This is a genomic window from Varibaculum sp. (assembly GCF_008661855.1).
GTDB classification, from domain to species: domain Bacteria; phylum Actinomycetota; class Actinomycetes; order Actinomycetales; family Actinomycetaceae; genus Varibaculum; species Varibaculum timonense_A.
The window spans coordinates 1-44,650 of the sequence record NZ_RPZY01000004.1; the positions used below are offsets into that span (position 1 = coordinate 1).

At 49.6% G+C, this 44,650-nt stretch carries 21 protein-coding genes; 6 read left to right on the forward strand and 15 right to left on the reverse strand.

What is annotated here, in order from left to right:
* Positions 1–350: hypothetical protein (locus QZT94_RS00225; protein WP_296773078.1), on the forward strand; the 350-nt coding region annotated here is incomplete at its 5' end.
* Between the two features lie 384 nt (positions 351–734).
* Here the strand turns inward: QZT94_RS00225 and QZT94_RS00230 are convergent.
* The 4 genes from QZT94_RS00230 to QZT94_RS00245 all read right to left on the reverse strand — a co-directional run bounded on the left by QZT94_RS00230 (position 735) and on the right by QZT94_RS00245 (position 6,378).
* A complete protein-coding gene (locus tag QZT94_RS00230; protein WP_072509858.1) occupies positions 735–1,595 on the reverse strand; it encodes an ATP-binding cassette domain-containing protein in 861 nt (286 codons plus the stop codon).
* A gap of 2 nt (positions 1,596–1,597) precedes the next feature.
* Positions 1,598–3,661, reverse strand: coding sequence for a dipeptide/oligopeptide/nickel ABC transporter permease/ATP-binding protein (locus QZT94_RS00235; RefSeq protein WP_072509859.1), 2,064 nt, complete (start codon positions 3,659–3,661; stop codon positions 1,598–1,600).
* Between the two features lie 8 nt (positions 3,662–3,669).
* Positions 3,670–4,662 (reverse strand): ABC transporter permease, encoded by a 993-nt coding sequence (locus tag QZT94_RS00240; protein ID WP_072509860.1) that lies wholly within the window; start codon positions 4,660–4,662, stop codon positions 3,670–3,672.
* A gap of 120 nt (positions 4,663–4,782) precedes the next feature.
* Positions 4,783–6,378, reverse strand: coding sequence for an ABC transporter substrate-binding protein (locus QZT94_RS00245; protein WP_296762108.1), 1,596 nt, complete (start codon positions 6,376–6,378; stop codon positions 4,783–4,785).
* Between the two features lie 290 nt (positions 6,379–6,668).
* Here QZT94_RS00245 and QZT94_RS00250 point away from each other — a divergent pair, with 290 nt between their 5' ends.
* A complete protein-coding gene (locus tag QZT94_RS00250) occupies positions 6,669–7,439 on the forward strand; it encodes a GntR family transcriptional regulator (RefSeq protein WP_296762110.1) in 771 nt (256 codons plus the stop codon).
* Between the two features lie 54 nt (positions 7,440–7,493).
* On the opposite strand, the gene QZT94_RS00255 is transcribed toward QZT94_RS00250, so the two are convergent.
* On the reverse strand, positions 7,494–8,300 hold the full coding sequence (locus QZT94_RS00255; protein ID WP_296762112.1) for an alpha/beta hydrolase: 807 nt from the start codon (positions 8,298–8,300) through the stop codon (positions 7,494–7,496).
* 472 nt (positions 8,301–8,772) lie between these two features.
* On the opposite strand from QZT94_RS00255, the gene QZT94_RS00260 reads away from it, so the two are divergent.
* From QZT94_RS00260 to QZT94_RS00270, 3 genes are read left to right on the forward strand one after another with little or no spacing between them, the layout of a single operon-like run.
* Positions 8,773–9,690, forward strand: a complete 918-nt coding sequence (locus QZT94_RS00260) for a dihydrodipicolinate synthase family protein (RefSeq protein WP_296762114.1) — start codon at positions 8,773–8,775, stop codon at positions 9,688–9,690.
* Positions 9,687–10,625: an ROK family protein gene (locus QZT94_RS00265; protein WP_296762116.1), complete on the forward strand. Its 939-nt coding sequence runs from the start codon at positions 9,687–9,689 to the stop codon at positions 10,623–10,625. Before QZT94_RS00260 ends, QZT94_RS00265 begins: the two co-directional genes overlap by 4 nt.
* A gap of 2 nt (positions 10,626–10,627) precedes the next feature.
* Positions 10,628–11,302, forward strand: a complete 675-nt coding sequence (locus QZT94_RS00270) for an N-acetylmannosamine-6-phosphate 2-epimerase (RefSeq protein WP_278609196.1) — start codon at positions 10,628–10,630, stop codon at positions 11,300–11,302.
* A gap of 226 nt (positions 11,303–11,528) precedes the next feature.
* Here the strand turns inward: QZT94_RS00270 and QZT94_RS00275 are convergent, their stop codons facing one another.
* The 7 genes from QZT94_RS00275 to QZT94_RS00305 all read right to left on the reverse strand — a co-directional run bounded on the left by QZT94_RS00275 (position 11,529) and on the right by QZT94_RS00305 (position 37,428).
* The gene (locus QZT94_RS00275; protein WP_296762121.1) at positions 11,529–17,033 is read right to left on the reverse strand and encodes an endo-alpha-N-acetylgalactosaminidase family protein; all 5,505 of its coding nucleotides are present in this window, start codon (positions 17,031–17,033) and stop codon (positions 11,529–11,531) included.
* A 49-nt stretch (positions 17,034–17,082) separates the two neighbouring features.
* Entirely contained in the window at positions 17,083–22,590 is a 5,508-nt protein-coding gene (locus QZT94_RS00280) for an NPCBM/NEW2 domain-containing protein (RefSeq protein WP_296762123.1), read from the reverse strand.
* A 180-nt stretch (positions 22,591–22,770) separates the two neighbouring features.
* Complete coding sequence (locus tag QZT94_RS00285; RefSeq protein WP_296762125.1) at positions 22,771–29,613, reverse strand: beta-galactosidase; 6,843 nt, start codon at positions 29,611–29,613, stop codon at positions 22,771–22,773.
* A gap of 75 nt (positions 29,614–29,688) precedes the next feature.
* Entirely contained in the window at positions 29,689–33,867 is a 4,179-nt protein-coding gene (locus tag QZT94_RS00290) for a family 20 glycosylhydrolase (protein ID WP_296762127.1), read from the reverse strand.
* 421 nt (positions 33,868–34,288) lie between these two features.
* Entirely contained in the window at positions 34,289–35,194 is a 906-nt protein-coding gene (locus QZT94_RS00295) for an alpha/beta hydrolase (RefSeq protein WP_072509870.1), read from the reverse strand.
* Positions 35,195–35,216: 22 nt separating this feature from the next.
* A complete protein-coding gene (locus QZT94_RS00300; protein ID WP_296762130.1) occupies positions 35,217–36,029 on the reverse strand; it encodes an alpha/beta hydrolase in 813 nt (270 codons plus the stop codon).
* A gap of 25 nt (positions 36,030–36,054) precedes the next feature.
* Positions 36,055–37,428 (reverse strand): sugar porter family MFS transporter, encoded by a 1,374-nt coding sequence (locus QZT94_RS00305; RefSeq protein WP_079985885.1) that lies wholly within the window; start codon positions 37,426–37,428, stop codon positions 36,055–36,057.
* A 354-nt stretch (positions 37,429–37,782) separates the two neighbouring features.
* On the opposite strand from QZT94_RS00305, the gene QZT94_RS00310 reads away from it, so the two are divergent.
* Positions 37,783–38,475 carry a GntR family transcriptional regulator gene (locus QZT94_RS00310; RefSeq protein ID WP_270625321.1) on the forward strand — a complete coding sequence of 231 codons (693 nt, stop codon included), beginning with the start codon at positions 37,783–37,785 and terminating at the stop codon, positions 38,473–38,475.
* Positions 38,476–38,566: 91 nt separating this feature from the next.
* Here QZT94_RS00310 and QZT94_RS00315 read toward each other — a convergent pair whose 3' ends face one another.
* From QZT94_RS00315 to QZT94_RS00325, 3 genes are all read right to left on the reverse strand, one after another.
* On the reverse strand, positions 38,567–39,793 hold the full coding sequence (locus tag QZT94_RS00315; RefSeq protein WP_072509872.1) for a hypothetical protein: 1,227 nt from the start codon (positions 39,791–39,793) through the stop codon (positions 38,567–38,569).
* Positions 39,794–40,323: 530 nt separating this feature from the next.
* Entirely contained in the window at positions 40,324–41,142 is an 819-nt protein-coding gene (locus QZT94_RS00320) for a hypothetical protein (protein ID WP_072509873.1), read from the reverse strand.
* Positions 41,135–44,650, reverse strand: a 3,516-nt coding sequence (locus QZT94_RS00325; RefSeq protein WP_296773079.1) for a hypothetical protein, incomplete at its 5' end; no start/stop codon positions are given. The genes QZT94_RS00325 and QZT94_RS00320, both read right to left, overlap by 8 nt.

Genomic DNA, 44,650 nt, shown 5'->3' on the forward strand with positions numbered 1-44,650 from the left:
CGTTCATCCTGAGCCAGGATCAAACTCTCCAACAAAAACCAAAAACAAAACCCACCAAAAACAGCAGGCCAAAAAACGATCCAACCCAAAAAGAGCCAAACCAAAATGGTTCAAGCCAGAAAACAATCCTGCAAAAACAAACACCAAAAATCAAAAAACAACTCGTTCCAAAATCATCAGCATCAAAAAAACAAAAAACAGAAAAAACCAAACCACCCACCAAAAACCGCAGGCAACCCAGTCAATCCCACACAAACAAAACAAAAAAAACACAACTATCGAGAACACAAACAACCAAACCACAAACCAACCAAACCGACCGGTTAGGGTCTGTTGCGAGCAAAAAATAAGCGGTGGGTTTTCATCTCCCACCGGCTTCCGCGCTCGGCAACGAATACAAAGTTACCGTGCGAGCGTTCACGCGTCAAACCAGAATAAGCAAAAGTAAGGGAAGCCACAAAAATAGCGAACTCTAAACAGCTCTTCATCTAGTTTACCTGCAACAATACCCCGAATATCGGCGTATTATCCCCATCTAACAACTGTCGAATCCCTAAACCAGAGCAGTTAATCCCAAACCGAAAGCGACTACCCCACTTTCGTCCCAATCAGCTTCGCTTAAAACCAGGCGGGCAAAGAAATAACTGGGGGGCGGGTATCTTTAATACCCGCCCCCCAGTTGATTATTTATTAACTCGTTAATAAACGCTTCAGCAATGCTTCCTTATCGATTACTATGCATATTCGGTTAAACAAGCAGGATGCAATAGCGAGGGAGCAGCTCCCAACAATTTCTCGGTGTAAGGATCTTTGGGGGAATTCAGGATTTGTTCAGCAGTTCCTTGCTCAACCACCTTTCCCGCGTTCATCACCGCAATACGGTCAGAGATGTAACGCACCGTCTGAATATCATGCGAAATAAACACCATCGCCAGACCGAGTTCCTCACGTAAATCAGATAGTAGATTCAAAATCTGAGCACGCACCGACACATCCAGAGCAGAGGTAGGTTCATCAGCAATAATCGCTTTCGGGTTAAGGGATAGGGCACGAGCGATTGCCACTCGCTGCCGCTGCCCACCGGAAAGCTGACCCGGCAGCGCCCCGAGAGCAGATAACGGTAGCCCCACCAGTCCTAGCAGCTCTCTTACCCTTTTTTGACGCGAAGACTCATCACCGATTTTATGAACCCGTAAGGGATCTGCCAGTTGGTCTTGCACTGTCATGCGCGGATTTAAGGCAGTCGCTGGGTCTTGGAAAACTACCGATACTACCTGTCCGATGAGCCGGCGATCCTTAGCGGAACGTTTGGTCACGTCCTTGCCCATAAATAGCACTTGGCCTTTACTGGCTACTTGCAGACCGCACATCACGTTGGCGGTGGTAGATTTACCGCAACCCGATTCCCCCACAATTCCCAACACTTTTCCGGGCATAATCTTCATATCCACGCCTCGTACTGCATGTACATGGTTTGGTTTGAAGATTGAACCGGTGCGTGCTTTGAAAATCACTTCAACCTTACGCAGTTCAATAATGGGAACATCCGGGTCTACCGGTTCGCTGTTAGGTAAAACCATTTTATCGTCTACCATGATTAGTCCTCCTTTCCGCTGGCGTTATATCGGGGAGCACGCTTATACACGCCCTCTTTATCAGGTAGTGCCGCATACACGTGTTCTGGACCAACCAGTTCTAGCTCAAGTGGAATATCGGCTCCATAATCTGGATGGGATGAACGCGGTGCGAAACGGTCACCAACAGGGAAATCTTTAGGACTAGGTACTGTGCCAGGAACCTGATGTAAACGCCCGGAACCAGATTCGATTGACAGTACCGCCCCTAGCAAACCGCGAGTGTACTCGTGAACCGGGTGTTCCAGTAGCTCGCTGGTCGGCGATTGTTCTACTACCTGTCCGGCGTACATTACGGTTATCTTGTGAGCCACCTCGGCAACTAGGGCGAGGTCGTGGCTAACGAACACCATGGCGAATCCCAGTTTTTCCCGTAACTCGTTTAGCAGAGCGATAACTTGCTTTTGGACGGTAACATCCAGAGCGGTAGTCGGCTCATCGGCAATCACCAGCTTCGGATCGCGGGTAAGAGCCATGGCGATGAGGACGCGCTGCCGCTGCCCTCCAGAAAGCTCATGTGGGTAGGATTCCAAGGTTCGTTTGGGATCTAAGCCCACCAGTTCTAGAAGTTCCTCGGCGCTGCGAGTTCCTCCCCTGGAGGTTAGTTGCTTCATCTGAGCCTTAATCAACATGGCAGGATTCAGGGAGCTGAGCGCATCCTGGTAAATCATTGCCATTTCGTTTCCTAACAGCCCTTGCCGTTGCTTGGGAGACATTTTCAAGAGGTCTTGACCTTGATAGAGAATCTCTCCTTCAAGCTGGGCGCGCGGATCAATCAAGCCCATAATGGTTAGCGCAGTGATTGATTTACCACAGCCTGATTCCCCAACCAGCCCCATGGTTTCTCCGGGGCGAACTGTGAAGCTTACCCGATCCACTACGTTTACGTCACCATGACGCGGGAATTTGATGGATAGGTTCTTTACTTCCAGTAATGGGGTTTGACCGGCAAACGGTGAATCATCAAAGCGATCATCGCGTTGGCTTTCCACCAGTTTGAGGGAGTCTAGACGTTCTTGTAAGGAGTCCTTTTGAGTCGCATAGGCGCGACGAGGATCCAATAGCAGAGCATCGGCTTCTCGATCGGCGGTATTTTGTTCGACCTTCGCGGGAGCGGAAGCCGGCGCAGCTACCATGGCGTCGGTAATCCCCTCAGACAAGATGTTTAGACACAGTACCGTAATCATGATTAGCAAACCGGGGAATAGGGCGGTCCACCAGGCTCCATAAATAATGGAACCGTTGGCAGACGCATCAGAAAGTACGTTACCCCAGGTAGGAACCATTGTTGATTGGAGACCGGAGCCAATAAAGGTTAGGGAGGCTTCCAGAATAATCGCATCTGCTACCAGGACGGTGGCAAATACCAGTACTGGAGCAGCCGTGTTACGGATTACGTGTTTTACCAGAATCCAGGGGGCACGCGCACCCGAAACAATAACTGCTCTAACGTAGTCTTCACCGTAGGCTGCCATCACATTTGCCCGGACAATCCGCGCTAGCTGCGGGGTGTAGACGAATGAGATAGCCACGATAATCACGGCAACTAGCCCGACTCGATTACCATCTTTGAAGATACCGGAGAATACCAACACCATTACTGCTGCCATAGCAATGCCCGGAACCGCCATAATGATGTCCATTATTCTCATAATCACTTCTGAAAGGCTGCGACGTACTACCGCCGCAATCGAGCCGATAATTGCCCCAAAGAACAGGGCAATAAATGCGGAACACAATCCGATGACTATCGAGAAACGCCCGCCCATCAGCAAACGCGATAACACGTCGCGACCGGCATAATCGGTTCCGAATAGGTGCGATCCGCTGGGATGAGCCAAGATGGCGTCGGTGAATACCCTATCGGGAGAGTATGGGGTAATAAATTTGGCAAAAATGGAAATCAGTACCACGCTAATCAGTACACACACGGAAATGCGCGCACCGATACTCATATTTTTCCAACGGTTAAAGCGTACTTTTTTACCGCTTTCAACTGCGGAAACAACTTTCTTGGTTTGACTCATCATGATTATCACACAGACCTAATTCGGGGGTTTATTAACAGGTAGAGCATATCGACGACGATATTAACCACAATGAAAGCTAAGGCAACCACCAAAGCAGCAGCTTGAACGACTTCTACTTGGCTTTGCTGTACTCCTTGCACCAGGACTTTACCCATTCCTTGCAGACCGAAAATAATTTCGATAACCACTGCCCCTCCCATAAGGTATCCGACTCGTAAACCGAGGACGGTTACCGGAGTAATCAGCGCGTTACGTAGCACGTTACGAGCGATTACTACCGGGCGAGGAATGCCCGCCCCCAAAGCGGTGCGAACGTAATCGCGGTCGAGTTCTTCTACTACTGAAGTACGAACCACCCTAGTCATTTGCCCAATAACCGGAGTTGCCAGCGCCAGGGCGGGAAGTATCATCCGGGTTACCCAGCCGCCAAAGTCTTCAGTGATTCCCGGTAACCCTCCGGCTACCAGTTCACCATGACCGAGGGAAAGACCTAGTAGCACTAACAAGGCAGCTAACCAGAAGCTGGGGGTACCGATAAATACCACTGATAGGACACGAAAAACCTGATCAGGCCAGCGGTCACGATAAAGCGCCGCGATTACCCCTAAGGGGAAGGAAATCAGTACCGCAATGATTAGCCCAAAGAAAGTGAGCTGTAGGGTTACCGGAAGCGCAGGGGCAATTAAATCTACTACTTTATGACCAGTCCCTACCCCATAAATACCAAAGTCACCTTGACATAAACCAACTAGATAATTGAAGTAGCGAACCACTGCGGGAATCGGTTTCCCCGTCTCGCTACCATCATCGGTTACATATCCGTGGGCGATATTAAAGGCTTTTACTTGAGCGGGATCGGCGGCGTTATCGCCGAGCGCTGTCCAGGCGGGGTCAATAGGCGATAGCTCCATTACGAAAAACACCAACATGGTTACCCCGATTGCCATGATTGGTAAAGCGATAAGTCGCCTACCTATGAGTCTCAATAAGTTGTTCACTAATCTCTCCTTTTAGCCAAGTATTAGCTTCCGCAAAAGTTAATGGGCGGGGCGGAAACTGGAGCTTCCGCCCCGCCCATTAGTTGGAGCCTCACTTAGCAGCAAGTAATCATTTGATAACTACTTGCTTACCTTGGTGCCGATTAGTTGCAGACCGGTCACGCCAATCGGAGTGAGGTTAGATACTTTAGCGGGATTGTAGGCGGTGTAGAGAGTGTGGAAGGCTAGCGGATAGAGTGCTGCCTGATCAGCAATCATATCTTGCACTTCACCCCATTTAGCTTTAGCCTCATCTCCGGTAGCTTTATCGGCTTTATCCATTAAATCAACCAGAGCTTTAGCTCCCGCAGGGTCAGATTCGGTTAGACGGAAACGGTCTTTCATCCACAGTTCGGAGAAGAACCAGCCCTTAATCAGCACTCCCGGATCGGCGCCGTAAACGGAGGCATCACCGGGGGCAACCACGACATCAAACTTGCCTTGGGCAACGTTGTTGTTCCATAAATCCGCGGAAGCAACATTGTTGAGATTAACTTTTAGACCTAGAGCCTCAAAGTTCTGCTTGATTTGCGGACCCATAGCAGCAATCCAAGTATCGGTAGTAGTGAGCACGCTAATTTCGGTACCGGCAGCCACTCCGGCATCCGCCAGTAGTTTCTTTGCCTTGTTTACATCAAAGGAGAACTGGGTAGCAGCTTTCTTGTATTGATCGTTGTAGTCAGGCAGGAAAGAAGTAGGCTCTTTACCCGCGCCATTAAGAGCAGTCTTAATCATAGTTTGGGTATCAATAGCGGTCAGTAGTGCCTGACGAACCCGCTTGTCTTTGAAAGGAGCCTTGGTGGTGTTAAAGGTCATCATGGCGATACCGTAAGCGGTAGCATCTTTAACTTCCCATCCGGCAGCCTTAACCTTTTCAATACCGGCCGGATCTAGCGCTTCAACTACGTCAGTTTGTCCGGCTACCGCGGCGGTCAAACGAGCGGTTGCGTCCCGGGAATTGTCGTAGTGAATCTTGCTTACGGTTGCCGGGTTAGCCCCGTTGTAGTGCTCATTTACAGACAAATCCTGAGTGGTGTCAGTAATAGTGTCGTATTTGTAAGGTCCAGATCCCACTGGCATCTTGGTCAATTCATCAAAGGTGGCTTTGCTGGGAACCACTTTAATCAATGCTAAGCGCTCTTTCAGGTTGTCAATAGCGTGGGTCAGTTTGATGGTAACTGTGCTGTCGTCTTTAGCTTCGATACCGGAAATAGCAGTCAGGAACGCAGCATAGGAACTGGGTTGTACTGCACCAGTTGAATCCTTGTCCCCATCAACGATTCGTTTATAGGAACTGACCACATCTTTAGAGCTAACTGCATCTCCAGTAGAGAACTTGGCTCCATCACGCAGTTTAACTTCATAGGTGGTGTCATTTACCTTGGTAGGTTCATCTTCAGCAGCCAGTGCCTTGTGAGCCTTGAACTTTGAGAAATCAAACTCGTACAACCCTTCAACTACCTGTAGGTTAGCGCCCACCGCCAGAGCTGATGACGTGTTCGAGGGATTCCAGTTAGTGGTGTCATAAGCGGCAAAAACTTTTAGTTCGCCACTTGCTTTGGTTCCGGTAGATCCTCCTGCTTTCTTGTCAGCGGATCCTCCTCCACAAGCCGAAAGAGCAAGTGCAGCAGCGGCAAGTACAGCCGATACCTTTGCCCAACGCTTAATAGAACGCATTTTGAGTCCTCTCCTTTGAGAATTTCCATTTGCCGTATGGGAGACGAATGTCAACTTCATACAAATGCCAGCGTAGTAACAAAGAACAAGTTCTGTCAAGCATTTAACAAAAAGGTTACCTATTTGCTATAGACCTGCAAAGAAAGCTAGTTTTTGGCTTATCAACCTTACAAAGCAAAAGAGTGTTGCATCACTACACTATGCCCTGTAGCATAGCTGTCATCAGACAACTACCGTTCAATGGGGAGTGGTAGTCTACTAGACGAGCGCACTTGCAATAGAGGAAACATATGAAAAAGTCAGTTACCCCCGAATCAGTCTCTACAGTGGACGATTACCGGCGCTTACTACACAATGAAAAGGGCTTAGAGATTCCTAGCTCCCGCTCTAAAGGAACCCTGTCTGCAATTGAAAGTTTCATATTACAAGAGCGCCTACAACCCGGTGACCCGCTACCTACCGAGACTGAACTGTGCGAACGCTTAGGGGTTTCCCGCTCTTCCGTACGCGAAGCCTTAAGGCAATTGCAGGCTTTAGATATTATTAGCGTGCGGCAAGGACGCGGAACCTACGTGGGAGAAATGTCTTTGCGTCCTCTGGCGCAAATGATGGTGCTGCGCTCTTCACTAAAATCTACCAACCTGACTTCCTTAAGCGAAGTCGTGCAAGTTCGCCGTACCCTAGATATTGGTTTAGCCCGAGAAATAGTAATGAAAGTGGCTGGAAAACAGCTAACTCATTTACATCAGCTAGTAGATACTATGGTGGAAAAAGCACATAATGGGCAGGAATTCTTGGTTGAGGACATAGAGTTTCACACCCGCCTAGTGTCAGAGTTAAACAACAACCTACTCGAAGAGCTAATGAATGCCCTCTGGCTGGTACATATGTCGGTGGTTCCCGTCTTACCGGCTGCCGGGAAAGAAAATATGGTAGCAACCGCCAAGGCGCATGGGGCGATGCTCAAAGCCGCCGAAGCGGGAGACGCATTGGGATACATGTCCGCGGTAGAAGCCCACTATTCGCCTTTAATAGAATCCATTGAGTCTCTACCCGCTTAAGCCAGTTTTCTACTTTCCGCTATGAGGGCGAGCCGCAGCTACCAGCCCCCTCCCCTAACTACGGTTTTCTTCCACATCCGCCCATTTCATCAGGTAAGGATCTATTAACCGATTGAATTCTTGAGGTTTGTTGCGCCGCAGCGTATGTTCACAGCCGGGAATAAAAACTGTTTCCACATTCCGATTAGCTAAAGCATCGGTTTGCGCTAACCCGGACTTCCCCACAATATCTGATTCCTGATCGGAAGAAACCACCACCAGGGGAACCGTAATTTCTTGCACCAAGTCTTGCCAGTTTTCCTTAAAACTAACCACCCCGGTTCCTATCAGTCCTGAATCCACCCGGAGCTTTCCAAAAACCCAACCAATCATGGTATCCCCCGGCCACCAGGGTCGCCGCTTTCTTCCCCAGTTATAGGCCGCCATTGGGTCTTGCCAGGAATCAAGTTGGTTAAGAGCAGTCGGAATATTAGTTACATAGTTTTGACGGTAGGTTTGCGACAGCCACGCCGGATCTTCTACTACCGCCCCTGCTACCAGTTCCGGGTGGCGCGCAGCCAGTTTCGTAACCAGGGCTCCCCCCATGGAATGCCCCACGAAAATAGCTTTTTTACCGAAGGTTTTTTCGATAAATTGTACCGCTTCCACCAGGGCAGAATATGAAGCCTCGAAAGGGTCTTTTAGCTCTTGGTCGGTAAATCGAGGCGAAAAACCGTGTCCTTTGTGATCTATTGAAACCACCAGGTAACGGGACTTTAAATGGTCAATATAATCCGCCCAGGAAATCGCACAGTCTTCTACTCCGTGAACCAAAATAATTAGAGGACGAGTAGGATTTCCCGCTACCAAATAACTAAGCATCTTTGCTCCCTATTAACGTCTGCCCCTGCTTAACTAGGCATTTATGATACCTCAGGGAAATAGGTTTGCCTGCCAAGTTGCCCGGATTTTTCCGCGAACTTACCGCTGATATCGAGGACGTACTCATTGCGGGCGAAGGCGCGCCCCTCTAAAAACCGAACCTCGGTTCCTACCCTCCAACCCCCAGTAGTTGTCAGACAATTTCTGCTCCCTTGATCAACTTAACTACCTCAACAAACAGCCAAATACTAAATAAACTAGGTCTTTAAGAAACTTTCCTAAAAACCCTTGCACCGACTAAATCAATAGATTATGCTCTAAGTGTCAGACAACCAATGATGGATTTGCGCTGCGGAAGAACCTACCCCTTACAGAGAGGCAACGATGTTTCTACTGTGACTACCTTACTTAAGCACCCTTCCCAGTCGAGTACCCTAAAAACAGATAAATCCACTAAGGAAAAGGAAAAGAAATGACTGATTTCTCCGGTATTGTCCCCCCGGTAGTTACCCCGCTAACCAAGGACGGCAAACTCGATAAAGAATCCTATAAGCGCCACCTAGAACGGATGATTGCAGCCGGAGTAGACGGATTATTCGTCCTCGGTTCCTCCTCGGAAGTAGCTTTCCTAACCGACCAAATGCGCCGGGAAGTCCTAAAAACTGCCGTTGAAATCGTAGATCATCGGGTTCCAGTACTGGGCGGTTGTATCGATACCGAAACTATGCGGGTTATTGAACACGCCAAAGAAGCAAAAGAACTCGGGGTAGATGCGATTGTGGCTACCGCTCCCTTCTATGCTCTAGGGGGGCTAGCCGAAATCGAACGCCACTTCCGCCTGATTCACCAGGCCATCGACCTGCCCATATTCGCTTACGACATCCCCGTATGTGTACACGTTAAACTGCCGGTAGATTTAATTATTCGCCTCGGTAAAGACGGGGTGTTATCCGGCGTAAAAGACTCTTCCGGTGACGACGTTTCTTTCCGTTTCCTGTGCCAGGAAAATCGCGATTGCGGACACCCCTTAACCCTCCTAACTGGGCACGAAGTCGTGGTTGATGGCGCCTATATGTCCGGGGCTGACGGGTGCGTACCCGGCCTGGGAAATGTAGATCCCGAGGGTTACGTCCGCCAATGGCGCGCCTACCAGAACGGGGATTGGGAAACCGTACGGAAAGAACAAGACTATTTAGCTCGCCTAATGCGGATTACCGCAGTACCGAGCGGTATTCAAGGCTACGGAGCGGGAGTGGGGGGCTTCAAAACTGCCCTGCAACTGCTGGGAGTTTTCAACACCAACCAGGTTACCGAACCGGTTAAAGCCCTCGAAGGGGAAAATGTTGAACGAGTACGCGCCGTACTTGAGCAGGTAGGTCTCTTAAAATGAGCTATTTCCTCGTTGCCGACTTGGGCGGCACTAAGATTGCATCCGCGGTAGTTGATACTACCCAAGGGACAGTAGCGGCGAATTATTCGCGCCCTACCCCCGCCAGTGAGGGTAGCGCGGCAGTAGTAGCTGCCATTATCGAAGCGCTAAGTCACGCTAAAGATACGGCTGCCGCCGAAGGCATAACCCAAATCCAGGCAATCGGCATTTCTGCTGCGGGCGTGATTGACCCCCAGCGGGGAACGGTTATTTCTGCTACCGATTTGATTAAAGGCTGGGCGGGAACCGAACTAGCGAAACAGGTAAAGGCCGCTTTCAATACGGAAGTTTACGTCCTCAATGATGTGCACGCCCACGCCCTCGGGGAAGCAACCCTAGGAGCCGGTAAAGACTATTCCTCTATCCTGGCCGCAGCGGTGGGAACCGGCATGGGAGGCGGGCTAGTTATCGATGGTCAAGTCCAGTTTGGCGCGCACTGCGCCGCCGGTAATATCGGGCATCTGCCCCACCCGTTAGCTACCGGTTTAACCTGTTCTTGTGGAGCCAAAGGTCATATCGAAACCGTGGCTTCCGGCAGTGGTCAAGTAGAACTGTATAACCGGGATAAACCGGCTAATCTCCCGCGGGCGCAAAGCGGACGTGAAATCACCGAGCGCGCCCTAAAAGGAGAAGCCTGGGCAAGCCAGGTTATCTATGACTCGGGATATGCCCTAGGACAAACCCTGGCCGGTATCTGCAACTTGGCCGATCCGCAGGTCATTATAGTTTCCGGGTCGGTTACCCATTCCGGTAAGCAATGGTGGCAGGCAGTAACAGCGGGCTTCGGGGCCGATGCTCTCACCCCCGTAAAGAACACTCCCCTAATCAGTGGCACTCTGGGAGGGAATGCCCCCCTAATAGGTGCAGCTATTTGGGCAAATACGAATCTAGGATAATCATGAATCAAATAATCCAGTCCCTTAAAGGGGGATTAATCGTTAGCGTACAAGCCTATGTGGGCGAACCGATGCGGCACAGTGAAACTATGACTCAGATAGCTTTAGCCGCTGAGCAAGGTGGCGCCGTTGGGATTCGTTGTCAGGGCTTATCGGATATTTCTGCGATTAAAGGACAGGTTGAAATCCCGGTTTTAGGGATTTGGAAAGAGGGGCACGAGGGCGTGTTTATCACTCCTACTTTGCGTCACGCTCGCGCCTGCTCAATGGCAGGAGCCGATATTGTGGCGCTAGATGCTACCCGTCGTCCTCGTCCCGATGGTCTAACTTATGGTGAAACTGTTGCTGCCCTGCATGATGAGGGCATAGTGGTGATGGCCGATTGCGGAAGTATCGAAGATGCTCGGCAAGCAGCTGAAGCAGGAACCGATATTTTATCTACTACGCTAGCGGGATATACGGGAGATAGACCCAAAACTGCCGGACCAGATTTTGAGCTACTAGCCCAAATGACTGCGGAATTCCCAGAGTTTCCGGTGCTATGTGAAGGACGAGTTCACACCCCGCAGCAGGCACGCCAAGTCATGGAGGCGGGAGCCTGGGCGGTAGTAGTCGGCACCGCAATTACCCACCCCACCAGTATTACTAGCTGGTTCAATGCCGCTATCAAGGGTTAGAACCTGTACGTCTGTTTATTTGCAGTTGCGAACGGGGACTTTATAAGACAAGAGAAAAGTTTGGGGGCGCTGGATTAATCCAGCGCCCCCAAACTATTTGCATCTGCGGTTATTAGCTATTTGCGGCAGTCATTAGCTAGTCGCGGCGGCGTGGTTTCTTTTATGCTTCGCATCGATTCCACGCCGCCGCAGCTGCTACTAGGAGAACCGGGTAGACATCTTAACCTTATGACTCTAAACGACGGTTACGAATCCGACTACCCGCAACTATCAGCATTAATGCAATTATGGCAAATGCTCCGCCATAAGTACCGGTGCTAGTTAGATTCCCACCGCGCGAGTTAGCAGTCTTATTTCCTGTCCCCGCGCTATTAGAATTACCCGGTTTAGTGGGGTTATCTGTAGGCGGAGTTACCGGCCTATCGGTACTTCCCGGTTTTCCGGTACCCGGCTTATCTTTATCGGGATTGCCCGGTGCCTCCTCGCATCCCTCAGGAGACATAGCCTGGAAAGTCCATTTGGTTACTGCTCCCGCCACAAAACGATAGCTGCTGGTATCAGAAACCTGGGCGGTAACTGTTATTTGCTTTCCGTAGGCGTATTCGTGCTTACCGGCTGCCACCTCTTTGCCGTCAATCAGGTATTTGACTCCTTTGGTTACGGGAATCTCCACGAATGGTTTCTTCTCGCAGCTGCCCGGATCGGTTGCTACCGGTGCTATTGGAGTAACCTCAATGATTTTACCGGGTGTTTCTTCATTTGCCGCCACGTTAAAGGTTACGTTGCCAGGGATAGTTACTGTTTGACCTGCCTGAACATAACTGGCTTGAATCGGAATCTTCACAGACTTTCCAGCTTCTGAGGCCAAAGGAAGATAGGTTACCTGCCCAGTGGCGCTATCAATATAGATATCACCATTAGCTTTAACCGCCTCGCGCGATGGCACCAAGTGCCGCTGGCTGTCCAGATTCGCGAAGCTGAATTTCACGCCTGGTGGCGGGGTAACAGTCTCCGCGTCCTCGTCTACGAAAGTAGGAGCATCCGAGGTGGCAACCGTACCCGGTTTAGCCTCTGCTACTACCTCTTTTAAGCTGGGAGGTTGCGCGGCAGGAGTCTCAACCTTACAGGTAACTTTGGCATCTGCCCAGTCGGCGTGATCATTACCTACACCGTTGCCGCCGTCAGTCACCTTTAGAATCAGGGACTTCACCCCGGTAATATCAAGGTCAATTTTATTTGCTCCCCCCGCTTTGGTAACTACCTGCGGGGATTCAAATAAGGTCTTCCCGTCTCCGATAACCATAAACTTCACGGAGCCGTTTGGTTGAGTGTCATCTACCCCGGCGATTGCGTTCAAACGGGTACACTTACCTGCCAAATCAAAGGTAATGCTACTTGGGGCATGGGCACCGATACCTTTGGGATATTCTTTACCTCCCACCTTGATTGGGGTACCGTCGCCTCGTCCTTGTTCTCCATTTTCTTGGTCTCTTTCGACCGGGCCCCAACCGTTCTCTTCATCACTCCAGGGCAAATCAGAGAGATAGTTTACGCCGTCGCGAACCGAGCGGAGAACTTTAACTTTCCTGGATACGCTTACTTCCCTGGTGGTGCCATCGGAATCAACCTGGTAGGAGACTTTATAGGTCAATACTGCATCGGTAGCCCCTTGGGGAGCCTTAACTTCCCAATTTTGGGCGATATTATCCCCACTGGGGTCGCTCTTCTTCGTGACTTTCCAGCCCTCTGGAGCGCTGAGAGTAGTTTTCAGGTTCGTAATTTTCCCGGGATTACCCGGTTCGAAGAACTCGGTATTGGTTTGTACCGTAAAGGTTTGTCCTTCAGATACGGTCTGGGCTGCTTGGATTGCCGGATCGGCATTACCGGGCAGCACGTCAGCTTTCCCTAGGTCTTCCACCCGGATATTATCTAGGGTCAAATCAGATCCGGGAAGCCCGCCGACTTTATTGATACCAATCCAGTAGTCCCCTACGGTGGAGGTAACAAATTCGGTGGAAAAGATTTGGGTTCCTTTGCCTCCTACTCCTTTACCTTTCGCTTCGGGAATATCTTTAGTTTGCACCGTAGAGCTCTTAATCTGCGAGTCGGCCAGCCAGTCCCGGCCTAAACTAAACTGATATTCACCCGCGTAGGCCTGCTGGTAGGCAAAAGAAACCCGGTATTTATGTCCTGGTTCAAACTTTATTGCAGCTGGGATAGTGCGCAGAATTTGCCCCGCATTTTCTTCATGCGCCAGCAGCGACCATTTCCCGGCGAGCACATTGTCACTTTGTTTACCGTGGGCAACAACTTGACCTTGTTTATTCTTTCCCCACCAGCCGGCGTCGGAATAGGGAGAGTGACGTTCAGCCAACTGGGTGCGAGCGTCTCCTCCCTGAGTAGCGCCGGTAACGAAAGGCCAATAACCGGTATCTACGTCCTCAAAATCATCAAAGAAGACGGTTTGCGCGGTTTTGTCGTTATCTACCGGAGCGCTATATTTAACTACTCGCAAATCATCGACACGGACTTTTGCGGCTCCTTTTGCTGCTGCCACCTGGAAAGTAACGGGATCACCCTCACTGTGGAAAGTTACCCGTACCCGCTGGAAGTAGGTTTGGAACTTTTCATCTGAAGCCGTCTTGTTAGGCGCAGTAGATTTAGTGATTCTGGTGGTAACTTTCCCATCAATGGTTTTTTGGTTACCGACAGCTTTAACGCCGTTACCGCTGATACTCACGTCTACTTGCCGCTCTTGACCGGGCTGTACCTCTACCCACGCCCACATGGAATAGTCTCCTTTAGGCAATGTAAGGGTTTGGGATAGGGAGGACGCACCCTCGCCTAATAGAGCCTGGAAGTTACCGCGACTACTGGTTTCAATACTAACGTTTCCACTGGTCTCATAGGATTTTAAGGTACCGGAGAAGAACCCGGGATCTTTAATCCCGCTGCCCTGCCCCCAGTTGGGGTCTGCTTGGCTAGGAGCGCTTTGCGGATAGAGGACGTAGGCGGTATTTGCCTTGGCCGAGAGGGAAATACCGCCCCCACTGGCATTCACGGTTCCTTTATCTACCCTTCCGGTAGCAGTGAGCTCATATAAACGGAAGGAGGTAACGTTCTTAAAGTGACCCGGCAGTGTCCAGGTGCTAGTGCCCCCAGCCGGGTTGTAATGGTACAGTTTGTCTCCGGCAGATTTAGCTGCCCCGATTCCATCTTTTTCACCCCAGGGCAACAGGTATTTTCCGCCCGTATATACGGTAGCGCCGTCATAGGTTATTACTCGGTCGGTCCCCAAATCAGTACCGCCGATATTGGCACGCTTAGAGGTAACCTCGGTCCCGTTGGTGAAAGTTGCTTTTTGTCCCAGCTGATAGGTTTTAATGTCTGATTGTTGCAGGAATTTGGTGGGAAGGTTACGTTGCCACACATTATCAATAAACTTGCCATAATCGGTGTGACCAGTCCAGCCTTCAAATTCCACGACATTAGCATTGCCTAGTAGCGGATTTGGATTCCAGGAATCTCGCCAACTGTTTTCCACGAAACGAATTAAGGTCGAGTTCAAACCTTTTTCTTTGTATCCCCCATACTTTTCATCGTTTGCCCAGTGCGACCATAGAGAAGTATCCGGGAATGCCCAAGCCCATTCAGAGCCGATTTCCCAGCCTTGTTTTTGCAGCTCGGCTCCTAGACGCTGAGGACGCCATCCTCTGCCGTAAAATACGTCAAAATAGAGCCAATCGAAACGGTCAGCAATCCCAGCTTTAGTTAGTTCATCCCGGAACTTCTGGAAACGCTTAATTACCCGTCCCTGCGCTAGATCCTCGTTATCGTCCATATAGTATGCCTGGTTCATCCAACCCCAAGCCGCCTGGGGAGGCATTTTTATAACACATGATTCATCGGTAACGGTAGCGGGGTTGGTACCATCATTGAAACACTTAGCTTCCGAGTAGGATTCGGTGGCGTTGATATGTACCCCAAAGTCGGCGTTGTAGTTTTCCGCCCCTTTAGTCATGGTCACCAAATCGGTGAAACCGCCTGCCCGTTGGTTGTAATGCCCGGCATAGTCTCCTTGGGCAGAGTCATGCCCTTCTGCTTGATACCCTTTAAGCAACACGTGTTGCCCCAGGTTATCGGTCTCTAAACTGATGCGTTTAGTATCGTCTAGAGTGCGCAAGAAGGGATGGGTGGCTTGGGAAACAATATTGAACGGAATCCGGGTAATTACCCGGTTCTTGGTATCGCCGTAACCATTAGGTAGTTTATTTTCCACCATGAGGGCGCGGGTAGCGGTGGCAGAGTCTTGCCAGTCTACCGCGCTGTCACCGTTTACGTCACTTACCACACGTACCTGGGCAAACGGATTGGGATCTTTACCGATTTTCCCGCTGCGGGTATTAGTGCCCCACACTACCCAGGAAGCGGGAGTAAGCGAGCCTAGCATCGTGGTTTTACCCGCGGTAGCCGCCTCTGATTGGGCGATAGTTGCTACCCAGCGAGTTGCTCCGCGGCCATCTTGAACACTGGTGGCATAGTCGTCGCTGATTGCATTCGATACCAGCCCGGCAGCCAGTTCACTGTTGCTAAGCGCCGCCATATATCCACTGGCGCGCCCTACCTTTTGCTTAGCGATTTTCCAGGTAGTGTCGGGGTTTTCTGTTCGATTAGTGCCATCACTGGCAACTGTTAGGGATCCATCTTTAGCACCGGCAACGCTGACCAGATTCAGCCCTGGTACCGCCAGGCGATCTACTTGATTCTTGGGATCATCAATCGCGGTTACTTCCCAGCGAAGATTACCTTTAGCCAGGGAAATCTTTACTGTCAAAGTAGCTTCTACGCCGCCCACTTTTAGCTTATAGGTTGCACTATCAGCGGTCTTTGTCGCGGCGGCAACCAGGGAGACGGTTCGCATCTGTTCATTGATGCGTACTTGTTTCAAAGCAGGTCCCACATTTGCCGGAAGGGTTTTGCCCTGCAGGTGATACGCGATAACTTGGGGAAATCCTGCCTGTAAGTCGGCTGATAACGTGCCATCGGTAATGGTGATTTTATCGCCCGGGTTAGGAATTTTAACTTCTGGTTCAGCTGCGGGGGGAGCTGGTGGTTGATATCCGCTGACGGTAGCGGCATTGAACTCTGCCAATGAACCAACGGTTTCGCTGCTTCCGGCTTGACCGCCCCAGGCACTCTTATAAATTACCCCTACACAGCGGGCAGGGACCGGAGCAAAATCTATATTTTTGGCGCTTAAATCCCCATGATTTTCTTCAAACTCGCCGGTCGCTAAGGTCTTAGCCGGGGCTAAATCCTTTGCTTTGGTTTTATCGGCGCAGTTGGCATCGGTGTAGCTGACAATCTCATATTCGCGTGCCCTTCCCGAGCCATTGGAACTTTGCCTCGGGGTTAAAACCACTCGCCCCAAATCTGGGACTTCTTTACCTAAATCAATAATGAACCTATGCGGCATTTCATTATTGCCCGTACCTTGATACCAAACAGTATGCCAGTAGGATTTGGTATCCCCATCAAGCACTTTTTCTAGCGGACCGTTGGCTCCTTCACCACCAGTTTCTACAGAATCAGTCCACACGGCTTTCATCTGCGCTTGCGGTATCGGGGTAAACACCGCTTCTGCGGCCGCAATCGGGGCTGTAGCCAGTCCCCCGAAGGCCAGGGACAGCGCGGCACTAACCGTCAAGATAGTTTTATGTTTTAAGGGCATAGTTTCTTACCTTTTCTTCTTCGAGAACTAACCATCATTATTAACTTAATCAAGCTCTTTTCCTACAAATACGATGCACTACTATTCCAGTTCCGGTAGCTACCAGTGCCAGTAGTCCCACTGTCCCGGCAGCACCCGTAGGTACCAACCCGGCTGCCGATTTTTGCGGCTTAGCTTGAGCTTGCCCAGGACGACCATCCTGAGCCCCTTGGGTTCCACCCGGCTTAGTCGTGGGCTTGCTGGGCTTGGTCTCCACTTTGAACTGGTGCTCCCACTGGGTGGTAACCCCCGCCTTAAAGCGATAACCACTGGCCGGCTGGGAAGTAATCAATACTTTTCTCGCAGTCTTAACTGGGTAAGTCCCGGGCTTAACTACCTGATTATCAAGCAGGTAAACCACTCCCGGAACCTGCGGAATCGTATAGGTGTTGTCTTTATCGTTAAAGATCGGTGCTTGCGGAACTACCTGCGGTAGTGGCTGCGGAGCGCTGGCGCTTACCTTAAACTTGGCGGGCACTATTTCGCTAGAGGCGTCCTCATAAGTAACTTTAACGTCTACACTTACCGTTCCGCTTCGCTGATTTGCGGGCACCTGCCAAGTTATCACCCCGGTAGCAGCCTCAATGCTCATCCCAGCAGGAACCGCTTCTACCAGCTCGAACTTTTGCGCCTTTTCCTTTCCAGCTGCCGGCTCGAAACTAGGAGCGGAGCTAACGGTTTTACCGGCTTTAGCCTCGGTGTCCTGATAGGTGGGCTGATACTTATCGGCATCCATCTGCTTACAGGTAACCATGGCATCTGCCCAGTCAGCGTGGTCATTGGCATTAGAGTCGCCAGCATCGGCAAACAAGGTAATTTTTTCTTGCCCGCTGACGTCCACTTTCATGGCTTCAGCTTTATCGGCAGCGGTCAATGCTTTACTGGACGCGCCCAGTTCCTGCCCGTCAGCACCCAATACTCTGAAAGTGACCGAAGATGATTTCCCAGCTTCTTGGGTGTCATCTATACCGACTTTCGCGCTAAATACTGAGCACTGTTTTCCTAAATGCACGGTTATTTTCGAGGACGCGTGGGTTCCAATACCGCCGCGATACTTTTCTCCCTCAATCAAGAGAGGACTGCCCTTTAAAGTCCGGTTTACCCGAATCAGACCGTCATCTGCCCAACCGATACTGCTACCGGGATACCAGTCCAAGTTGGCTACGGGAACAATCCCGTGGGGAGCGCGCATTTGAGCCGGGGTGTCCTGGTCAGCTTTAGTAATTGTCCAGCGCGTAGCGGTCATATCACTAGGTAGCTGGATTAAATCTGTTTCCATCGGCCTAGACTTGGTGTTGTCATCCAAATCTCCCACGTTCCCTAAATCAACGTGCTTTTCTTCCCCACTCGAAATAGCCAAATCCATATTGGTCAGAGCCTGGCGCACAATATATTTGCCGTTGCCGTCCTCAATAATCTGCCATTTCTGGTTATTACGTTTACTGGTTGAAGAGTTATTCTTCCAGGCACCAGTGTGATACTTCTGATTAATATCGTTTACGCACTCGACCAAGGCGGGACGGGCACCAACTTCGTTAACTACATTCAAATCTGCAGTAGCGTACTGACGCCCGCTGCCATTGAAACGCTGTTTGCCCACATCCATACTCAGGCATTTACCGCTTTTAACCGACTTCAACTGGTAGTAGTGGTCATAGGTGTGGGTGATTTGCCATTGATCGGATGAATAACTGATTGCGTCTGGTTCGCGATTTTCCGAAGCATCTAAGCGTAACCCGGAGCTAGTAAAGGCATATACCCCGTCCTCTAAGGGACGCCGATTAACATTTTCCCAATTAGGCGCATGTCCTAGCGCCTTTGCAAAGGCTACAAAAGTATCGCCGTCTTTCCAGGGGCGCGAGCCTTGCCAGCCTAGCTGGGACACTAAGCGGAAAGCCTCAAAGGTTTCCATCTCTACTTCATTTTCGGTTTGATATATGGAAGTATCTGGCCATATCGAGAGCTTAATCCCCAGGTTTCCCGGATTATCATCAGCTACTTTTCCGCTCTTAAAAGTACCGGCAGTGAACCCTTTGTCATTGTAGATAGCGGCCGTGCCACTGTTTTGAATCCGCCAGCCCCTTTCTCGGGAGAAATAGAGATCGTAATTGGTGTTATTGACTTTATGTCCTTTATCAATCAGGGTTTGTGGACTGAGACCCCCCTGCCACATATCGATCACGATATCTTTATCCAGGGAATCAATATTTTCTTGTTTTAATCCGTCATTCCAAACCCGCAAAGTCTTACCCTTAGATTTCACGTACTTATTAATATCGTTAATGAAATCTACGAACAGTTTGGGACCGTTTACTCCATTAGGTCCAAATACCGGGTAATTCTTGTAAGCGGAACGGTACATATATTCGTCCCCTGCCATATGCCAATACTTGGAGGGGAATACCTCCAGGTAATCTTCAATTTGGCGCTTATAAAAAGCGACGGCTTCGGGGTTAGTGATATCTAGACGGTCATTATCCAAAGTGCCATCGGTTTTCTTAAGTTGATACTGAGGCAGGTTATGAATCTTGGGATCCATATGTCCGGGGGCTCCCATTTGGGGAACTACTTCAATCCCCAATTTATCGGCGTAAGCAACAATCCCTTTTAACTCTTCCTTAGTGTAATAAGAATAGTTATTGGTAACCGGTTCTTTCGCTGACTCCATCTTGGCAGTTAAAATTACCTGATTCATCTTCAGGTCAGCCATATCGGTGAGCATCCGGTGAATATAATCTGGTTGATTCTTAATCCGGCAGGCGCATAGAGTGACAGCACGTTCACGCTGCTGAGGTTGGTCAAAGGCGCTGCCATAGGGCAGGGTTAGCTGCTGCCGCAGCATTTGCGACAGAGTGCGCGTACCCCAAAATGCTCCCCGTTTTTGCGCGGCAGTAATATTTACCCCTTGGGCATCAATCTGCAGGCTATACCCCTCCTCTGCTAGTTTGTTTTGCTGCGCAGTATCTAGGGTGATGACCACATCGTGGGCTTTCGGAGTTGCTCCCCCGGCGGCTTGTGCCCGCACAGTTTGCGCCTGCCCCGCCGCTTTCAGGTAGGCGTTTAGCTCTTGCACCACAATCTGGGCTTGAGCTTCAAAACCGGCCGGATAGTAAACTACCGTGTCCGGGCTTAGTTTGAACACATCATTTGCATTGGTATTGGTCTTCCAAGAATCCAAAGAGGGAATCGTTTGGGGAAGTTTAGTAGCAATCGGATTATCAGAGGGAAGCGGGATTTCTTTCCCGCTATAGGTGAACTCTTGGAGTACTTTATTCCCATCAGTTACTTTAACTTTGAACTTGGGAGTAAAGCTGCCGCGAATAATATCTTCTTTGGTAATTACATAGTCACTGGCGGTACAAGAGAAGGTACTTCCCTTATCCAGCTTTCCGTCCTCGTTATGGCAAGCTAGCGTAAAGTTTTCCCCGTTCAGCTGGACATCTACCGGGATTTGTCCCACATTTTGTACTTGCGGGGTAAATACCAGTTTATCGCCCACGTCATATTTGTCTTTAGTTCCCGCTACTGCCAAATCTGTTACCTGGACATGACTGGCAAAGATAGGAATTTTACTTCCCTTAACCGGATCTAACTGGGTAGCAGCGCCAGAATAACCAGGATTTTGATATTTGAAAGTAATGGAGGGAGTAAAGAATCCGGCGTCAAGATCTTCCTGGGTAACCGTGTGGGTGCGATTTGCGCACGGCAAGGTAGCTCCCGCCGAAATCCTTGTCCACTTACAGCCTGCCCATCCGGTATCCAGGTTGGAGGCAGTGGCAGTGAAGGACTTATCTTGAGCAAGCAGGTTCGTTACATTAACAGTGAAATTCATTTTGTCGCCCACTGCCCAAGTCCCATCGGCTTTGGGATTGGTAAGCTCAAAATCAACGCCAACCGAACCGGTAGGGTCAGTATTTATATTGGGGTTGGTAACCTTAATTTCCACGTCCCCGCGCAGCTTAACATTGCCGTATTCCAGACTAGAGTCTAGATAATAGGTTTTTTGAGCCGCGTTAGCCGGAATGCTAACCCGTAAAGTTACAGTTTCGGAGGTTCCGGGATGAAGTTCTTGCGCCAAGACGCTTTCTTCCATTTTCCACCCGCTTGGCAACGCCAGTTTTACCGCGGTAGCTAGGGGAACGACCGCTTTCGCGTCATCATTGCTAACCTTAACGGGAATCTCGACAGTTTTACCCGCTTCGGCTGCTACTTTTGCATCAGCTAGAGAAATCTTTACTGGGTTGAGCCAATTGGTGTCAAAAGTGCCAAAATGAATAGTTTCAAAGTAATTACCACCAATCTGGTGATCTTCTTCGAAAGCTACCCCGTATTTACCGCTTTGAGTATCAATCGCGACTAGATCAGAGTAAGCAGCCTTGTCATTCCAATAGAGTTTACGAATCGGCCAGGTTTTACCGTCATCATAGGAATAGCTCACTGCAAGAGTTTTACCGCTATCAGCCATACCGGAATACAAAAGCTCTTTAGATTTGGGGTCTGAGGAGGGAGCATCCGGATACCTACGGATAATCGAGGCATTGCGCCCCGGGGACTTGGAATCAACTAGCGACCGTTCTATTTGCAGATCAGTCCAGGTTTCCCCGCCATCGGTGCTCTTGGCGATATAGCGGTATCCCGCCTTGTTACTCATCCGGGAGTTCAATAGGAGCGTGCCATCGGACAGTTCCACCAATTTGTTTTCGTTCATATCTGTGCCGATGGTAGAACCGCGTTTCCAGGTGTTACCGTGGTCATCGGAATACACCGAGTAGGCTGCCCAAGTACCGGGTTTACCGGCAATAAACTGGGTGATTAGGCGTCCATTTTTTGCCGCATTAGCACCCCTTTGATGCTGCAGCTGGATACCGTGTCCAGAAGATGCAAACCCGCAGGGATATCCGGGCTGTTTAACCGCGGCAGTAAGTCCCCGCGTTTCATCGGGAGCATTTCCGTAACGCTCCGTCCAGCTGTTTCCATTATCGGTAGAAACTGACAGGCTCACCCCTTGTACTTTGCGGTTGCTAAACTCGTCAGTTTCTTCGGTTCCTTTAGGGTCGCACCCTACGTCATAGGAATGCACATGGAAGTTAAATAGGTGCCCAGTTTGTTTATCGTAAATGTAGGCCGGGTCCGAGAATCCCTCTTTCTCAGGATCCCCCATAGTAGTGCCCTTTCCTTGGGCAATAACGGTTTGCGGCTTCCAGGTCGCTCCCCCGTCGGTAGAGCGTTTTTGCATTATCGAGTTGGGCGCCGGGGCATCGCCATTTGCGGGGCGAGCATCATAGGCGGTTAATAAATCACCATTATTCAGTTTGATTACTGCGGGAATCCGATAGTTAGTAACACCATTGTCCCCGTATTTAACTACGGTGTTATAGCTAAACTGACCAGTAGCGGCCTCGGCGGGAAGCGCAGTTGCCAGCGGCATAAGCGTCATTGAAGTCAAAGCCACCGAAAAACCGGCTGCTAGAGCCTTAAAACGCCCTTTGGTCACCGATAACACCATTTCAAACCTCATTGTCTTAGATGTTCACTTTCCGTGGATTTTACCGACCCCGATAAGCACATATTGAAAGTGATTATTTCTCTTAATCTTTTCGATTTTTACCTAGATGAGCAAGCCCTAACCCTAGATATTTGCTCCGGCTAGAAATTGGTGGGGCAAATCCCTGATTAGGTTTTCACCCCACCAATTTGGTTATTTATCTTCCAGCCATCGCTGGCGGTAACGCATCCCGATTCCTACCCCCAATGCCAATAGCGCGATTAATAAAGCGGAGACGCCCTCGGTACCGGTACGCCCCAGTCCCTCTTTAACGCTCTTTCCCTTTGAAGAGGGCGTTTTAGCGTTTTCCGTAGGAGTCGCCTCGGGGGAAGGATTAGCGGGATTTTGCGGATTATCCGGCTGGGAAGGATTCGGCTTTTCTGGCTGATCCGGGGTGTCCGGTTTATCCGGGGTCTCCGGTTCTACTTCCCCAGGGTTATCCGTTTGCGCAGTTACTGGCGCTAAAGCATTCATCTGGGAAAGATGAACCGCGCGCAGCACTACGTTTTCTGGCCCCGCATCAGCTTCTTTACCAATAACCGCAATTGCCGCCGTGTTCTTGCCGTTTAGATTGAGGAAAGCCGCCGGGATAGTGAAGGAATCCTGCGGGCCGATATCACCGATATAGATACCGGTATTCCACCCATTGACAAACAGTAACGCCTGAGAATGGTCGGTTCGGGTCTGCTGGGTATTGCCGAAGCGGCGCGAGAGCACATCCAGGCGGAAAGCTACATCGGCATCTTTAGGTACGTTTAAATCGAAAGTGGATCGATACCAGGTAACCCCGGCCTCGTCCGCGTGCATATCAGTCGCCGCGGTCCACTTCGAGTCATCTAGACCTGGCAGATGCCAGCCTTGACGCTCGCCATATAAACCACCGTTGTTGTAAAGACCCCGCGCTTTATCTTTAGTGCCGCTCTTATCGGCAGCGCCTTGAATCTTCCAGGTAACTGTCCCATCCTGAGCGGGAATAGTAGCTGAATACAATCCCCGGTTTTGGCGTGACAACCCATTATCTGACCAGTCCAGGTTTTGCCCCAGGTTATTTACTAGCACCGCCAAAACTACTTTATCGCCGGCTTTAATCCCTTTAGCGGTAAAAGTCTGACCTGCGCCAGCGGCGCTGGCCGCGCCCAGCGACTTCCCATTTGCCCACACTTGCATAAAGGCGGGATTCTTGCCATGCCCGGGCACTCCGGATCCCCCATTAGCGTTCAGAGCGATAACTGGGGAATCACTGCTGGTCACAAAGGTAGCGCGATACCATACGGAGCCTTCATAGAAACCGTAATAATTGGAGTCAAGCACCAGTCCATTAGCACTAGGGGCTTGCCATGTATGGTTACGCTGCATACCATTAGCCACCTGCCAGGCACTATCGTCAAAATTGATTTCCTTTTCCGGAGCCCCCTCCTGTTTCACCCACTTTAGCTGGGGCGGCTCGAAGCTTAGCATCTGCGGAATAAATTTGGTGAAACCAGCATAGACACCCTCGGTTTCACCTATTCCCGCTTTTCCTCCATTCCAACTCGCACTCTTTACGCCTTTAGGAAGCAGCACGTAGGGAGTTTGGCTCTTAGAATCAGTAGTGCCATTAACCTCGGCATTCGAGCCGTTTAAACTCCAGTTGCGAGCTAGCTCTGCGCCCTCGACCGCTAAACGTTTGCCGCTACCTCCATCACCGGTATTTAGTAACCAGGTGGGTTGCGCGTAGGTGCGGTCAATAATCCGCAAGCGCAGTGTATCTCCCGCACTTGCTGCTCTATCTGAGGCAGCCGGGGTGATAGTGATATCGCTAGGTTCTGCCGAATACTTATAGTTCAAACGCAGCGTCTTATACTGTTCATTCCAGGTAACCTCTACCCCTTTAGGGGCTTTTACCTGCGGTTTAGCCGGGTAACGTAGCAGAGTTTCCCCATCGTCTCCCGCTACCCCGAGCAGGTACTGTACCCGGGCATTATCGGTAGCAATCGGGGAACCAAATAGCTGCGAGGTGGTGTATAACAGTTTTTGTCCCGCAATTTTCATATCCGCGCTCATCAGCAACGCATCCCGACCATGCAACGTTAGGGCAGTTCCCGCTTTTTGGGGAATCCGCGACCAAGAGTTCTCTCCATCTTTGACGCTGGTTCCGGTATTGAACTGATCTATGGCATCTTTATCGGGGAATACTCGCAGCGCATCTAGCGATACGAAAGTACCTTTAGAACCCGCAAAAGGCTTACCGGTAACTTCAACTTTTAAGGTGTGTTTACCGGCACTTAAACCCCGCACACTATATAAAACCTGCTGAGGGCGCGCGGTGTTAGTGACTTCTTCTGCGGTTTGCCCCACTTTTTCCCCGTCAATATACACATCGGCTATGCCGTGATTACCGGAGAAAGCCCCAATAATATCGATTCCTATCCCATTGAAGTCATAGGTATAAGAATCGCCTTTACGGGCAGAATAGGTTTCGTCTCCTTGATAATCCCCACTAGTCCAGTTTTGCCCGGTAGCATATTCCCAAGATGAGGCAGTCCCGACCGCGGGATTATATTTAATCGCCGAGTCATTATTGTTCACCACTATCCAGGGCGTGGCACTGGCTCCCAGGACGTTCAGCGCATCTAGCTGGACTTTCGTGCCCCCAGTGGTAGATCCCTCGGCGCTTTGCCCCAGCACCCGCACTTTCAGGGTGTGTTTACCGGCGGGAAGATTACTCTTAGAGAACACGACTTTTTGGGTAGGTTTATTCTGTTCGGTTCCCACCCAGCCAGTTACTACCTGTTCCGCCTGGTCATCGAGCTTTACCGCGAATTTTCCATGATCGGTTCCGGTGGCTACCGCAATCTCGATTCCCGTGCCGGTAAACTCGAATGCGACTTCCTCGCCCGCTTTAGCGGCCTCGTGGACACTTCCTTTCCAAGCCGAATCGTCCTTAACTGACTTCCAACCCGTCGAATACTTTAAGTCACTGTCACTATCATCGTGATTAAACCTTGCCCCCACTCCGGAGGTGTTCGCTAAATCTAAAGCAAAAGTAAACTTATTGGTGCTGGTGTCATTGGTGTTATTCAAAACAAACCCCAGGGTGCGCCCCCCGTTACCGGTAGCTGAAAGCTCCGCTGCGCCCTCGGAAGAAATCCGTTGATACCCTCTAATCTGGGCGTTACCGCTAACCCGCTTAATATCGGGTTTAGCTACCGGATCAGAGGTCACATATTGGGGATTGGCTTGCAAATAGTAGGCAATCTCTTTTTGCGCGCCAAATTTGTCTTTGCGAATCGTCCGATCTTCGTCTATACCAGCGCCATAGTCGTAACTGGTAAAACCAGAGGAGGGAGAACCGGTATAGCCCCAGTTAGTGCCCCCAAAAATCATGTAGTAGGTATAGGCTTTCACCCCGTTACCGGCCAGGACTGTCCCCCACTGGCGCACAAAGTTTCCATCGGTGAAACTGGCGCATTTCTCGGGGGTAAAGTTTGCTCCCCAAGGAGTGAAAGCACCCCCTTGACCTTCGGCTATAAAATGCGGACCTTTCGGTTCATAATTGCGGAATGTCTGTTCAACATCATCGAGGTTCCCGCGTCCTGCTCCGCAGTTGAAACCCAGAGGATAACGATCATAGGTGTAAAAATCAGTGCTGCCATATTTCCCTGCCGGGTTTCCGGCTTTATTCGGGGCAAAGCGTCCTGCCAAGCCCCAGTCATTTTCAAACAGGGGAACAGTTATCCCATCGGTCCGCACAAAGTTGCTCAGCTCTTTTAAGAAGGCGGTAGTGCTGGGATTTTCTGTCAGCAGCTCATTTTCCACCTGATACATAATGATGGAGCCGCCCCCCTCGGTAATCAGGTGTTTCTTTGCGATATTGTTAAAGGCTTTCAACCAGCTCTTAGAGGCTGCCAGGGCTTTCGGGTCAGTGGAACGCAAAGAGGACGCCGCATAGTTAGTCATATATGCGGGCAGACCTCCCATTGAAATCTCGGCATTGACGTAGGGACCGGGACGAGCAATCACATATAGTCCCTCTTCCTTTGCCATTGTCAGCAACAGGTCAATATCGCGGCGAGTGCCTTTATCAAAATTGAACGGACCGCCCTCTTCGCTTTGATGATCGCCCCAGAAGAAATAGAAAGATACCGCATTAAATCCGGCTGCTTTTATCTTTTGGAGGACGTCGCGCCAGGCCTGGGGGGAAGGGATTCGCCAAGGATGGAACTCGCCCGCCCAAACTTGTAGACGCTCGCCATCTATTTTCAAAGAATGATTATCCCAGGTTACTTTATGCGGTTTACCGTCATTTCCGGGGAAACTATAGCTGCTCTTAGGGTAAGAACGCTCAGTGCTTTCCCAGGTGGTATCGCTTTGGCTGGTTTGAGTTCCCGGCTCTGGGGGTGTTTGACCGCTAAGTGAGGGAACTTGAATAACCGCGCTGACCAGAGCAGTATCACTCTTGCCGTCTAAAGACTTTAGTCCGCTGGCTTTTGCGCTTAGCTGCGCCTGGTAGCTATCTTTGGGAACTTTTGTCAGGTCTGCATAAACCTTAAAGACTGAGTTCATCTGTCTGCCGGTTTGATAGGAACCGTTTACCGGTATGTATTCTTTATCCAAAGTGGTACTTACCGGCACATTTATCACATTTTGGGATTCTTTCGGGGTCAAAGTTAAACTCAAATCCAGGTTATTCTTACCTTTGCCCGGCGCCGATACATATCCGATTAACTGCCGATTAGCTTTGCCGATTCCTTTCCCTTGGGAATCTACGGCTATCGGGGATAAGGCTGGGGAAATCCGCCAGGTGACCTGAGAGCCGTTAAAGAAACTGGTATCCGTAACGTTCAGGGCAGTTGCCTGCTGGGCCACCCCGCCCCTAAAGCGTTCCCAGTTCTTATTTGCCTGGTTTGTCCAGCCCATCTCGGCGTGAGCTAGGAGCCGAGGGAAGGCAATATACTCGATATCTGCCAAGTTGCGCACGCCCTCACTCCAGACTGCGCCCTCGATACCCAGGATTCCTTTATCGTCACTGAGCCCCATGACCTGCTGGGGCTGAGCATCATAGGCGTGTTTCAAAGTGCATTCCCCGCCGGGGCAAGCCCAACTGGGAGCCACATGTGAGCGGTCTTCGCGTTGGGGATAATAGAAGTAGCTGGCGTTAGACACAATGAATTTGCCGCCTTTAGCTACAAAATCATTTCGCAGCTGGGAGCGATTAGGCGCAGCAGAATCGGTGTTCCACCACTGGACTACCCCACCATTGTCGGCAATCCCGGCGGCCCCCACGCTCTTTAAGGCTTCATCCCAAACGATGGGGGTTTGCTTCATGGCTTTTACTTTGGGCAGAATCTGCTGCATATATTGCAGGTAATGCTGGTGATCCATACTGTTAGCTTCATCGCCGCCAATATGCAGATAAGTGTTGTTAGAGTTTTGCGCCAAAATCTTCAAAACATGCTGCATAAAGGTGTAAGTGTGAGGATTTAAAGCATCCAGATTCACTTTCATATTGTTTTTCGAGTAATTTGGCTGCCCAATCGTGTCTTGGCCGCCCTGGGGCTTCGGATTAGAGTTTTCCGAGTTCAGCTGCGGTATGGAATATAGCGCTGCCTCCGTGTGACCGGGAGTATCAATCTCGGGAACAATCGCTATCCCTAATTTATTGGCAGTTGCCACCATTTCGCGGTAATCATCCAAGGTGTAGTAGCCGGTGCGTCCCGCCTGGGGTGCGCGGTCAATATCTCCGGCTCGCAAACCGGCACTGCCTCCGCGTTTAGCCAGCTGGCTATAGTCAATCGGGTCAGTAGCGTCTTTGCCCTCATTCGGGATATCAATCCGCCAGCCCTCATCACTTAGATGCAGATGCAAAGTGTTCATCTTGAAGCGGCTCATAGAATGCATCAGCTTGATGACTTCATTCTTGGGAATGAAGGAGCGCGCCGGGTCAATCATTAGTCCGCGCCAGGAATAGCGAGGACCGTCTTGAATAGTCATCGCCGGTATCGGCATTAAAGATCCTACGGTAACTTTGGGAAATACTGCCCAAGGCCCTAGCAATTGCAGCAGCGATTGGGTTGCCCATAGCGCCCCGCTGGCACTGCGCGCGGTGATGGTTACCCGGTTTGCTGCAATCTTCAAGGTGTAGGCTTCATTCATTTGCTCCTTGCCTACCCCACTGACGGTTAAGCTCGGATCGATAACGTAATTAATCTGAGTTTTAGCACTGGAGCTGGCCGAAATCGGTAGTTTGTATCCGGTGGATTTAGCTAACGTTTCGGCAAGATATTTTGCGGGCTCCCCAGCTAAGCCACTGGCAGTAATCTCGCTATCTTTGGTGAGGGTGAACCGGGAGTTACCTGCGGCAAGTTCAGCTTTTTGCGGGTAGGGAATCAATTGATTCAGCTGAGCCAGATTTTCGTTTTCTGTCGGGGTGGGCTGCGCAGCTAGAGTCCCGCAAGCTGCTATTTCCCACAGCGATAGTCCCCACTGCTGTGATTTGCCAGAAATCTGCATTTTCAGGTAGCGCATTTTTTCGCTGCCGTTAAAGGTATGCTCGGTACTTCCAGCTTTTTTACCTATCTGGTCGGTTACTAAATCCCGCCAGGTGGTGCCATCATTACTGGCTTGCAACTTGTAGGGTTTACCGAAAGTGTTTCCCCAATAAAGTTGCACCTTATTGATAGTGGCGGTTCCGGCAAAATCGATAGTCAGGGCAGCGTTATTGTCGCTTCCGGCGGCAGACCAGCGACTGGCAGAGCTTTGGTTATGGATGGCCGGAGTAGCTTTATCATCGGGACCGATATTGCCATCTACTGCCAGTTCTGGACCTTTTTCTCCCGCAACTTCCCGGCTGGTGGCATTTACCGTTTTCCCGACTGCCAAATTGTCTGCGCACAGAGCGCTATCCCCGCTCGCGAGCGCCTGGGCACTGCTCGCTGGGATTAGCACCGACATTAAAGCTACTGCCGCTGTTACCACAGTGGCATTTGCCCGGCGTTTCCAACTAACATTACTCATTTATTTACCTTTCCCAGCCTCTTTGCTCAGATTCTTATATGTCTTTCGCAAGCGTCTCGCCGCTTCGTTCCCCTTTTACCTGTGAGTTCGGTGTCGGATTAGCAACAAAACTCCCCCAAATCCGATACTTAGCGCGGCTAGTAGCAGCGATAGCTCGCTGGAAGCACCGGTGGAGGGCATCGCAGAAGTAGTGTTTTGCTGGCGGGGTTTAGCGCCCGGCTTTGACCCGGTGTTACCAGGTTTTGCCGCCCCACTATCTGAGCCTGCTCCTGGTTTAGTATCTGGTTGCCCGTCGGGTTTGCTAGGTTTATCAGGGTTCGGGTTATCGGGGCTGGGCTCCTCAGGCGAGAGCGCGCATTTTTCTTTTTCAGCCGCGTTCATATCGCGAACGCCCTGTTCCGTAGTCACCTGGGCATTAGCAGTATCAAGCACCCATTTAGCTCCAGCTGCATCCCAAATATATTCGGTAGTGGTAACGCTGCGGGTCTGCATGACTTTGAAGGTCTTACAATTGCTGGCGTCTTGCTCTGGGGAGTCAGTCCACTCGCCTTTTACCACCTGGGGAGCCGGTTTTTCGGGTTTTTCCGGCTGCGGCGGCTCAACTTGACCGGGGTCTTCGCCCATATCTAGGGTCCATTCGCTCTTTGCGCCCTCTTTAAACCTGAATAGGTCACTCGCGGGCTTCGCTACAACTTTGGTTTTTCCATAGGGCAGCGGAACGGCCTGCTGCGGGGTTAGCAGTTGATCACCTAAGTAATACTTAACTCCCGTAACTGCGGGCACTAGGAAATATCCGGGATATTCTTTTCCTTGCGCCGTTAGGGGTTGCTTTTCCGCTACGGGAGCAACCGGGGTTACTTCCGTTCCGTTTTGGGCACAGACAGCTCCGAAACGAATCTCAGCTGCACCTCCAAAATCATTTCCTGCCTGGGAGTTCAGCTGAACCATCCGCACGTATTTGCCACTTAACTGTTTGTCAGCTGCAAAGTTAAATACTTGCGGGTCAGCGTGATTCTTCAAAGAACCACTAATGGCGCTCTTCCAGTCGCTGCCATTTTCTGATACTTCAATCCGGAAATCTTTAACCCGCGAGTTTTCTTGCCCGCTGCGTGCCGTATATTCAAACCCGGTAATCACGCATTTTTGCTCTGGAGCCGCTTTGAGCTGTGCGGTAATGGTGTGCGGGAAAGTACCGGCCGGAGCAGCCCAGCGGGTGTGCCAATAGGTATTGGGATCGCCGTCAAATGCGGCGCTTACCGGACCGGAGGGTTTTGGCTCATTATCTGCCTGCGAGGAGGCCGTAATGTTTTCATATCCGCAATTCGGGTCATTCATCGTGGGGCATTGCGCAACCGGATTTAGTAGTTCTTCGCGATTAGACACAATGGTGGCAGTGACTTCGGCACTTCTGTTAGCCCCAATCTGGGTGGCGCTAAGTTGATGAGTACCACTGTCTTGCGGTCGTAACACTTTTTCTGCCTTGTCAAAGAATGGCAGATAGTATTCGGCGCTCCCATCTGCCCCAGGCATTGCCAGGAATTGGGTTTTACCGTTCCAGGCGAGTTTTACATATTTGCCGGGTTCAAACCCGCTTAGCTTAACTTTTACCCGCTCATAGGGGCGGATGAGATTCTTTTCAATGGTGATAGTCGGTTTTTTACTTGCATCCCAGGGGTTATTTTCACTGGGATCGGGGGCGCCATTTGCCACATTTACCGTAAAGGTGGTTTTTTGTCCGTTTGACCCCGTAATAGTACCGGTGTAAGTTCCGGGATTCGCATAGGGGTGTTTTCCGGTCACTTTATATAGCGGGCTGCTATGTAGGGCATCTCGGGAATGGCTTTGGGTGAATATTGCCGGTGAGGGCGCGGAGCCGTCACCCCAATCAATAGTGGCGCTGAAGGGAGTATCCCCGAGGGCGGAAGCTGCGTTATCGACTTTCGTTATTTGCGTTCCCTCAGAGTTTTTCACAGTGCCGGGAGCCGCAAATTCGCCTACTGCCAGATTCACGGAGCGGCCCGGCGCAACTTTTTGGTCTACCCCCGCTAAAGCGGTTTGCCAATTGGCTTTGGGACCGTCAAAGAAGTTCACTGCCGAAACCGCGAGCCTATCTCCCATAGCTGCCATGCGCTGTTTGAACTGGTTTACGTTTCTCTTCGCTTGTGGAGTCCACGCTACTTCCGCATGAGAGATTGAGCGCGGCCACATTAACCATTCTGCCTGGTATCCTCCGCGAATAGTTTCTGACCATTGCACGGCTACTGTCCCGACAATGCTGCTTTCGGGAATCCCTTTGATTACTTGCGCCGGATCCCAGTTATAGTATTTATCGAAATCTCCAGTTCCGCTCCAGGTTAAACCGATACTGTTACCCCCGGGAACTCCATATTTCATATCTATATAGGCGGTCGAGGCGTTCGATACCGCGACTTTAACGCCCTCGTTTTGAATTGCTCGTTTCGTGTTAGCGGTACTACCGGTCCAATACTGCACCAAGTCCCCAGGCTGTAGCGTGTTGGAGGCGATTTCATTCCATCCGATTGGAGATTTGCCTTGATCGCGAACTGCTTTCGCGGACATATTCAGAAATTCGTTGAATTTGTCTTTCCCCAGTTTGGTAACCATATCGTGGGATTCGTCCCCTCCGATATGAATAATTTTACCGGGGGTAAGCGCCGCCAGCTGTTTAAATACGTGGCGGACAAAATACTGGGTGTGCTTTGAGTCTGGATCAAGGTAGGAATAACCCACATCTCCGGTTCCATTGGCGGGGGCTACCTGCCATTTAGCCGGATCAGTTATGGCATTGCCATCGGCATCTACAGTGCCATTATGAGAGGATTTGGCAGAGTTTAATTGCGGGATGGCAGCTAGAGCCGCATTGGTGTGTCCGGGCATATCAAACTCGGGCTGAATCGTTACAAAACGCTCGGCCGCATATTTGACCAGTTCCTTATATTCTTCCTGAGTGTAGAAACCGTGATGTCCCAATTCGACTACATTATCGTCTGCCTGCTGACTAGAGCCGGTTAAATCCTTTAAGGAATAGGCTTCCGAGTTCCAATTCATTGCGGTTTTGCCGGAAACCTCGGTGAGCTTGCTGTAGTCGATAGTGTCCCCAGCTTCGCGTCCCTCATTGGTTATTTGCAGCCGCCAACCCTGATCATCTGAAAGGTGTAGATGTAAACGGGAGCCTTTCACATTGGCAAAAGTGTCAATCATCTGTTTTAAGTCAGCGATTGTCAGGAACGAGCGGGCTACATCTGCTTGTATCGCGCGATGCGCAAACCGGGGCGCGTCCTTTACCGTAATCGCGGAGGCTAGCCACTGGCTGTTTACCGGATGGGGAGAATAGATAAAGGCGGGGAATAGTTGCAGCAGAGTGCGGGTAGCGTTCCAGACGCCTTGCGGGGATTTTCCGACAATCTCTACCCCGCTTTCACTAACCTTTAAGCTATAGGCTTCCTCGATATTTCCACTGGTTAAACCGGTGGTATCTAGACCAGTGTCTACCCGTAAACTGATCTCGCCCTCTTTACCCACTGGCAGGGGAAATCCGGTGGAGGCACGCATAGTTTTGGCGGTCATCTCCGCTACCGCTTTAGAAGCGGAATCAGTTTTGATTTTAGTGTCTGCGCCTAATTCAAAACCACCTTCTCCGGGAGTCATTTCAGCAGGCAGTGGAATCAAATTAGGCTGGGCGGGAGCTACCGGTTCTGCCCCGTCCCATACTTCAAATTCAAATAGGGAAACCCCGTATTTAATTCCTTGGAAAGGGGTGCGGCTCTCGGCCTGCATTTTCACGTATTTCCATGTTCCGTTAGCGGTAGCGGCATTGAGTTTTTGGGTATCTGTGCTGGAACATTGCGGGCGGATGGTGTCGCTGGCTTTTTCCCAAGTGGTTCCGTCAGTTGAAACCTCTAAATGATAGGAGGCGGCACAGGCGGCTTCCCATTTAATAGTTACGTGGTCAATTTTAATGGCTTCTTTTAGATGTACCGCAATCCAAGCCTGGTCACTGTGATTGGATGACCAGCGAGAATCACCGCTGTCGTTACCATCAATAGCGGCCTGCGCCTGCCATTTATCAGCAACTTCATTACCGGAAGCACTAACGCTCGCGCCATTGGCTGCTAATGCTTGATTAGCTGGCGCTGCAGCCTCGGCTGTCCCGATGCCGGCTGGTAATAATGCCGCTAGTGCCAGAGCGCCTGCCCCTAAAAGGCAAAATACCTTTTTAGACCGGTTAAACATTTCCTACACCTTCCTGTTTCGCAATCCCGCAATCGCGCTATTACTGCCCAATCAAACCTATTTAAGGAGGTACATTAGGGGAAGTTTCTCCCCTAAAGCACCGGTTATCTTTTACCGCTACGCTCTCTGTCAGTGCTGTTTACAGCGATTCCATTCCCCAGAATCAAAGCTAGTTTCAAAGACTCTCAGGCACGCCCTATCAAGAGGGCGAGCTTAAATCTTTCTTCACTTCTTTGTGTCTTTCTGGCTGCTGGTACAAAGACAGCGTCTTTACTGTCGAGGACGTACACTCTTGGTTTCAAGAGTGCTCCCAGTTTAACAAAAGGAAACACTCAGAAACGAATCCTTGGTTGAAAAACTAGCTGACCTTTCAGGGTGGCTAGGATTAAGCAATCCGAATAAGCAGGAAATGTCGTTAGGGCTAAATCCCCGCTGAGTTTAGCGCGTTAATCACCAGTTCGCGTGCCTGGTCAGCAATCGCCGGACCTTGCAGACCTAATACGCCATGGCAGGTGCCTGGAAGCAGCGTTAGGCGCACCGGAACGTTACTTTCCGTTAAGGTCTGCGCAAATCTAATATCTTCATCTCGCAAGGGATCGCATTGGTTGGCTACCAGGAAAGTTTCCGGCCACCCCGATAAGTCACTGGCTCTGCCGGGAGCCGCATAAATATCAGCTTTTCCCTCGCCTAGATAGGCTTTCCAACTGGCTTTAGCGTTAGGCAAATCCCATACCGGGGTGTCTTGTCCGCCTTGCATAGAGACTGTTTCCAGCCGATCATCTAAAACTGGCTCAATTAGAAACACTCGGTCAGCAAGTGCTATTCCTTGGTCGCGACTGAATAAGGTTACTGCTGCCGCCAGATTACCTCCGGCGCTATCGCCATAAATTACGCTCGGGAGCGCCGGAAACTCTGTTTTCACCCATTGCCAGCCCGCCACACAGTCCTGTAATGGCAAAGGATAGGGATTCTCGGGGGCGAGGCGATAGTTGGGGCTAACAACACACTGACCAGTTTCTGCCACTAGCTGTCCGTTCCAGCCATCATCATAGCGAGCTTGCCCCGCAATCATTCCCCCACCATGAATACTGTAGATAACCCCTTGCGGTTCGCGATTATCTGGGCGGAATACTCGCAGTTCAACCTGGTAACCATCTTTGCTTTCCACCTGCACTATTTCCCGGGTGATACCGGCAGGTAGCGCAATCTCGCCACTGAGCATTTTTTCGCCCGCTGCCCGCATTGCCGGCGGATCCCAGGCCATTTGGGGTGGAACTGTGTCAAGAACCGCGGCTATCTCGGAATCTAAAAGTATCTTGCTATCCATTATTCTCTTCTCCATTGAAACTCTAATAATCTAGACTAGCCAATAAATCGTCACAAAGCGCATAGAACTCGGCTTCTTTTTCACGGCGTACGCAGTGACGGGTTCCCGGAAGAATCACCGTCTTTAAGTTATGGTTGCCCAGGTTTTCGATTTCTTTTAGCCGTTGCGGTCCTATCAACACGTCCTCACCATCGGAGGTAATGAGCAAGGTCGGCATATTGAGTGAGCAGGCAATCTGCTCCCATGACTGCCGCGGGCTAACTTCGCCGAGGGCAACAAAATCTAAATCGACTTGCAGTTTCCCCTGTAACCAGCCAGAGGCTTCCGCGAGCGACCAGCTGGAATAGTCTTTGCGGTTTTCTGCTAATGCCGCGACCATTTCGGCTCGCATCCATTTAATTCGTTTCACCAGCTCCGCTGCGCCTTCTTTGTATTGGGTAGCCTGCTGTGGGGTTAGCCAGGCAGGTTCTTCCAAAATCAAGGCTTTAACTAAATCTGGTCGCCAGAACGCTACCGCGCTCATCACCGCTGCCCCCATTGAGTGCCCGATTAGTATAGCGGGCTCGCCAGCATTAAGGTGCTCAATCGTGCATATCATATCGGCGACTTCGGTAGCTAGCGGGTCAAGCAGGGCTTCGCGGCTAAAACGAGGAGACAGCCCATGCCCGCGCGCGTCTACACAGGCTACGCGGTAATCGTTTGACCAGTATTTTTGCAGGCTAGCTAACGAGGACGCATTATCGGTAACCCCGTGGGTAGCGATAATCAGTGAACTATCTGCAGATCCCGCCATGGTATAGGCCAGCATCTGACCTTCCGGAATTGTCTTTTCCATAGTAATTACCTTAACTTTTTGCGCGTTAGCTGGCGTAGTCGCGTTCAATTTCTTCTAGGGTTTTTCCTTTGGTTTCCGGGATAACTTTCAACGCGAAAATCCCCAGTACAGCGGAGGTTAGCGCATAAACCCCGAAAGTTCCCGGACCACCGAAGGTTTCAAATAGGCTAAGGAAAGTAAGGGAGACAATAAAGCTCATGGTCCAGTTCACGCCGATAGTTAAGCTCATGGCGGTACCGCGAACGCTCAGGGGGTAAAGCTCGGAAGCGATAATGAACACTACCACATTTAAGGTGGAGGCAACTGCCGCGATATATCCAAATACGCAAATTAAACCAATAATTGCACTGGTAGTTCCCTGACCGCCTATAGCTAAATCAATCGCCAACCCAGCTAGGAAGATGGTCATTAGGAAAGAGCCACTGGCCAGTAGCCGGGTACGCCCAATCTTGTCTACTAACGCCATACCGATAAAGGTGGCAACAATATTGATTGCCCCCATACCTACGGTAGCTAGAATTGCGCTACTATCGCCTAGACCTGCTCCTTTAAAAATAGTGGGGGCATAGAATACCACCGCGTTCACGCCGGTTAGTTGTCCTAGAATCTGCAGGCCGATTCCGGCGATTAATACTCGGCGCAAGCGGCGCTCCCCCAAGGCGCGAAAACCTACGTTTCCTTGTTCCCCACCAATCGAAGCCTTAATTTCGCTTAGCTCGTCCTCTACATTTTGACTTTCCCGAACGCTTTGCAGAACCTGCCGCGCCTTATCGAGCTGCCCATCTAATGCCAGCCAACGCGGCGACTCCGAAAGAGTGATGATACCGATCCCAAATAGCAGCGCCGGAGCTATCGAAATCCCGAACATCCAGCGCCAATCATGACTTACGCCGTGTAGTGCATAGTTCGCTATATAGGCCAGCATAATTCCGGTGACAATCATCAGCTGGTTTAGGGCTACTAAGCGTCCGCGAATATGGGCGGGAGCTAGTTCCGAGATAAACACCGGAACGATATTGGAAGCAGTACCAACCCCTAATCCGAGAATCACCCGCGCCACAATCATTATCGGTACATTGGGGGCAAAAGCCGCAATAATTGCCCCCAATACGAAGATTGCTGATGCCGCAATTAATACCGGTCGTCTGCCGAATCGATCAGATATTCTCCCGGCACTGAGGGCCCCAATGGCTGCCCCTACTACCAGGGAGCTAACCACCATTCCTGAATGAATAGCGTCCAGGTCAAAATCTTTTGTCATTGAGGGTAGAGCGCCAGAGATGACTCCGCTGTCATAACCGAAAAGTAACCCTCCGAGAGCAATCACGAAAGTTGCCCAAATTACTCGTTTACTTGTTACCTTATTCGCTGGTGCGATTGGTTTATAGGACGCACTCATGGTTTTCTCCTCTTTTAGATTTTACTATCCCCTCAAGTAATGTCCCTGGATTTAAACGAAATCGGCTAGCTCCATCACTGCCGTACATCTCATTGAATCTCAGCGACCAAACCAGCCTAGCATAACACTAGGTTTAATCAATAACTCTAGAGCAATAATGTTGATTGCAACTTGCTGAGTGCAATCTAGGTATCTCAGTTATCTGCCATATTCATTAAAATGCCACAAAAATCTGTTTTAAGAGTTAGCCTACGAAGAGAGCTAGTCAATGCTTTAGCTTGAGTCGGCGCTCGCTTACCCGGCGTCCCGGCTCGAAGAGACACAATTAAATTCCCTTACCCCTCACCTAAAGAAATGAAAAAATACGAGATTATCATCGAAAAACTCTCCGATTTAATCGACCAGGCGCAGCCGGGAGACCGTCTCCCCACTGAACGGGAGCTAGCAACACAATTCCAGGTCAGCGCCATGACCGTACGGCAAGCTTTACAGTTTCTACAAAAGGGAGGACGGCTACGCTCTGTTCGAGGCAGCGGTACTTTCGTTACGGAACCGCGAGTATTAAAGAGCGCTACCTCCCAATCCTTTAGCGAATGTATGCGCTCTCAAGGCAGAGTTCCCGGATCTAAGCTGCTGGAAGCAGCGATGCGTCCTCCAAGTGAATCTGAAAGCGAAAAACTGCAAATAGACTCCGAAACCTTTGTTTACTGCATTAAACGCATTCGCCTAGGAGATAACATTCCGGTGGGCATCGAACAAGTAATTCTTCCTGCTCACCTTTACCCTGGACTGCTGGGTAATAATCTAGAACAATCTCTTTACGATATTTTAGATAAGCAGTACCAGAATAAACCTTCCTTAAGGTCTTTAAGTGTCCGTACCCGTCATGCTGATGCCGCAGAAAGAGCCGCCTTAGAAATCAAATCGGATATTTGCTGTTTCCAACTGCAAATACTGGGTTGTGACATGAAAAATAACCCGATAGAGATTACCGATGGACTTTATCGAGGAGATCAGTATGAACTCTCGGTAAATCTTTCACACTAGCCGCTAAGATACCTTAAAAATATGGCTTTTAGCAGTATTTAATAGTCGCTATCGGTTGCTTAAGCTATTTAAGCAACCGATAGCAAGTTTATTATTGGGGATTACTGGCTATATCTCTTATCACTTGCGAATCCGATATTTTCCCTTTCAACCCTTTAATCTGGACATTCTTGATAATTTTTCCTGAACTTTTATCAAAAACTACAATACGGGGCGCAGCGAAGGAATCACGGCTATCTTCGACCAGTACGGTAACGGTGTTTTTATCGGAGGAAAAGTGATAGATAAACTTGGAGTCCTCACTTTGTTTTTCCTTGCGTAATGCGTCGTTAAGAACCGTGGTTTTCCCATTTTCCACATTGGTTTCATAAAGAACGCCGTAACCGCTAATCCATATTAGTTTTCCCTTTTCGTTCAGCGAGTGCGCATCAAGTCCGACTTCAGAGGCACTCTCGGACGAAAACTTTTCAGAGGAACCATTTTCATTAACGACAGGTAGCCAATTAAGTCGCCCTGTGTTTGCGTCAGCAACCACGAGTGCAAGAGCACATTCGTCCTCTCCGCCCCCTGGGCACCGACCCATATGAGGTGCTAGCTTGGTATCTCCTGTTGGCTTTGCCCCATCATAAATAGTAAACGATCCTATAAAATAGATTCGATTTTGAGCACAGGGAGCGTCATTAGCGTAAAAAGAGAATTCGGAAGAAGGCATACTTTGGGTATTCAAATTCCGATGTTTCACTGCTCCTTTATCAACAATCTGATCGAATATGAAACGCCCATTACTGACTTCCGATGCCTTGGAATAGGCGGTATATACATTATCACCACAGGCTGAAATCATTGGATAGAAACCGACTGTTTCTAACTTGTGATGGACGCTAGAACCCGGTCGGGATACCACAACCTCTTCATGATATTTTTTGCCCCACCTCCCTCCATTGTAGACTCCAACGCGCGTCAAACCGTCACTGAGCGTCACCAGACCATCCATCAGGTCAATCCGGTTGCCCTTAACTGAGGTAGTTCCCTGTTTCGTAATCCAGTGCTCACCGTTAGTATCAGCATAATGAACACCCTGTTGCGTCCAGGAAATCTCTCCTGAATCCATTCCCGAATGCGAAACTAAATCGTAACTACCATCGTCGCGAACAAAGATTGCGTATCCACTGCTAGGGCTGGGTAATATTCCCGTGTTTCGATAGGTACTCGTGAAAATAGCCCATTGGTAACTATCTAAATCAACCTGGGTATCTGAACTATTTTTAGAACAGGCGCTCAAAAGCGGGGTTGCAAGGGATAATACCATAAGCGCCATAGCCACCCTTAGACATATTCTGCTTTTCATTTTTAAACTCAGAAACGTTGATAGGTAACAGTTTCAATAGCACGCTTCATGTCACTATAGTTAGTACCAGGCGTCTTGTTTACTAGCTCAAACATTAATGAGGACTTTTCGCTTTTCCCTATCAAGTTTGATGTAGTATCAGATGATGACGCATGAGCGATACAGGGGTAGGACAAGCTCAAACAGAGACCAAGTAGGCTCGCTCTAATCATTTTATTGATTTTCATTATTGTAATTCCTTTCGTTCATGCCACCGTTGCTGGTGGTGGGGTGGGCAGCACGGGAATTTGGGCTGCAGCCTCCTCTTAGAGACAACAAAACATTAACCTTAGCTTTACCTTACTTACAAAAATAGCTAGGTAATGTCCGAACTACGGACTGCCCGTACTCGTGCAGGTTTAGTGTCCCAGGTGTTAATAGCTACTGCTCTGACACCATAGGCAGCAATACCAAGTTAATAACTAAAAGGCTCAGCACCAGCAGATTCTTTGCCAACTATTTTAGAGCGGCCAGGTTAGCTTAAAAGGAGTCTTCCCCCTAAGAACCCCATCACGGCACATAGAATACTTTTCCCGAAAAGCCCGAAAACCAACACCATATTCGTCACTCCGCTTTTCGGTGTAAGCCTCCTCGCGTTGCGCATAAGCTGTGGCATGAGTGGAATAGAGATATTGAATCTGCGCCCAAGTAGCCATCCCCTCATAAACGCACAAGGTTTTATCTTTTCCGTAGACTCTCTCTATAGAGGCACGATCCCAGTTTATGTACTGCCAAATATGGGTCAGTTCATGAATAGTAGTACCCAGCAAGGCCAAAGCAGGAGCCCCATTTTCAACATGAAGCGAATATCCGGCAGACGACTTTACCGCATATCCTAATGTCCGACCATCAAACCCAGGAGTTGCTTCAAAAGTTTCCCCACTGCCCTTGGCAATCTCCCGAGCATTAACCATAGAGACCTGCATAGCTACTGCAATATCTATCTCGAAAACCAACTCCATCTGTTTCTTAGCCCGCATGAATAGGGCGACGAATTGGTCGCGAGTAGAGATGGCGGTTTCGGAGCAGCGCATACATCTCTCTCGACCATCAGCCAGGCGCTCAAAATCTCCCCCCATTAAAGGAGTCATACAAAAATCACAGTAATTCGTTCCCTCTTCCCCGATTTGTATATTTGGGGCATTAACCGGATCGCCCAATCTGGTTCTAGTAAAAGGAGAGTCGTTAAAACCAGCTAAACCCAGAAAATCCGCGACACCAGAAATATCTATGGTCTGTCCCGCGAGCGAACCGGAATAGTCTAAATAGCTGCTACGCATCTGTTTCTACCTCCCCACCTTTACTACCAGCAGTGCTATCATCATCATCATCAGAGCTCTCCCCCTCGGTTACCGGCGATACCTCAGCGACCTGTTCACTAGAATCTTCACTATCCTTACCGGAGGACGAATCAGGTTTTTCTAAATCAGAGGTCACTACCTCTGCTTTATTAGTTTTGCCATCCACCTTTATCACCACCGGTTCCATATCGGGAACGAGTTTTACCTTAGGCTTGCCCTCCTTGACGGAAGTTTCCTCAGCGCCGGGGCTAGTCCCAATCGTTGCCGCCTCATCTTCTGCTAGCTCCTCAGCTCGGTCACCGGTATCCACAGAATCTCCCTCTGGCGTTATCGCTTCATCTGCTGGTTCACGCAGATTTTCCGGCTCTACCGCGCTATAATCGCCCTCAGTAAAATCAGGGGAAAGTGGATTTTGGGAGTTGTCCGCTCCGGTCTTTCCTCTACCAAATAAACGCTTAAACCATAGTTTAATTCGCTGCCCCAAAGTGAGTTTGGTCGGTTTATCTTTCCCCTCAATCGGATCTGTAGGTAGCTTAATATGTTTGCGTCGCAACAGGTATTTAATAAACTCTTTAAATCGCCTCCAGAATGGCAATTCTTTATCGAGCGCCCTTTGTGATTCCTTCTCTTTGCGCTTTTGTCGAGCCTGCACTTCTTCCATGCTTTCACCAGGGAAGCTAATGGTTACATCTTCAGGTTTAACTTCAGTACCTTCCGATTCAACCGGAGTAGTTAGCCACAATAGATAATCAGAAAGGATATTGAAGAACCGCTCCCAGTTACGTTCAAAAGCCTCCAGCAAACCTAAATCAATATCACTATCTTCGATAATGTAGATTCCTTCAGATATAGACCTAATCCCCTCTTCGGTTTCTTTTTCCTTTTCAGAGGGGTTCTCTACCGAGCTAGCTGCCCAAGCCTGGGCAAGAGTAAACTCTGGCAACAATCCCTCGAATTCGTCACCTGGATAGGCAGTGCTCGCCCATAAAAACTGGTGAGAATCAGGGAAAATACTAACAAAAAGCTCATTTAGTAACACCGCTAGACTAGCTCTAACTTTAGGATCAACCCCCGGACATTTAAGGCATAAAACTTGTTTATCCACATAAGAACGCGTAGGTAAATCGGGCAAATCCACTCTGCGCATATGCGTTAAATCTGAGCGGCTCGGCAAGTCCAAATATCCTTTAGTAAGTGCTTTAACCTCCACTATCATCCGCTGAATCCTTAAAGGACTGCCACTGAGATGGGAATAGCTTGCCCCTTGAGGACGAATATTAGAAATCGTAAAGTCTAGCAGCGGACGGTAGGCGGGTCTGCCCTCCACATGATCGGCTGCCCGCCTTAACACCACCTGTCTGGCATTACCCACCTCAATGGCTTGCACCTGATAATACTTACCCCCATAAGTAAGGAACTGACCAGGTAAAACACACTGAGCTACATGCCCACTTAAACAGGCGGAAATATAGTTCTGTTCGCACCGTTCATCCTCAACCACGAAATAAGAAGTATGTAAACCGTTAAGGACGTGAGAGAAAACAGTGATATCGGCAAGCCGGTAGGAAAGAAGAAATTTTCCTGCTTCCTCCTTAGGAGTTTTTGTGACCTCAAATATGATGCTATCTTCGGCTACTTGGAAATAGCGGGACATCATTTCCCGTAAGCGAGTAATCGCTAAAGGCTCACCAATATCATCAAAACCGCTATCGTCCTCTTTAGTTTTCTCAGTATTTAGCTTTAAGGAAAGATTCTTTTCGATACATCCGGATAACTCTAAATCTTTTACAATCGACTCGAGAGGAACTGAAAAAGTAACCAACTCCAGTAAAAGACGTAACACTGTACTACGGGTAGAACGCGAATAGTCTGAAACTATTGTCGGAATTGCCTTGCGATCTGCGTGGAACATCCTACGGTTATCAGCCATATAGTCGCGCAGTAAATAGTCTTGACTGATTAGGTTTACAAATCCGTTAAACGTACTACGTGAACCATATAAGCGTAATGACTCATGCACATTTGCTATTTCATCTTCTACTATCAAGAAGGAGTGCTTTTTTTGCTTGAGCGCTGGAGGGTTAGGAAGCGGCAAAAAGGAATCTTGAAAAGCCTGCTGGGAATGAGGCATTTCTGCATAGCTCGTTATCGGTTCTGCATACTGCCCGGCAATCCAACTCATATCTAGTACCGGGTAGTTTTGCCCACCTACCCAACCAATTTTTTCAACGTTATATTTCATCGCAACGGCAGCAAGTTCCGTACCCATACCCAGATCGCGCACCACACCCGGGATAATTCGCGGAATCAAGCGTTCCCCTTGCCCAGCCCAAACCACATCTGAACTGCTACCTCGATTAGGTTGAGTGGCTATAACCGAGGTGAAATTGGTTTTAAGAACATGAGAGAGGGTATCAACCAAGCCATCAGCATTACGGTCAAAAGCCGCAAATACTGGAGTATGTTTCTGAGACACTTGCGCAGCAAGCACCCCTAAGCCCAGTTGGGAAGTAGCAACTATCTTAGAAGGTTCGCTTAATAAGACTATTTCTACCCTTGATAAAAACTCATTATGGGCTGCCAGCACTTGGTAGCGGTGTAAATCAGCCGCCCGTAATACCCCTACGTCAAGATTATCCACGGGTATCTCTCCGATTACCCCCACTGACCATAGATTCGGGATTCCAGATATATCCTCTAAACCTTGGTTAATCCAGTTAGCAATATCGCTGGCATTAGCATCGCGCCCCACAATTATCAGACATTTTCCGCCTTCTAATAAGCGCACGTAGCATGAAAAAGAAACGTAGGAAGTTAAATCATGATAAAAAGGCGTACAAAAGAGGCAGCTTTTTCCTTTCAGAAGATTCAAACCCGCTAACATGAGGTTTTCATCTATGTCAATGCCTTGTTTCTTGAGACGATCAAAATACTCCCCGTAGGTTCGTTCAGTTTCATCATCAGATTTTCTTAATTTATAAATGGCATTAAAACTCTCAGAAGTTACGGGGCTACTCAGCTCAATACCATCATCGAGAATCCGCTCGGGAAAAAGCTTGCGATAGATTGCCCGTAGGGCAGAATAGTTAGAAACGTGTCTGTTTTCTTCCGATTCCCCGTAGAGAGAATCCTTAACTTCATCATCGGTTAAACCATGTAAGGCATAATAAAGTTCCCCCAACACTATGGTTCCAAATAGGGGGAAACAAATTGCTCCAAAGGCAGGCAGTTCGGGATAGGCTTTAATCGCGACAATGATACCCAAGGTACACAGCACAGATCCTACGAAGAACGCACAATAAAATGAACGCGTTTTCCCGAATCGGGATTGAATATACCAACGATTAGAGATGGAATCATAGTCAAAGAAAAGCTTTACGACACTAATTCCGAAGAAATCATCCCCTTGAAAGAAATTGGTAGCAAAGCGACGATACATAAGTTTTATTACCATAAAAACTATGATTATGGCTGCATTTTCTATATA

What these genes read in the sequence shown, in the direction of transcription:
- QZT94_RS00230 (WP_072509858.1), bottom strand. Translation starts at nt 1,595, where the DNA reads ATGGTAGACGATAAAATGGTTTTACCTAACAGCGAACCGGTAGACCCG.
- QZT94_RS00235 (WP_072509859.1), bottom strand. Translation starts at nt 3,661, where the DNA reads ATGAGTCAAACCAAGAAAGTTGTTTCCGCAGTTGAAAGCGGTAAAAAA.
- QZT94_RS00245 (WP_296762108.1), bottom strand. Translation starts at nt 6,378, where the DNA reads ATGCGTTCTATTAAGCGTTGGGCAAAGGTATCGGCTGTACTTGCCGCT.
- QZT94_RS00250 (WP_296762110.1), top strand. Translation starts at nt 6,669, where the DNA reads ATGAAAAAGTCAGTTACCCCCGAATCAGTCTCTACAGTGGACGATTAC.
- QZT94_RS00255 (WP_296762112.1), bottom strand. Translation starts at nt 8,300, where the DNA reads ATGCTTAGTTATTTGGTAGCGGGAAATCCTACTCGTCCTCTAATTATT.
- QZT94_RS00260 (WP_296762114.1), top strand. Translation starts at nt 8,773, where the DNA reads ATGACTGATTTCTCCGGTATTGTCCCCCCGGTAGTTACCCCGCTAACC.
- QZT94_RS00265 (WP_296762116.1), top strand. Translation starts at nt 9,687, where the DNA reads ATGAGCTATTTCCTCGTTGCCGACTTGGGCGGCACTAAGATTGCATCC.
- QZT94_RS00270 (WP_278609196.1), top strand. Translation starts at nt 10,628, where the DNA reads ATGAATCAAATAATCCAGTCCCTTAAAGGGGGATTAATCGTTAGCGTA.
- QZT94_RS00275 (WP_296762121.1), bottom strand. Translation starts at nt 17,033, where the DNA reads ATGCCCTTAAAACATAAAACTATCTTGACGGTTAGTGCCGCGCTGTCC.
- QZT94_RS00280 (WP_296762123.1), bottom strand. Translation starts at nt 22,590, where the DNA reads ATGAGGTTTGAAATGGTGTTATCGGTGACCAAAGGGCGTTTTAAGGCT.
- QZT94_RS00285 (WP_296762125.1), bottom strand. Translation starts at nt 29,613, where the DNA reads ATGAGTAATGTTAGTTGGAAACGCCGGGCAAATGCCACTGTGGTAACA.
- QZT94_RS00290 (WP_296762127.1), bottom strand. Translation starts at nt 33,867, where the DNA reads ATGTTTAACCGGTCTAAAAAGGTATTTTGCCTTTTAGGGGCAGGCGCT.
- QZT94_RS00295 (WP_072509870.1), bottom strand. Translation starts at nt 35,194, where the DNA reads ATGGATAGCAAGATACTTTTAGATTCCGAGATAGCCGCGGTTCTTGAC.
- QZT94_RS00300 (WP_296762130.1), bottom strand. Translation starts at nt 36,029, where the DNA reads ATGGAAAAGACAATTCCGGAAGGTCAGATGCTGGCCTATACCATGGCG.
- QZT94_RS00305 (WP_079985885.1), bottom strand. Translation starts at nt 37,428, where the DNA reads ATGAGTGCGTCCTATAAACCAATCGCACCAGCGAATAAGGTAACAAGT.
- QZT94_RS00310 (WP_270625321.1), top strand. Translation starts at nt 37,783, where the DNA reads ATGAAAAAATACGAGATTATCATCGAAAAACTCTCCGATTTAATCGAC.
- QZT94_RS00315 (WP_072509872.1), bottom strand. Translation starts at nt 39,793, where the DNA reads ATGGCGCTTATGGTATTATCCCTTGCAACCCCGCTTTTGAGCGCCTGT.
- QZT94_RS00320 (WP_072509873.1), bottom strand. Translation starts at nt 41,142, where the DNA reads ATGCGTAGCAGCTATTTAGACTATTCCGGTTCGCTCGCGGGACAGACC.